44 protein-coding genes (2 of these 44 running past the window's edge) are annotated in these 57671 nt (G+C 44.3%); 17 read left to right on the top strand and 27 right to left on the bottom strand.

The window, feature by feature from the left end; translation table 11 throughout:
• From secF to queA, 5 genes are all read right to left on the bottom strand, one after another.
• Window positions 1-169, bottom strand: partial view of a protein translocase subunit SecF gene (secF, locus tag B5D54_RS06310; RefSeq protein ID WP_078925682.1) — the 5' end (the start) only. Its footprint begins 779 nt before the window's first position; the window shows 169 of its 948 coding nt (coding positions 1-169); it begins with the start codon at window positions 167-169; the stop codon falls past the left edge of the window.
• A gap of 14 nt (window positions 170-183) precedes the next feature.
• Window positions 184-2037 (bottom strand): protein translocase subunit SecD, encoded by a 1854-nt coding sequence (gene secD, locus B5D54_RS06305; protein WP_078925681.1) that lies wholly within the window; start codon window positions 2035-2037, stop codon window positions 184-186.
• Window positions 2038-2058: 21 nt separating this feature from the next.
• Window positions 2059-2391, bottom strand: coding sequence for a preprotein translocase subunit YajC (gene yajC / locus B5D54_RS06300; RefSeq protein WP_078925680.1), 333 nt, complete (start codon window positions 2389-2391; stop codon window positions 2059-2061).
• Window positions 2392-2495: 104 nt separating this feature from the next.
• Window positions 2496-3635, bottom strand: a complete 1140-nt coding sequence (gene tgt / locus B5D54_RS06295) for a tRNA guanosine(34) transglycosylase Tgt (protein ID WP_078925679.1) — start codon at window positions 3633-3635, stop codon at window positions 2496-2498.
• 59 nt (window positions 3636-3694) lie between these two features.
• Window positions 3695-4747, bottom strand: coding sequence for a tRNA preQ1(34) S-adenosylmethionine ribosyltransferase-isomerase QueA (gene queA / locus B5D54_RS06290; RefSeq protein ID WP_078925678.1), 1053 nt, complete (start codon window positions 4745-4747; stop codon window positions 3695-3697).
• A 296-nt stretch (window positions 4748-5043) separates the two neighbouring features.
• Between queA and B5D54_RS06285 the strand changes: the two genes are divergently transcribed.
• On the top strand, window positions 5044-5514 hold the full coding sequence (locus B5D54_RS06285; RefSeq protein WP_078925677.1) for a CBS domain-containing protein: 471 nt from the start codon (window positions 5044-5046) through the stop codon (window positions 5512-5514).
• A gap of 157 nt (window positions 5515-5671) precedes the next feature.
• Here the strand turns inward: B5D54_RS06285 and aceA are convergent, their stop codons facing one another.
• From aceA to B5D54_RS06270, 3 genes are all read right to left on the bottom strand, one after another.
• On the bottom strand, window positions 5672-6982 hold the full coding sequence (aceA, locus tag B5D54_RS06280; protein WP_078925676.1) for an isocitrate lyase: 1311 nt from the start codon (window positions 6980-6982) through the stop codon (window positions 5672-5674).
• A 118-nt stretch (window positions 6983-7100) separates the two neighbouring features.
• Window positions 7101-8738: a malate synthase A gene (gene aceB / locus B5D54_RS06275; RefSeq protein ID WP_078925675.1), complete on the bottom strand. Its 1638-nt coding sequence runs from the start codon at window positions 8736-8738 to the stop codon at window positions 7101-7103.
• Window positions 8739-9320: 582 nt separating this feature from the next.
• Window positions 9321-10226, bottom strand: coding sequence for a hydrogen peroxide-inducible genes activator (locus B5D54_RS06270; RefSeq protein ID WP_078925674.1), 906 nt, complete (start codon window positions 10224-10226; stop codon window positions 9321-9323).
• Between the two features lie 163 nt (window positions 10227-10389).
• On the opposite strand from B5D54_RS06270, the gene B5D54_RS06265 reads away from it, so the two are divergent.
• Together B5D54_RS06265 and B5D54_RS06255 are read left to right on the top strand one after the other, a co-directional pair.
• Complete coding sequence (locus B5D54_RS06265) at window positions 10390-11001, top strand: peroxiredoxin C (protein WP_078925673.1); 612 nt, start codon at window positions 10390-10392, stop codon at window positions 10999-11001.
• 266 nt (window positions 11002-11267) lie between these two features.
• The gene (locus tag B5D54_RS06255; RefSeq protein WP_078925671.1) at window positions 11268-12017 is read left to right on the top strand and encodes a copper homeostasis protein CutC; all 750 of its coding nucleotides are present in this window, start codon (window positions 11268-11270) and stop codon (window positions 12015-12017) included.
• Here B5D54_RS06255 and phoU read toward each other — a convergent pair.
• The 4 genes from phoU to B5D54_RS06235 are packed head-to-tail and all read right to left on the bottom strand — an operon-like array spanning window position 12014 to window position 17406.
• On the bottom strand, window positions 12014-12712 hold the full coding sequence (phoU, locus tag B5D54_RS06250) for a phosphate signaling complex protein PhoU (protein ID WP_078925670.1): 699 nt from the start codon (window positions 12710-12712) through the stop codon (window positions 12014-12016). The two genes, B5D54_RS06255 and phoU, sit on opposite strands and share 4 nt — an antisense overlap.
• A gap of 25 nt (window positions 12713-12737) precedes the next feature.
• On the bottom strand, window positions 12738-13556 hold the full coding sequence (gene pstB / locus B5D54_RS06245; RefSeq protein ID WP_078925669.1) for a phosphate ABC transporter ATP-binding protein PstB: 819 nt from the start codon (window positions 13554-13556) through the stop codon (window positions 12738-12740).
• A gap of 2 nt (window positions 13557-13558) precedes the next feature.
• Window positions 13559-15190: a phosphate ABC transporter permease PstA gene (gene pstA / locus B5D54_RS06240; RefSeq protein ID WP_167514892.1), complete on the bottom strand. Its 1632-nt coding sequence runs from the start codon at window positions 15188-15190 to the stop codon at window positions 13559-13561.
• Between the two features lie 17 nt (window positions 15191-15207).
• The gene (locus tag B5D54_RS06235; RefSeq protein ID WP_078925667.1) at window positions 15208-17406 is read right to left on the bottom strand and encodes an ABC transporter permease subunit; all 2199 of its coding nucleotides are present in this window, start codon (window positions 17404-17406) and stop codon (window positions 15208-15210) included.
• Window positions 17407-17678: 272 nt separating this feature from the next.
• On the opposite strand from B5D54_RS06235, the gene ppk1 reads away from it, so the two are divergent.
• Both ppk1 and ppx read left to right on the top strand, forming a co-directional pair.
• Entirely contained in the window at window positions 17679-19787 is a 2109-nt protein-coding gene (gene ppk1 / locus B5D54_RS06230; protein ID WP_078925666.1) for a polyphosphate kinase 1, read from the top strand.
• Window positions 19765-21294, top strand: coding sequence for an exopolyphosphatase (gene ppx, locus B5D54_RS06225; protein WP_078925665.1), 1530 nt, complete (start codon window positions 19765-19767; stop codon window positions 21292-21294). The genes ppk1 and ppx overlap by 23 nt, the downstream gene beginning before the upstream one ends.
• A 16-nt stretch (window positions 21295-21310) precedes the next feature.
• Here ppx and B5D54_RS06220 read toward each other — a convergent pair whose 3' ends face one another.
• Genes B5D54_RS06220 through phoB form a run of 3 tightly spaced genes read right to left on the bottom strand, consistent with a single transcriptional unit; the run spans window position 21311 to window position 24270 of the window.
• On the bottom strand, window positions 21311-22264 hold the full coding sequence (locus tag B5D54_RS06220) for a PstS family phosphate ABC transporter substrate-binding protein (RefSeq protein WP_078925664.1): 954 nt from the start codon (window positions 22262-22264) through the stop codon (window positions 21311-21313).
• Complete coding sequence (gene phoR, locus B5D54_RS06215) at window positions 22261-23559, bottom strand: phosphate regulon sensor histidine kinase PhoR (RefSeq protein ID WP_078925663.1); 1299 nt, start codon at window positions 23557-23559, stop codon at window positions 22261-22263. Before phoR ends, B5D54_RS06220 begins: the two co-directional genes overlap by 4 nt.
• A gap of 21 nt (window positions 23560-23580) precedes the next feature.
• Window positions 23581-24270, bottom strand: coding sequence for a phosphate regulon transcriptional regulator PhoB (phoB, locus tag B5D54_RS06210; protein ID WP_078925662.1), 690 nt, complete (start codon window positions 24268-24270; stop codon window positions 23581-23583).
• A gap of 216 nt (window positions 24271-24486) precedes the next feature.
• Here phoB and rdgC point away from each other — a divergent pair, with 216 nt between their 5' ends.
• The 3 genes from rdgC to B5D54_RS06195 all read left to right on the top strand — a co-directional run bounded on the left by rdgC (window position 24487) and on the right by B5D54_RS06195 (window position 27236).
• Complete coding sequence (gene rdgC / locus B5D54_RS06205) at window positions 24487-25401, top strand: recombination-associated protein RdgC (protein WP_078925661.1); 915 nt, start codon at window positions 24487-24489, stop codon at window positions 25399-25401.
• Between the two features lie 177 nt (window positions 25402-25578).
• Window positions 25579-26979, top strand: coding sequence for a prephenate-dependent tRNA uridine(34) hydroxylase TrhP (gene trhP / locus B5D54_RS06200; RefSeq protein WP_078925765.1), 1401 nt, complete (start codon window positions 25579-25581; stop codon window positions 26977-26979).
• 2 nt (window positions 26980-26981) lie between these two features.
• Window positions 26982-27236 (top strand): YfhL family 4Fe-4S dicluster ferredoxin, encoded by a 255-nt coding sequence (locus tag B5D54_RS06195; RefSeq protein WP_078925660.1) that lies wholly within the window; start codon window positions 26982-26984, stop codon window positions 27234-27236.
• Window positions 27237-27278: 42 nt separating this feature from the next.
• On the opposite strand, the gene B5D54_RS06190 is transcribed toward B5D54_RS06195, so the two are convergent.
• From B5D54_RS06190 to B5D54_RS06180, 3 genes are all read right to left on the bottom strand, one after another.
• A complete protein-coding gene (locus B5D54_RS06190) occupies window positions 27279-28700 on the bottom strand; it encodes an MDR family MFS transporter (RefSeq protein WP_078925659.1) in 1422 nt (473 codons plus the stop codon).
• Between the two features lie 140 nt (window positions 28701-28840).
• Window positions 28841-32119, bottom strand: coding sequence for an ExeM/NucH family extracellular endonuclease (locus B5D54_RS06185; protein WP_078925658.1), 3279 nt, complete (start codon window positions 32117-32119; stop codon window positions 28841-28843).
• Window positions 32120-32143: 24 nt separating this feature from the next.
• Complete coding sequence (locus tag B5D54_RS06180; protein ID WP_078925657.1) at window positions 32144-33238, bottom strand: hypothetical protein; 1095 nt, start codon at window positions 33236-33238, stop codon at window positions 32144-32146.
• A gap of 747 nt (window positions 33239-33985) precedes the next feature.
• Between B5D54_RS06180 and B5D54_RS06175 the strand changes: the two genes are divergently transcribed.
• Window positions 33986-34780, top strand: coding sequence for a nucleoside-specific channel-forming Tsx family protein (locus tag B5D54_RS06175; RefSeq protein WP_078925656.1), 795 nt, complete (start codon window positions 33986-33988; stop codon window positions 34778-34780).
• Window positions 34781-34908: 128 nt separating this feature from the next.
• Here B5D54_RS06175 and B5D54_RS06170 read toward each other — a convergent pair whose 3' ends face one another.
• Window positions 34909-36900: a bifunctional metallophosphatase/5'-nucleotidase gene (locus B5D54_RS06170; RefSeq protein WP_078925655.1), complete on the bottom strand. Its 1992-nt coding sequence runs from the start codon at window positions 36898-36900 to the stop codon at window positions 34909-34911.
• Window positions 36901-37088: 188 nt separating this feature from the next.
• Between B5D54_RS06170 and panE the strand changes: the two genes are divergently transcribed.
• From panE to csdA, 3 genes are read left to right on the top strand one after another with little or no spacing between them, the layout of a single operon-like run.
• The gene (gene panE, locus B5D54_RS06165) at window positions 37089-37979 is read left to right on the top strand and encodes a 2-dehydropantoate 2-reductase (RefSeq protein WP_078925654.1); all 891 of its coding nucleotides are present in this window, start codon (window positions 37089-37091) and stop codon (window positions 37977-37979) included.
• A complete protein-coding gene (locus tag B5D54_RS06160; protein ID WP_078925653.1) occupies window positions 37976-38575 on the top strand; it encodes a DJ-1 family glyoxalase III in 600 nt (199 codons plus the stop codon). The genes panE and B5D54_RS06160 overlap by 4 nt, the downstream gene beginning before the upstream one ends.
• 6 nt (window positions 38576-38581) lie before the next feature.
• Window positions 38582-39793 carry a cysteine desulfurase CsdA gene (csdA, locus tag B5D54_RS06155; RefSeq protein ID WP_078925652.1) on the top strand — a complete coding sequence of 404 codons (1212 nt, stop codon included), beginning with the start codon at window positions 38582-38584 and terminating at the stop codon, window positions 39791-39793.
• 30 nt (window positions 39794-39823) lie between these two features.
• Here csdA and csdE read toward each other — a convergent pair whose 3' ends face one another.
• The 4 genes from csdE to B5D54_RS06135 all read right to left on the bottom strand — a co-directional run bounded on the left by csdE (window position 39824) and on the right by B5D54_RS06135 (window position 42821).
• Entirely contained in the window at window positions 39824-40249 is a 426-nt protein-coding gene (gene csdE / locus B5D54_RS06150; RefSeq protein WP_078925651.1) for a cysteine desulfurase sulfur acceptor subunit CsdE, read from the bottom strand.
• A 62-nt stretch (window positions 40250-40311) separates the two neighbouring features.
• Window positions 40312-41121 (bottom strand): tRNA cyclic N6-threonylcarbamoyladenosine(37) synthase TcdA, encoded by an 810-nt coding sequence (gene tcdA / locus B5D54_RS06145; protein WP_078925650.1) that lies wholly within the window; start codon window positions 41119-41121, stop codon window positions 40312-40314.
• An 82-nt stretch (window positions 41122-41203) separates the two neighbouring features.
• Window positions 41204-42307, bottom strand: a complete 1104-nt coding sequence (gene mltA, locus B5D54_RS06140) for a murein transglycosylase A (protein ID WP_078925649.1) — start codon at window positions 42305-42307, stop codon at window positions 41204-41206.
• Window positions 42308-42380: 73 nt separating this feature from the next.
• Window positions 42381-42821 (bottom strand): DUF2850 domain-containing protein, encoded by a 441-nt coding sequence (locus B5D54_RS06135; protein WP_078925648.1) that lies wholly within the window; start codon window positions 42819-42821, stop codon window positions 42381-42383.
• Window positions 42822-42991: 170 nt separating this feature from the next.
• Here B5D54_RS06135 and argA point away from each other — a divergent pair, with 170 nt between their 5' ends.
• Window positions 42992-44326 (top strand): amino-acid N-acetyltransferase, encoded by a 1335-nt coding sequence (gene argA / locus B5D54_RS06130; RefSeq protein ID WP_078925647.1) that lies wholly within the window; start codon window positions 42992-42994, stop codon window positions 44324-44326.
• 400 nt (window positions 44327-44726) lie between these two features.
• Window positions 44727-44909 (top strand): hypothetical protein, encoded by a 183-nt coding sequence (locus tag B5D54_RS06125; protein ID WP_078925646.1) that lies wholly within the window; start codon window positions 44727-44729, stop codon window positions 44907-44909.
• A gap of 38 nt (window positions 44910-44947) precedes the next feature.
• Here the strand turns inward: B5D54_RS06125 and recD are convergent, their stop codons facing one another.
• The 4 genes from recD to B5D54_RS06105 form a co-directional block, all read right to left on the bottom strand.
• Window positions 44948-47080, bottom strand: coding sequence for an exodeoxyribonuclease V subunit alpha (gene recD / locus B5D54_RS06120; RefSeq protein WP_078925645.1), 2133 nt, complete (start codon window positions 47078-47080; stop codon window positions 44948-44950).
• Entirely contained in the window at window positions 47077-50685 is a 3609-nt protein-coding gene (recB, locus tag B5D54_RS06115) for an exodeoxyribonuclease V subunit beta (protein WP_078925764.1), read from the bottom strand. The genes recD and recB overlap by 4 nt, the downstream gene beginning before the upstream one ends.
• 259 nt (window positions 50686-50944) lie before the next feature.
• Window positions 50945-54397: an exodeoxyribonuclease V subunit gamma gene (recC, locus tag B5D54_RS06110; protein WP_078925644.1), complete on the bottom strand. Its 3453-nt coding sequence runs from the start codon at window positions 54395-54397 to the stop codon at window positions 50945-50947.
• An 89-nt stretch (window positions 54398-54486) separates the two neighbouring features.
• Window positions 54487-55455, bottom strand: a complete 969-nt coding sequence (locus B5D54_RS06105; protein WP_078925643.1) for a TDT family transporter — start codon at window positions 55453-55455, stop codon at window positions 54487-54489.
• Between the two features lie 106 nt (window positions 55456-55561).
• On the opposite strand from B5D54_RS06105, the gene B5D54_RS06100 reads away from it, so the two are divergent.
• The 3 genes from B5D54_RS06100 to dapD all read left to right on the top strand — a co-directional run.
• The gene (locus tag B5D54_RS06100; RefSeq protein WP_078925642.1) at window positions 55562-56485 is read left to right on the top strand and encodes a LysR family transcriptional regulator; all 924 of its coding nucleotides are present in this window, start codon (window positions 55562-55564) and stop codon (window positions 56483-56485) included.
• Between the two features lie 56 nt (window positions 56486-56541).
• Window positions 56542-56835, top strand: a complete 294-nt coding sequence (locus B5D54_RS06095) for a YebG family protein (protein WP_078925641.1) — start codon at window positions 56542-56544, stop codon at window positions 56833-56835.
• 259 nt (window positions 56836-57094) lie between these two features.
• Window positions 57095-57671: the 5' portion of a 2,3,4,5-tetrahydropyridine-2,6-dicarboxylate N-succinyltransferase gene (gene dapD / locus B5D54_RS06090; RefSeq protein ID WP_078925640.1), read on the top strand. Its footprint extends 455 nt past the window's final position; 577 of the gene's 1032 nt are visible here — the first part of the coding sequence; it begins with the start codon at window positions 57095-57097; its stop codon lies beyond the right edge, outside the window.

The following is a 57671-nucleotide window of genomic DNA, read 5'->3' as shown; positions in this document are numbered from 1 at the left end:
CAAACCCAACTTCAATCAATGTTCCGCCAGTAAAGTCTAACCCCCAGTTAAACCCTTTCGTCACTAAGGTGAAAACGGAAGTACCAATCATTAACAGCGATAAAAGAAACGTCACCTTCGACCAACGCATAAAGTCGATCGTTTTCTCTGCTTTCAGAATTTGAAACATAATGATTCCTAGCCTTAGATCGACAATTTGTTGATACGTTTACCGCCATACAGCAAGTTGACAATGCAACGAGTACCGATAATGGCAGTAAACATAGACGTTAAAATACCAATAGAAAGCGTCACCGCAAATCCTTTGATCGCCCCCGTTCCTACCGCAAACAAGATGATGGCCGTGATTAACGTTGTGATGTTGGCATCCGCAATGGTACTAAACGCATTGGCATACCCTTGGTGAATAGCTTGTTGAGGATTCCGACCTTCACGTAGCTCTTCACGGATCCGCTCAAAAATAAGAACGTTAGCATCCACCGCCATACCAACCGTTAAAACGATCCCCGCAATACCAGGTAAAGTCATGGTTGCACCCGGAATCATCGACATAATCCCGATGATCAAGACTAGGTTTGAAACCAAAGCCACATTAGCAATTAAGCCAAATTTACGATAATAAAGGGCGGTAAAGATCATCACAGCTAACAAGCCCCAAATACAAGCTTGAATACCCATATCGATATTTTGCTGCCCCATAGAAGGACCAATCGTGCGTTCTTCTACAATAGAGATAGGCGCAATCAAGGCACCGGCACGCAGTAGCAACGCTAAGTTATGTGCTTCCGCGACAGAATTAATTCCGGTAATACGGAAGTTGCGACCTAATGCAGACTGAATCGTTGCTTGGTTAATCACTTCTTCATGCTTTTCAAGAATGACTTTACCGTCAGCATTACGTTGCCCACTGTCTTTGTATTCAGCGAATACTGTTGCCATTAGCTTGCCAATATTATTTCTTGAGAAGGCAGACATTTTGCTTCCACCTTCACTATCTAGAGAAATATTCACTTGCGGACGGCCATATTCATCCGTACTTGAGCTTGCATCAGTAATGCTTGAGCCACCCAAAATCACCCGCCGTTTTAAAACGACAGGTCGACCATCACGATCAAACTTGACTTCACTACCGGCAGGAACTCGACCCGCTGCGGCAGCGGCAAGATCGGCACTCGCATCAACTTCCCGAAATTCAAGTGTTGCGGTGGCACCTAAAATTTCTTTCGCACGGGCGGTATCTTGTACACCGGGTAGCTCAACGACAATTCGAGTCGCGCCTTGACGCTGAACTAAAGGTTCAGCGACACCGAGCTCGTTCACACGGTTACGTAAAATAGTAATATTTTGATCAACCGCATAGTTACGAATTTCTTGCAGACGCGCATCGGTAAACTTCGCCACTAATGCAAAACGCCCATCGCCTTCGGTGGCGCTAAAAACCATATCACGATGGTTTGCTTCCAATAGTCGGCGAGTTTGATTCAGTTGTTCTGCATCTCGTAAAATGAGTTCTACAGAATCGGCTTGTGCGCGAATTGCACGATAACGAATTCTTTCATCACGAAGCTCACTACGAAACGCTTCTTCCTGTTGGCTAACCAGCTTCTCCATCGCTGCATCCATATCCACTTCCATGAGGAAGTGGACACCACCACGAAGATCAAGCCCCAGTTTCATCGGAGCCGCACCGATGGAATCTAACCAACTAGGGGTCGCAGGCGCTAAGTTAAGAGCAACAATAATATCGTTACCCAATGCCTCATTAATCATATCGCGTGCACTAATTTGTGTATCGGTATCATTAAATCGAACAAGAATTGAACCATTTTCGAGAGCAATGGATTTGTGAGAAAGTTGCGCTTTATCGAGCGCTTGAGTGACAGCATCCAGCGTTGACAGATCTACAGAGGCGCCACGCGCCCCTGTAACTTGAATAGCCGGATCTTCACCGTAAATATTTGGAAGTGCGTATAAAGCAGAAATGGCAATGGCAAACACCACCATTAAATACTTCCATAACGGATAACGGTTTAACACAGCGAGGATCCTCTAGCTGTTTTACAGAGATTTAAGCGTACCTTTAGGTAACACTGCAGTAACGAAGTCTTTTTTGATCACAACTTCATTGGCATGATTTAATTCAATTGAAATAAAATCATTGTCATCAGCAATTTTCGTGATTTTGCCTACCAAACCGCCGCTAGTCAGTACTTCATCCCCTTTACTCATGGAGGCCATTAGGCTTTTATGCTCTTTTACTCGTTTAGACTGCGGGCGGTAAATCATAAAATAGAAAATAACCGCAAACATACCAAGCATGATCAGCATTTCGAAACCACCACCTTGTGATGTACCTTCACCTGCTGCGTGAGCGACAGAAATTAGACTCATTGAGAAACGTCCTCTATGTTATTGTTTGTAATTTTGTTGGTATTGGGATGCACCGAGATAAATTCAAGCCATTACAGGGATAAATTCACCCCAGCGCACACTATTTATGCTTGCTCAGTTTGTAGTGGTGGCACTTCACGTTCACGACGTGCGTAAAAGTCCACCACAAACTGTTCAAAGCGATCTTCATCAATCGCAGTGCGAATACTGGCCATTAAACGCTGATAATAACGTAAATTATGAATAGTATTGAGACGCGCACCAAGGATCTCGTTGCAACGATCCAAATGGTGTAAATACGATTTAGAATAATTTTTGCAAGTGTAACAGTCACAATGCGGATCAAGAGGGGTTGTATCCGTTTTATGTACTGCATTACGGATCTTGATCACACCTCCGGTCACAAATAAGTGGCCATTACGGGCATTTCGGGTTGGCATCACACAATCAAACATATCAATCCCGCGACGAACCCCTTCCACTAAGTCTTCCGGCTTACCCACCCCCATTAAGTAACGAGGTTTGTCTTCAGGAAGCTGTGGGCACGTATGCTCTAGGATTCGATGCATATCTTGCTTAGGTTCCCCTACAGCTAACCCCCCCACCGCATAACCATCAAAACCAATCTCCGTTAACCCTTTCACAGAAACATCACGCAAGTCTTCGTAGACCCCGCCTTGAACAATCCCAAAGAGCGAGTTCGGATTTTCTAACTTATCAAAGTGATCTCGAGAACGCTGCGCCCAACGCAGTGACATCTCCATCGATTTTTTTGCTTCATCATGAGTGGCAGGATAAGGGGTGCACTCGTCAAAGATCATGACGATATCAGACCCTAAATCTTTTTGAATTTCCATGGATTTTTCTGCATCCATAAAAATTTTCGATCCGTTTACTGGGTTACGAAAATGAACCCCTTCTTCAGTAATCTTACGAATATCGCCAAGGCTAAAGACTTGAAAACCACCGGAATCGGTCAAGATTGGGCCTTTCCAGTTCATGAAATCATGTAAATCACCATGCATTTTCATGACTTCTTGCCCAGGGCGCAGCCACAAGTGGAAAGTGTTTCCCAATAAAATTTCTGCGCCAGTTTCCGCCACTTCTTCAGGCGTCATCCCTTTAACCGTGCCATAAGTACCCACTGGCATAAAAGCGGGGGTTTGCACAGTGCCACGTTCAAAGGTCAGTTGACCTCGACGGGCATTGCCATTTTTCTTTTTTAGCTCAAACGTTAATTTCACAAAGCCTCCAATGTCAGAGAAACAGTCTGACGGTCTAAAAGTTCAGGACAATAACAAAGTTAGTCCAATTTTTTTTCAATAAACATGGCATCGCCATAGCTAAAGAAGCGATATTTCTGCGCTACAGCATGTTGATAAGCGGCCATGGTATGTTCATAGCCAGCAAAGGCGCTAACTAACATGATCAAGGTGGATTCTGGTAAGTGGAAATTGGTGATCAAGCAATCCACAAGCTGATACTGATAGCCGGGGAAGATAAATATTTCGGTATCACCAAAGAAAGGAACCAGTTCCGTACCTTTTTTCAAAGCATCTTGCGCTGCACTTTCCAGTGAGCGTACCGAGGTGGTTCCCACCGCAATCACTCGCCCACCACGCGCTTTTGTCGCCGCAATAGCATCCACAACCTCTTGTGGTACTTCGACATATTCAGCATGCATGTGATGATCGTGAATATTCTCCACTCGCACTGGCTGGAAAGTTCCCGCACCAACATGCAAGGTCACATAGGCAAATGTCACACCTTTCGCTTTAATTTGCTCTAATAAAGCTTCATCAAAATGCAAGCCCGCGGTTGGCGCAGCAACCGCTCCCGGCTTTTGGTTATAAACGGTTTGATAACGTTCTTTATCCGCATCTTCATCTGGGCGATCGATATAAGGCGGTAGTGGCATATGGCCGATGTGGTTAAGGATCTCGAGAACTGGAGTGTGTGCACTGAATTGGATTTCAAATAACGCATCATGACGAGCAACCATCGTGGCGTGGTACTCATCCTGTTCTCCGAGATAAAGTTCGGCTCCTGGTTTCGGCGGTTTGGAACTACGCACATGGGCCAAAATAGAATGTTCATCCAGCATTCGCTCAACCAACACCTCGAGTTTCCCCCCCGTAGCTTTACGCCCAAACATCCGGGCTGGTATGACACGCGTATTATTAAACACCAGTAAATCACCCGGCGCGACATACTGAAGAACATCAGTAAATGTGCCATCAACGAGTGTTCCCGAATTACCGTCCAAACGTAAAAGACGACTCGCGGTTCTTTGCTCCTTAGGGTAACGAGCAATTAGCTCATCTGGGAGGTCAAAATGAAAATCTGAAACTTGCATGACTCTTTCTTGGTTAGTTAAGTTAGCGATGGTTTATTTCGCGGCGCGACAGTATATACCCAAGCCACGTCAAGATACAGGGTTGTACGACGAGTCCGAAGCGTAAGCACTCAAAGTAGTGTAATGAAAAGTGACAACGCACTCTACTATCGCTATTACGAGCAAAAACCGACTGAACTCTCAGATATTCTCCGACAAAAACACTATAGTTTAATAACAGGATCACAGTTCAATATTCAAAAACACCGTTACTTCAAGGCCGTTTAAGAATAAAAAGTAAAAAGAAGGAGTTGGTTATGATCAAAGTTGAAGACATGATGACTCGCAACCCACATACCTTGTTGCGGACACACACTCTGGCCGACGCCCGACACATGATGGAAGCATTGGATATTCGCCATATTCCCATAGTGGATGCCAATCGCAAACTACTCGGAGTCATCACTCATCGTGATGTCCTTGCCGCCCAAGAATCCAGTTTATACAACCAAAATGCAGAAACCTCATATACGGAAGAAACACCACTCTACGAAGTAATGCATACAGGAGTCATGTCGGTCGCTCCTCAAGCAGGCTTAAAAGAAAGTGCTATCTACATGCAAAAACACAAAGTTGGCTGTTTGCCCGTGGTGTCCAAAGGGGAATTGGTGGGCATTATTACCGACAGTGATTTCGTGACCATTGCTATTAATCTACTTGAGTTACAAGAAGATACAGAACCTGACGAAATTGAGTTGGACGATACTTTGGAAGATGACCTTCTCTAACACTCTCTATTTCTCAACATCAGTATGCTCAATGAAGAGGACATAAAAGAGAGAATGCGAGATAAAAAAGAGCGGCTTTTGCCGCTCAAAAATCACACCAACGTTAATGAAACTTAAGTCTCTAGCCCAAAGGGATGATGTCCCCTCTTGGGATAACCTAAAATTGTTCTTCTTCGGTAGAGCCTGTTAATGCCGTCACTGAAGATTGCCCGCCTTGAATGGTATTGGTCATCTTATCGAAATATCCGGTTCCCACTTCTTGCTGGTGAGCAACAAAGGTGTACCCTTTTTCTGCTGCAGCAAACTCTTTGCGCTGTACCATTTCTACGTAGTGGCGCATCCCCTCTCCTTGCGCATAAGCATGAGCCAGCTCAAACATGTTAAACCACATGTTATGAATACCCGCTAGAGTAATAAATTGGTATTTGTATCCCATGTTCGCAAGCTCTTGCTGGAATTTTGCAATCGTCTCTGCATCTAAATTCTTCTCCCAGTTAAAGGAAGGAGAACAGTTATAAGCAAGGAGTTGATCCGGATATTGAGCATGAATCGCCTCGGCAAATTTACGTGCTTCTTCAAGATCGGGTTTTGCCGTTTCACACCACACTAAATCTGCATAAGGTGCGTAAGCAAGGCCCCGAGAAATCGCTTGTTCAATCCCCGCTCTTACTCGGTAAAATCCTTCAGAGGTACGCTCTCCCACAATAAAATCCGCATCATAAGGATCGCAATCAGATGTGAGAAGATCGGCAGCATTAGCATCGGTACGTGCAATCACCAAAGTGCTTGTGCCTGAAACATCCGCCGCTAAACGTGCTGCAATCAACTTTTGTACCGCTTCTTGAGTCGGAACCAGAACTTTCCCCCCCATATGACCGCATTTTTTCACCGATGCTAATTGGTCTTCAAAGTGAACACCGGCAGCACCGGCTTCAATCATTGATTTCATCAACTCATAAGCGTTCAGAACCCCACCAAAACCCGCTTCAGCATCAGCAACAATAGGCAGGAAATAATCAACCCCGCCTTCATCTTGAGGTGACTGACCGTTTGACCACTGAATTTGATCCGCCCGACGAAACGCATTATTAATGCGTTTGACTACACTAGGCACAGAATCTACAGGGTAGAGAGATTGGTCTGGATACATGGTTCCAGCGGTGTTGTTGTCAGCAGCCACTTGCCAACCAGAAAGATAAATTGCTTCAATGCCCGCTTTGGCTTGCTGAACCGCTTGTCCACCAGTGAGTGCGCCTAAGCAATTTACATAACCTTTTTTCGCATCACCGTTCACGAGTGACCAAAGTTTATCTGCTCCACGCTGTGCAATGGTATTGGCTGGCGTCACAGAACCTCGTAGGTTGACGACCTCTTCAGCACTGTAGGTTCGTTTTACATTTTTCCAACGAGGGTTGGTGGCCCAATCTTTCTCTAGCGCTTCGATTTGTTGGCGGCGAGTCAATGTCATAATGTATCCCTCTTATAGTACGTGGCTCAATGCTCACGGCGTTTTCTTCCTTTTCGCCATCAGTACAAACTGTGCTGACTTTGAAGATGATGTTTCACGTTAAGTTTTATGGTTATTACTAGGCTAAGTAGTCATAGCCCGGTATGGTTAAAAAGTTGGTTAATTCATCACTGGTGGTTAGGCGTTCCATTAGCTCAGCCGCTTCGGTGAAGCGCCCATGATTGAACGTCTCTTCTCCGACTTCAGCTTTTACGACTTCAATTTCTTGCGCGAGATAGGTACGGAACAAGTCTTTCGTTACTACCTGTCCGTTATCTAAAGTTTTACCGTGTTGAATCCATTGCCAAATAGAGGCTCGGGAAATTTCAGCGGTTGCCGCATCTTCCATTAATCCATAAATCGGTACACAGCCATTACCTGAGATCCAAGCTTCGATGTATTGCAGCGCAACACGAATGTTATGCCGCATACCATCTTCACTACGAGGGCCATCACAAGGTTGAAGAAGCTCTTTTGCACAAATTGGCGCATCAGACATCCGTGTCACATCCAATTGGTTCGACCTTTCCCCCAACACTTGGTTGAAAACCGCCATTGCCGTATCAGCAAGGCCAGGATGAGCAACCCAAGTGCCATCATGCCCATTTTCTGCTTCCAGCATTTTGTCGTTGCGGATCTTTTCTAATACCTGAGCATTAACCGCTGGATCTTTAGCTGGAATGAAAGCCGCCATTCCTCCCATTGCAAAAGCACCACGCCGATGGCAGGTATAAATCAAGAGGCGGGAATACGCATTTAAGAAAGGCTTATCCATCGTCACCACTTGACGGTCTGGTAGCACTCGGTCTGGGTGTTTTTTTAGCGTTTTGATATAACTGAAGATGTAATCCCAGCGGCCACAGTTAAGCCCCACAATGTGCTCTTTTAGTGCAAAAAGAATTTCATCCATCTGAAATACGGCAGGTAAAGTCTCAATTAACACCGTTGCTTTGATTGTGCCTGTCTCTAAACCAAAATAATCTTCAGTAAAATGGAACACCTCACTCCACCACTGTGCTTCTTGATAGGCTTGTAACTTAGGCAGATAGAAATAAGGGCCACTGCCTTTTTTCAGTAACGCTTGATAGTTATTGAAGAAGTACAGAGCAAAATCAAATAAAGAACCCGGAATGATTTGCCCAGCAAAAGAGACGTGTTTCTCTTTTAAATGCAAACCACGAACCCGACAGATTAAAACCGCTGGATTCTCTTTCAGTTGGTACACTTTACCGTTGTCTGGGTTGGTATAACGGATCGTACCATTAACCGCATCACGTAGATTGACCTGTCCATCCAGCACTTTATCCCATGCAGGCGCCATGGAATCTTCAAAATCGGCCATAAATACTTTTACGTTTGCATTTAAGGCATTGATCACCATCTTACGCTCCGTTGGCCCGGTAATTTCCACCCGACGATCTTGTAGATCTTGTGGAATGCCGAGAATTTTCCAACTGCCTTCTCGAATATCTTGTGTTTGTTCCAGAAAATCAGGCAAGTTGCCTTGATCGATCCACGACTGCAGACGCTCTCGTTCACTCAACAAGGCATCGACTCGTGAAGCAAATTGCGCACACAAAGCCGTTAAAAAGGTTTGGGCTTCAATAGGGAAAATGGCTTGATGTTCAGGAGACAGCGCCCCCATCACCTCAAGCTGGCCTTGGGAATTGGAATGTTGATCGTGTAAGTGTGACGTTTCTGGGGTTTGAGCAAGCATAACCATTTTCCTTATCGGGTTAACAAAAAGACATTTGTAACTTTAAAACTACAAAATATTTTTCCTGACTCTTATAATCTTGACCTGTTTATTCTTTATATCGCCTCAAAAAATAGCCATAACATCAAGCGAGGTTTCAGCATCAAAACCTGATACAAACCTTAACCGATAAGACGTTATGATAAAAGATCAAAAGTTACCATTACGTTAAATTCAAAGTTTTATTCCGTTTCTTACTTCATCATTCTCACACACCATAAAATGTAATTAATTACGTAATTAAATTACCAATAAAAATTAAAGGAGAAAGGGTTAAAACATGAATAAAAAAGGCAATAGAGAGATAAGAGGCTAATGATGATGGGCGATAGAAAGAAAAACACTGGCAAGATTTAAACAATGAGCTCAAATATTTATGTATAATTGACGGTGTAAATTTTTACTATTTTATGAAAGCTTCAAAAATTTATTCCTGTAAAATTTTACTATTAAAGATTCACCATCAGAATAAAAAACCAAAAAAGCGCACCACAACAGCACGCTTTAACTAGTTAATCAATCGAATATAGTTAGGACTAAACGCTATAATAATTCAGCCACCACATCTGCTAATTGTTCAAAAGTCAAATGACGAGATGAACTCGGCCTCCATACAAGGCCGATTTCTCGATAGGCCTGCTGACCAGGCGGGTCGATAACCACCAAATTTTGATTCTCTAACAAACCATGATCTATCGCCATTTGAGGAATAAAAGTGGTGCCAAGCCCATTGGCCACCATTTGCACCAGCGTATGTAAACTCGTTGCCGTAAATGGGTTAATCTTCTCTTTATCGGTTAATTGGCATGCCGATACCGCATGCTCCGTTAAACAGTGTTCATTCTCTAGCAAGAAAACCGATTCATCAGGCAAGTCATCATATTTTATCGGAACTCGGATACTATCAACTTGTTGACGGCTGATGACCATTCGAAAAGGATCGCGCCCAACAATTCGGCTTTCCATATGACCGATGTCAATCGGTAAAGCCAGAATCAAGACATCTAACTCTCCTAAACGTAATGCATTGAGAAGGTTAGCCGTAGTGTCCTCCCGCAATAGGAGATGGAGGTTGGGATAACGAGTGTTAAGTGCTTGGACTAAATCACACAGTAAAAAAGGCGCAATCGTCGGAATACATCCCAACTTTAATTGCCCTTCCATCGGGCCATTTTGACACTGTTGCCCTAATTCGAGGAGATCTTTTCCCCTTGCCAATAACTCTCTGCCCCGTTTAATCACCTGTTCGCCAGCATGAGTAAAAACCAACGGGCTTTTTTTATCCTGCTTTTCATACAAAGGACAACCAATTAATGCTTCTAGATTTTGAATGCCTTTACTTAACGTGGATTGACTAACAAAACAGCGCTCGGCTGCTTCACTAAAATGTCGTGTTTCATGTAAAGTTATTAGGTAATGTAACTGCTTTAGACTCGGCCACTTATTCATAATTTCAACTTTCTTCTTAAATCGCTTTTTTCGATTAGCTTAATCTATTTAATTCGTTTTTTTTCATACTACACTCTGTACTATAGTTTGTCTCGAATACACATGGACTCGGTAACACAATCTGGTGCTACCGAGCATTAACCATCATTCTTAGGAGCAAAAAATGGTACTCGTAGGTCGTCAAGCCCCTGATTTTACTGCTGCAGCTGTTCTTGGTAACGGTGAAATCGTTGATACATTCAACTTTGCAGAGTTTACTAAAGGTAAGAAAGCCGTTGTTTTCTTCTATCCACTCGATTTTACTTTCGTTTGTCCTTCAGAGCTGATCGCGTTTGATAAACGTTTTGAAGACTTCCAAGCGAAAGGTGTTGAAGTGATCGGTGTGTCTATCGATTCACAATTCTCACACAACGCATGGCGTAACACTGCCGTTGAAAATGGCGGTATTGGCCAAGTGAAATACCCACTGGTTGCTGACGTTAAACACGAAATCGTTAAAGCATACGATGTTGAACATCCTGAAGCAGGCGTTGCTTTCCGTGGCTCATTCCTTATCGATGAAGCCGGTGTCGTTCGCCACCAAGTTGTCAATGACCTTCCTCTAGGCCGTAACATCGATGAAATGCTACGCATGGTTGACGCGCTAAACTTCCACCAAAAACACGGTGAAGTATGCCCAGCACAATGGGAAGAAGGTAAAGCGGGTATGAAAGACACACCAGCAGGCGTAGCCGCTTATCTAGCTGAACATACTGACGATTTGGGTAAAAAATAATTCAGAAACAAATTACCCGCGCTCAACTCGGGTAAATGGTTGGACAAATAATAAAGCGATAACGCAACGCCAATCAGTTAAGTAAAGTCCCCCAAAGCCCAAAGCAACTTTGCTTTGGGCTTTTTATATCTACTCTTTCTTTCCATCAACACCCATTCCGGAAATTTAAAAAGCGTAACTTTACCCCTATTCTCTTGTTTCATTAACAGACTTGTAGAGAAGTGGCTGATAAAATTCTGCCACTTAGATGACAGATGAGACATACCATGAACTATCAACTTGAAGTCTGTATTGATAATGTAGAATCACTGCACTCGGCCATTCAAGGAGGAGCAACCCGTATTGAACTTTGCTCTTCCTTAGCCTTAGGCGGCTTAACACCCAGCTATGGGTTAATGAAACAGAGCGCCAGAATATCTCCAATTCCTATCTATGCAATGATTCGCCCTCGTCAAGGCGATTTTCTTTATAATTCAGAAGAAATGGCAATCATGTTGGATGATATTGATGCAGCAGCGAATGCTGGGCTACAAGGGGTGGTGTTTGGGGTATTGACGGCACAAGGCGAAGTCAATCATGAGCAAAGTGCTCAACTCATTCAACATGCGAAGCAACGTGGCTTAGGGGTGACATTTCATCGAGCCATTGATCAATGTGCTGATGTTCGCCAAGCCTTAAACACCATCATTGAACTTGGTTGTGAACGTGTTTTAACCTCTGGACTCGCCAGTCAAGTTGAAGAGGGAATAGCCACACTGGCTGAAATGGTCACTCTGGCTCAAGGGCGGATTCAGATCATGGCGGGAGCCGGTCTAAATGCTGACAATGTCACTCGGATTGTGCAACAAACGGGCGTACAAGAAGTGCATTTGTCAGGTAAAACCACTCGTCCCAGTCGTATGCAACTTCAGGTCGCCAATGCAAAAATGGGACAAGCAAATCTTGATGATTTTGTGATTCCCGTGACGAATCCACAAACCATCGCTCAAGTGGCTGAGCAGCTTAAGGCTCTTTAACCTAGTACATCATCAATCGATTGTTCGCCCAAGTGGCGAACATCTTTTCCCTTAACAAAATAGATGATGTATTCACAAATATTTTGGCAACGATCCCCGACCCGCTCGATAGCACGAGCAGACCACATCACTTGTAAAATATGTGGAATATTTTTCGGATCTTCCATCATGTACGTCATCAATTGACGAATTACCGCTTCATACTCTTTATCTAGCTTATCATCTTGTTTATAAACTTCCGCTGCCGCAGCCACATCCATGCGAGCAAAAGCATCGAGCACTTGGTGCAACATCGCTATGGCTTGACGACAAAGAGGCTCTAAAGAAACTTGGAACTGACGCTCTTTGATGGTTGGGCTTTCAATCGCAACATAAGCCATTTTGGTTGCCACATCACCAATGCGTTCGAGATCGGTAATCGTTTTGATGATCGCCATGATAAGTCGCAAATCTTTAGCCGTGGGTTGCCGTTTGGCAATAATTCGCGTACAAGCTTCATCGATCGAGACTTCCATCTCGTTGACTTTATGATCATCACGAACCACTTTACGGGCTAATTCAATATCATCTTTATGCAGGGCTTGCATAGCAAAAGAGAGCTGTTGTTCAACCAAACCGCCCATGGTTAATACATGGGTACGAATCGATTCAAGTTCGACATTAAATTGCCCTGAAATGTGCCGTCCTAACTGCATGTTCGCTTCCTACCTTATGATTCAATTAACCGTATCTTCCGGTAATGTAGTCTTCTGTCTGTTTTTTCAATGGCGAGGTAAAAATAGAATCGGTATCCGAATATTCGATGAGTTTTCCCATATGAATAAAGGCGGTGTGATCACTCACCCGAGCCGCTTGCTGCATATTATGGGTCACGATAACCACAGTGTATTTAGTTTTTAAATCGTGGATCAACTCTTCAATGGTCAAGGTTGAGATCGGATCTAGAGCAGACGTTGGTTCATCAAGCAGCAAGACTTCCGGTTCAATAGCAATGGCTCTCGCAATCACCAACCGCTGCTGTTGCCCCCCCGATAAACCAAAGGCATTCTCATGCAAACGATGCTTCACTTCATCCCACAAAGCAGCAGCTCGTAATGAATGTTCTGCGGCATCATCCAGTGTGCGACTATTTTTGATGCCTTGTAAGCGTAACCCATAAATCACATTTTCATAAATAGATTTAGGAAAAGGATTCGGCCGCTGAAACACCATACCAACACGACGACGTAAAGTGGGCACATCCACATCCGGCGCATAAATATTTTTGCCATGTAAGGTAACCGCACCTTCTACCCGACAGCCTTCAACCAGATCGTTCATGCGGTTAATACAGCGCAATAAAGTGGACTTACCACAGCCAGATGGACCAATAAATGCCGTAACCTGACCTTTAGGAATACGCATAGAAATATCGTTTAATGCCCGAGTTTGCTGGTAATACAAACTCAAGCCTTCAATCGAGATGGAGGTTTGTTTATCGGTTAAGTTATTCACATCCAAAGGGGGCTGATAACCTAAGGTTTGATTGGCAGAAAACATGATTAATCTTGTCCTAACGTTCGATATTTCTCACGCAAATTATTGCGAATGTGTATTGCCGTTAAATTTAAACTCACCACCACCGTCACCAAGAGAAAAGCCGTGGCGTACACCAATGGCCGCGCAGCTTCAATATTGGTCGTTTGAAACCCAACATCATAGATATGAAAACCTAAATGCATGAATTTACGTTCTAAATGCACAAAAGGGAATTCATTATCAACGGGGAGATTTGAAGCCAGTTTTACCGCGCCGACCAACATTAATGGCGCAACCTCCCCAGCAGCACGAGCAATCGCCAGAATTAATCCGGTGATCATCGCAGGGCTCGCCATGGGTAACACAATGCGCCAAATGGTTTCAAATTGCGTCGCGCCTAATGCTAACGAACCGTGACGAACGGAAGCTGGAATACGGGTCAAACCTTCTTCGGTTGTTACGATCACCACAGGTAGAGTCAATACCGCTAAAGTCAGTGCGGCCCATAATAACCCCGGTGTGCCAAACGTTGGAGCTGGAAGGCGATCAGCATAAAGTAGATTATCGATGCTCGAGCCAATGGTATAAACAAAAAAACCTAAACCAAATACCCCATAAACAATCGATGGCACGCCAGCTAAGTTAATCACCGCAACTCGGATCAAGCGAGTAAAGGCGTTGTCTCTCGCATATTCATGTAGATAAACCGCTGCGATCACACCAAGTGGCATCACAATGACAGACATCAATAGCACTAACAGCACGGTACCAAAAATGGCGGGAAAAACCCCACCTTCGGAATTAGATTCACGCGGATTATCCGACAAAAAGCCCCACAGCTGTTTTCCCCACTGATGCAGTTTTTGCCAATGACTCATGTCATTGGGATACCAGTAGTCCAGAATTTGGCTAAGTGGAATTCGAACGATAGAACCGCCCATTTCTTCCACCAATAACGCTTGACTATCCAATTGCTGACGTAACTGGTCTAATTCATGTTCAGCAATCGATAGTTTATCCTCAAGTTGCTGTATCTGCTGAGCAATAAGAGCTTGCTCATGAACAGGGCGATGACGCGCCTGTCGTTGCTCAAAACGCAATGTTTCTAGTTGATGCCCAAGAGAACGAATGGATTGATGAATTAAGTGATCCATCTTTGCTCTCATTCGCTGAGCTTCAGAAAATGCTTGTGGTAACCAAACCTCTACCTCTGTTTTTTGCTGACCATCAGCTTGTTCAAAACCGACGGGCTTACCGTAAAACTGACCATCTCTCGTGCGCTCCATCACCAACCAACCAGAAGGTTGTGTGGGAGAAGAGAGCTTAATATCTAGAATGGAAACAAAATCTGCACTATAGCGTTCACGGTTAGCGACCTTAATATTCAGCCGTTGAGCATACTGGGAAGCGTCTTCAGGCAGGGCAATCCCCATTTCATGCAAATGGCTAATCGATACTGTTTCACTGGCATACAGTTGACCAATCAAACGTTGCCCTTGTTCTGTTTGCCACTGATAAAGAGGAGAAGGCCAAAAATAGGCAAGCCCTTTCCAGCCAATGAGCAGTAAAAGCATCAAGACAGAAATCAAACTGATACTGACCGCCCCTCCGGTTAACCATATCCAAGGAGCGCCGGTTTTAAACGACTGTCGTATTTTCATTTCAGCCTCTATCACAATGAACGATATCGAGTACGTAAACGCTGACGTACCCATTCGGCTAATGAGTTAACCACAAAGGTAAACAGGAAGAGTAATAACGCCGACAAGAATAATATTCGGTAGTGAGAACTAGCAACCTCCGATTCAGGCAATTCAACGGCAATATTGGCCGATAAAGTGCGCATACCTTCCAATATATTCCAATCTAAAATAGGGGTATTTCCTGTCGCCATCAAAACGATCATCGTCTCACCCACCGCTCTTCCAAGGCCCATCATCACGGCGGAAAATATGCCTGGGCTTGCCGTCAATAAAACGACTCGAAGTAACGTTTGCCAAGCCGTGGCTCCCAATGCTAATGACCCATCCGATAAATGCTTAGGAACAGAGAAAATCGCATCTTCGGCAATCGTGAAAATAGTAGGAATAACAGCAAACCCCATCGCCATGCCAACCACCAATGCATTGCGCTGATCAAAGCCGATACCTCGCTCTTGTAAATAAAGCAAAATATCACCAGCAAAAAAGATCTGTTCCAATTCACGGCTGTAAGAGAGAGTCACAACCATAATCCCCAGTAGTAACGGGATTAAAACCAAGGCGTGCCATTTAACAACGCCACGACCCACCATGCGCTTGGGTAACCAAGACCAGATCACCCCAAACACAATGGTTGATAAGGGTAATCCAATTAACAATACCACTACCGAAGTCAGGTGGCTCTCAACGATAGGAGCCAACCATAGCCCCGCTAAAAAACCAATAATGACGGTAGGTAATGCTTCCATCAACTCAATGGTGGGCTTTACCACTCGACGCATGGAAGGGGCCATAAAATAAGCCGTATAAATTGCCGCTAAGACCGCAATAGGAACCGCAAAAAACATCGCATAAAAAGCCGCTTTTAACGTCCCAAAGGCAATCGGCACTATACTGAACTTAGCTTCAAAATCATTATCCGCCGAGGTGGATTGCCAAACAAACTGCGGCTCAGGATAGCTTTCATACCAAACCTTACGCCATAGTGAACTCAATGAAACCTCTGGATGAGGATTATTCACTTCAGCAATGTTAACGATCCCTTGGCTCAACATCGCCAGATAACGTTCATTATCCGACATTACCGCCATGCTAGGAGCCTGCGCTAATACCCGCTCAAACAACACCAGCTTTTCACTCGTCGTATAATGGCTCTGCACTGTCCCATTAGGATAAAAAGTATAAAAACCTTTACGATGGGTATCTGGCAGTAATAACTGAATGTGGGGAGCCAAACGGAAGTGGCGAATAGCGGTAAATGATCGCTGCCCTTTTTCCAGTACATCAAACCATTGACTCACTTGCCCATTATCATAAGTGACCAGCAAAGAGTAAGCACCTGATAACAGTGTTATTTCTGAGACACTTAGTGCAGCATGACCTTGGCTTAAATCCACGTCTTCACGCAATAGATAGCCTTTCCCATCTTGCTGGACAACCGACAGCCGTTCCCCTTGTCGCAAATAGAGCGTTTTACCATCTGGCGTCATTAAAAGCTGATCAAGCTGAGCGTAACGCTGAGCCAGAACACTCTCTTCGACTCGATTGGAGCCTTTCGATACCCAACGAATCACGACTCGTCCATCATCTAAATAACTGGCGAAATAGAGATTGGTTTGGGTAACGGCAAAGCTTAATAAATGAATATTCTGTTCAACCGGGGCAATCGTTATGTTTTCAGAGAGCGGCCAGCGCTCAAGTTTCGGGGAAAAAACTCGCCCTTCTTTTCCAATGGTATGGTCAAAAATAGGGCGAAGAACGGTCGCTTGATGTTGGCGGTTGATCGCCAAGAACCATCCGTCTTGAGGGTTTCCTTTAACCAGCCATGTGGGAGTAAAAGGTAATGATTGCGACCAAATTGGGAAAGCCTCCGGTTGATTAACGGGCCAAAACTGAATATCTCCCTGCTTGGTTACCACGAAGAGATGCTCACCGTAATCATCAATGGCTAAAATTTTCGGTTCAACCTCAGGTAACGCTTGCTGAGCAAACTTGGAATGTAATTGAGCATCGCCAAACAAAGGCAACGCGACTAAAGCCAGATAGACAAAAATTAAGATCAACGCCCCTAAAACACTTACCCCACCACACGTTACAGCAAAACGAATCATACGGTCTTTAATCAACCGTTTACGATCGCGTTCTTGTAATGAGAATTCGACGTAAGCCATGAATGTCATCTATCCTTTTATTTCACGGGCTAAACACCAAAGTTCATACACCTTGGTGAACGCCTAGGGGTTCAATGAGAGTGAGTATCAGAAATTTTGCTGTTAACAGATAATTCTATTTCAAATACGTGACGATTATATTACAGATCACAATAACCAACTGAAAAGAAAACAACTCTGCATACTAACGTTTTTTGCAATAAATGTGTCACATAACTTGCCTAGTTTGCATAAAACAACCGTCATTAATCGTAGTAGAAGGGCAAAAAAGAATGAGTACGGAAAAGTTGTATATTGATAAAGAATTAAGTTGGCTATCGTTTAATGAGCGCGTTTTACAAGAAGCGGCAGACAAAAGCGTTCCCTTAGTTGAAAGAATTCGATTTTTAGGCATCTTTTCCAATAACTTAGATGAGTTTTATAAAGTTCGCTTCTCCGATGTTAAAAGGCGCATTTTAATTAACCGTGAACAAGGGGTGAAAGACACCTCAAAGCATCTGCTAACACGCATGCAAAACAAAGCCTTTAAACTCAATCAAAACTTTGACAACCTTTATAATGACATCATTCTCGAAATGGCACGGCGACGAATTTTTCTTGTTAATGAAACTCAGCTCGATAGCGTACAACAAAAGTGGATCAGTAAATATTTTCATAAAGAGGTTTTACCGCATATCACGCCTTTATTGATGCGGGACGATATCGATGTTCTGCAATTTCTGAAAGATGAGTATGCTTATATTGCCGTCGATCTTAAACAGGGCGAACACTCTAGCTACGCATTAATAGAGATCCCCACCGATCACCTTCCCCGTTTCGTTATGGTACCCGAGCAAAAAGGCAAAGGACGAAAAACCATTATTTTATTAGATAATATTATTCGTCACTGCCTAGATGACATTTTTCGTGGTTTTTTTGACTATGACACGCTCAGCGGCTATGCGATGAAAATGACGCGAGATGCGGAATACGATTTAAGTCGAGAAGTAGAGTACAGCCTGTTAGAACAACTTTCGGAAGGGTTAAGCCAACGCTTAACCGCCATGCCCGTACGCTTTGTTTATGAACGAGAAATGCCACCAGCCATGCTCAATTTCTTGTGTGATAAACTGAAAATCTCTCATTATGACAGCCTGCTGCCCGGAGGGCGTTACCATAATTTTAAAGACTTTATCACCTTTCCTAACGTCGGACGTGACTATCTGGAAAATCGCCCGTTACCCCCACTAAAATGTGCTGACTTCGACGGGTATCCCAATGCGTTTGATGCCATTCGCGCACAAGATATCCTGCTGCACTACCCTTACCATAGCTTTGAACACATTACTGAGCTCGTAAGACAAGCCTCCTTTGACCCAAAGGTCATCAGCATAAAAATTAATATTTACCGAGTCGCAAAAGACTCACGATTAATGAATTCACTGATTGATGCCGTACATAATGGAAAACGTGTAGTGGTCGTGGTCGAATTACAGGCTCGATTTGATGAAGAAGCCAATATTGAGTGGTCTCGCGTACTCACAGAGGCCGGCGTTAACGTAATCTTTGGTGTCCCAGGGATGAAAATTCATGCCAAGTTGCTACTCATTACCCGCCGAGAGGAGAGAGAACTTGTGCGCTATGCTCATATTGGAACCGGAAACTTCCATGAGAAAACCGCACGCATTTATACTGACTTTTCCCTACTCACCGCAGATAAAGAACTCACCAGCGAAGTCCGCAATGTATTTGGTTATATTGAAAATCCCTTTCGACCCGTCAAGTTTAATCACCTATTAGTCTCCCCACGCAATAGCCGAACACAATTGTATCGATTAATTGATGCCGAAATCGCTAATGCTAAACAGGGGAAAAAAAGTGAAATCATCATTAAAGTTAATAACTTGGTAGACAAAGGGCTCATTAATAAACTGTATGGAGCCAGCAGTTCTGGCGTTAAAATTAAAATGATCATTCGGGGAATGTGCTCGTTAGTCCCCGGAGTGGCTGGAGTGAGTGATAATATTTCCATCATCAGTATTGTTGATCGCTTCTTAGAGCACCCTCGCGTGCTTATTACCCACAATGATGGCGATCCATTAGTCTATATTTCATCAGCCGATTGGATGACACGTAATATCGACCACAGGATAGAAGTCACCGCTCCGGTTCGAGATGCTCGCTTAAAACAGCGAATTATCGATATCATCAATATCCAATTTACTGATACGGTAAAAGCACGAGTCGTCGATAAAGAAATGAGCAACCGCTATATCAAACGAGGAAATCGTAAGAAAATACGGTCACAGTTAGCGATTTATGACTATCTTAAACAGATAGAAAGAGAAACACGAAAAAGCAAAGGGCAACTGGATCATCATGAACACAACGCAACACGATAACGGTCATTCCCACGAAGCAGCAGTCAGCCGTGAAATCGCTGCGATTGATCTTGGCTCAAATAGTTTTCATATGGTGGTCGCTAAAGTCGTCGAACAAGACTTGCAACTGATCAGCCGACATAAGCAGCGGGTTCGTTTAGCGGCAGGCCTTGATGAGCAAAAAAACTTAGACCATGCCGCCATGGAGCGAGGGCTTGAGTGTTTAGCCATGTTTGCTGAACGCCTACAAGGCTTTACTTCTGATAATGTACGCATTGCTGCAACGCATACACTTCGTCAAGCCAATAACGCGCACCTTTTTTTACAACGTGCTCGTGATGTTATTCCATTCCCTATCGAAATCATCCCCGGCAGTGAAGAAGCTCGCTTAATTTATCTTGGGGTCGCTCATACCCAGCCCCAAGCCGATTCAATGTTAGTGGTCGATATTGGCGGCGGCAGTACTGAAATTGTGATAGGACAAGGCTTTGAAGCTGAACTGGTTAATAGCAAACAAATGGGGTGTGTCAGCTATACCGAGCGTTTTTTTGCCAATGGAAAACTTTCCAAGAAAAAATTTGCTCAAGCGATTCTAGCCGCAGAACAAAAATTGGAATCCATTGCCAGCAAGTACCGAAAAAAAGGCTGGCAAATGGCGTTTGGCTCATCGGGAACCGTCAAAGCCATCAATGAAGTCTTGGTCGGATTAGGTGAAGACAATGGGCTTATCACCCAAGAACGCTTATGTAAACTGACGGAAAAACTGTGTGAGTGGGACTGTATTGATGAGATTCAATTGGAAGGGCTGACTGAAGACAGAAAACCAGTCTTTGCAGCCGGAGTCGCTATCTTATCCGCTATCTTTAGCGCCCTAAAAATTAAAGAGATGCACTTTTCTGATGGCGCATTACGGGAAGGTTTACTGTATGAGATGGAAGATCGCTTTAAATACACCGATATTCGGCTTCGTACAGCAGAACACCTTGCCAGCAAACATCTGGTGGATTTAGAACATGCCGCTAAAGTGAAAGGCTATGCCAAAGAATTTCTTGCTCAAGTCAGCGAAAGTTTAGGCTTAAAGGCTAACAATGAACTCTTTTCTCTGTTGGAATGGGCCGCCTTACTGCATGAGGTAGGGTTAAGCATCAACTTACAAGCGTTTCATCGCCACTCGGCTTACATCTTACAGCACACCAATATGCCTGGATTTAACAGTGAACAGCAACGTGTGCTTGCTACGCTCGCTCGCTTTCAGCGAAAAGCGCTCAAATTAGGGGAAATGAGCGAGTTTAGTTTGTTTAAGAAAAAACACCTTATCGGCTTAATTCGCATTTTACGCTTAGCCATTGTGCTTAATGGTCAGCGAAATGACGAACCGTTACCTGAACTGCGCTTAATCGCTCACGATGATGAATGGCAGTTACTCTGCTTAGAAACACATTGGTTAGAAAACAATAAACTGCTGCATGCGGATCTTCTCGCTGAGCAAGAATATTGGCAAAATGTCGGCTGGACACTGACATTTTAAAGAATCAAAGTCGGTATTACTGAATGCCGACTTTGATCAATTCTTGCTCGGCCAGTTCAGCAGAAATGGGTAAATAACCATCTTTGCTAACTAATGCTTGCCCTTGCTGTGAGAAAATAAAACGAATAAATTCTCGCTCAACAGGGGTTAAGGGGTGTGAAGGATGCTTATTAATGTACACGTACAGGTAACGCGATAACGGGTAACGCCCTGATAAAATGTTGTCGTGAGTGGGATAAACATAGTCACTTCCCTGCCGAGCGATGGGAATTAACCTCACCCCAGACACACGATATCCTACTCCTGAATAGCCAAGCGTATTGATAGAAGAAGCCACCGCCTGTACCACGGATGCCGAGCCCGGTTGCTCATTCACATTCGCTTTAAAATCGCCACTGCATAAGGCATGTTGCTTAAAGTAACCATAAGTTCCTGACACTGAATTACGCCCAAATAGCTGCATGCGTCGTTTGGCCCAAGGAAAAGAGAGCCCTAGCTGTGACCAATTTTCTACCGATTGACTCGCACCACAACGTAACGTGCTGGAAAAAATGCTGTCAAGCTGAGTAAAGTTGAGCCCTTCTATTGGATTATCACGATGAACAAACAGACCAATCGCATCAATGGCAACCCGTAACTCTGTCGGCTTGTATCCATAAGTTCGCTCAAACGCTTCCATTTCTCGATTTCGCATCGGCCGGCTCATTGGGCCAAATTGTGCTGTGCCTTCCGTCAATGCCGGTGGTGCGGTAGAGGATCCTGAAGCTTGTACTTGTGCATTCACATTCGGGTATAACCGATTAAATTCTTCCACCCATAGCGTCATCATTCCAGCCAAAGTATCAGACCCCACCGACAGCAAACTGCCAGCGATACCGCTTGTTTTCTGGTAGTTCGCTAACGTCTGCCCATAGCCAAGACTCGCTTGTAGACTAAAAAAACTTAATATCAGTAACCGACTGAATTTCATCGCACAACCAAACGTTTCGGTAAAACAAAAGAAAAACGGCTACCCACCCCAACTTCACTGTGAATATCCAGATGTGAATCATGATGAGACAGCGCATGTTTCACAATCGCTAACCCTAAACCACTGCCTCCGGTATCACGAGAACGCGCTTTATCGACTCGATAAAAACGTTCAGTTAGGCGGTGTAGATGTTGAGGTTCAATTCCTTCACCCGTGTCTTGCACTTCCAGACAAGCCCCTTGTGGGGTTTGAAACCAACGAACGTTGATCTCCGCGCCCGGTGGGGTATATTTCACCGCATTATACACAAGGTTAGAAATAGCACTGCGTAGCTGATCTTCATCCGCCAAAACTTTCAACTGCTTGTCTACCACAAAGTGAATCTTATGGGCATGCTCTCCACTTAAGCTCACCGCTTCTTTTTCCAACACTTGTAACATAGCCGGTACATCAACCACTTCATCTAATTCATGAATGGGAGAGGCTTCTATTTTCGATAAAGTGAGTAATTGGTTCACCAAACTCGACATTCGGTTCAACTGTTCGGTCATCACGCCATGGGCTTTTGGCCACATAGGCCCAATGAGTAAATCCGGGTCTTCCGTCATTTCTAAATACCCCTGTAATACCGTCATTGGGGTGCGTAATTCATGGGATACGTTGGCAAAAAAATTACGACGCATTCCTTCTAGCTGCTTTAACTGAGTCACATCACGTACCACCATCAGATGCTCACCCTCGGTATAAGGCACAATCCTCAATTCAAGAGAACGCTCCACATTGAGGGGAGAACGCATGGTAAGAGGTTCAGAAAAATCATCCTTTTTCAAATACTTAATAAAGTCAGGCGTACGAATCAAATTAGTTATAGGTTGGCCTGAATCATCAGGCCACCGAAAACCCAGCAAATACTGAGCTAAACGGTTACACCAAACAATATTGCCTTCCGAACGAAAAACAACCACAGCATCGGGTAACGATTCAGCTCCATTGCGAAAACGACGGATCAAATTGGTGAGTTCTTTGCGTTTTTTGCGCTGACGTTGCTGTAAACGGTAAATGCCATTAAACAGCGATTCCCAATTTCCAGAACCCGATGGCGGAGTTAAGCGCTTCTCATCCCATAGCCAAGCAGAAAAACGCACTTGGTTGTGCAAATGCCAAACCAGTTGTAATACCGTTGCGGCCAGCAGCAGCCAAGGCATATAACCCAAAAACCACCCCACAACCACCCAAGGTAGATAAAAAAAAGCCAGCTCCCAAGCCAGCTTCTTCCAAGTCAATCGCTCAACCATAATACTCCATCGTTGATCTTATTAAGCTTTTGTTGAAAAACGATAACCTGCGCCACGTACCGTTTGAATCAGTTTATCATGCCCAGCGTCTTCCAAAGCTTTGCGTAAACGTCGAATATGCACATCCACCGTTCTATCTTCCACGTAAACATTGGTGCCCCAGATATTATTCAGCAACTGCTCACGGCTGTAGACTCGCTCTTGATGCGTCATAAAAAAGTGTAGCATCTTAAATTCCGTCGGCCCCATATCAAGCGGCTCATCATTAGCCGTCACACGATGGGAGACGGGATCTAACTTAAGCCCTTGCACATCAATCACATCTTCCAATGCGGTTGGGGTAACACGACGAATCACCGCTTTCAACCGAGCCACCAGTTCTTTTGGCGAGAAAGGTTTGGTGATGTAATCATCCGCCCCCACTTCCAAACCACGAACTTTATCTTCTTCTTCACCACGAGCGGTCAACATCACCACCGGAATGTTGCGGGTCAACTCTTCTCGCTTCATGTGTTTAATAAAGTTAATACCACTGCCACCCGGTAACATCCAGTCAAGCAGCACAAGGTCTGGAAACGGTTCAGCTAATTTGGCGACGGCCGTATCGTAATCTTCCGCTTCTACCGCCTGATAGCCTTTTTGTTCAAGAACAAAGCACAGCATTTCACGAATCGGTGCTTCATCTTCAACAACCAGAATCCTTCTAGACATAATTAAATAACCTTTGTTATTAATCAACGCTATGCATTATGGGAAATGTTTATGACACTTTTGTGACTATTGCAAACAAATTTTAATATAAGCTTCATGAATCCTACTCTGTGTGACGCGAAACGAATCATCTCGGAATTTTTTATAGGCAGGTAAGACTTTACAGCGAAAATCCCCTATTATGACGGGATTTTGAATAAGAGAAAGAAGGGTAATATGTGGTTTAAAAACTGTATGGTTTATCGCGTGAATCGTGATATCCAGTTCAACGCCGATCAACTGGAACAGCAACTGGCCGAGTTTCGTTTTACCCCCTGCTCAAGCCAAGATAAACAAAAGTTTGGTTGGGTACATGCACTCGGTAAACATGGCGACATGATGACCCACGTGAGTGAAGATCGCATTCTGATCTGTGCGAAAAAAGAAGAAAAAATGTTACCCGCTTCCGTGATCAAAGAGTCGTTAAGCGCCAAAGTTGAGATTATGGAGGCCGAAGAAGGTCGCCCACTCAAGAAAAAAGAAAAAGAAAATTTAAAAGAAGATATTGTCATTGATCTTCTACCAAGAGCGTTTAGCCGTAGCCACTACACCTATGTTTTGATTATGCCAAAAGCAGGGCTGATCTTAGTCGATGCCAGCAGTTATAAAAAAGCGGAAGATGTGCTGGCGCTACTGCGTAAAACGATGGGGAGCTTACCCGTGGTGCCGGCGATTCCTGAAGTCGCGGTGGAAACCACACTGACGCAGTGGGTTAAAGAAGGCAACTTGCCACAGGGCTTTAACTTACTGGATGAAGCTGAGCTGAAATCCATTCTTGATGATGGTGCGACCATTCGTTGTAAGAAGCAAGAGCTCTCGAGTGATGAGATCCTCAGCCATATTGAAGCCAACAAAGTGGTCACTAAGCTTGCTATCAACTGGCAAGATAGAATTCGCTTTATTCTGGCGGACGACTGTAGCTTAAAACGCTTAGCCTTCAGTGATGAGCTTAAAGATCAAAATGAAGATATCCCCAGAGAAGATCAAGCCGCTCGCTTTGATGCCGATTTCTCACTCATGTGTGGTGAGTTTTCAGTATTCCTTCCCAATTTATTTGAAGTTCTCGGCGGGCTTCCTCACGCTGCTGCTTAATTTTACTACAGGCTCTTACTTCTAAGAGCCTGACTTTTCTGATAACGCTCCCCTTCCTCATCGCGGCTTTAATAAGCCAGCTATAGTCAGGCTGTTCTTTTTAGCGTAAAATTTGCGCCTTTTCCAATACCATCAGGTGGTATTGGCCTGACTTGAGATCAGATTGAGAAGCAAATGATGAGTAAAAAATCCCCTTTCGTTCCAGAACTGTTGTCACCAGCGGGCAGCCTAAAAAATATGCGTTACGCATTTGCGTACGGTGCAGACGCCGTCTACGCCGGTCAACCTCGTTACAGCTTACGTGTACGTAATAATGAATTTAACCATGAGAATCTGCAAATCGGTATTAACGAAGCGCATGCTCTAGGTAAGAAATTCTATGTGGTGTGCAATATTCAGCCACACAACTCTAAATTAAAAACCTTTATCCGCGACTTAAAACCTGTCATTGATATGGGCCCAGATGCATTAATTATGTCTGATCCAGGCCTTATCATGATGGTAAGAGAAGCCTTCCCTGAGATGGCCATCCACCTCTCGGTACAAGCCAATGCCGTTAACTGGGCAACCGTGAAATTTTGGTCAACTCAAGGTGTTGAACGAGTGATTCTATCTCGTGAACTCTCTTTAGAAGAAATTGAAGAGATTCGTGAGAAATGTCCAGAAATGGAACTTGAGGTTTTTGTACATGGCGCGTTATGCATGGCCTATTCTGGCCGCTGTCTCCTTTCAGGTTACATCAATAAACGAGATCCGAACCAAGGCACTTGTACCAACGCTTGCCGTTGGGAATATAAAGTGGAGCAGGGCAAAGAAGATGAAACTGGGCAAATTGTTGAACAATTCGACCCAATGGCCGCTCAGCCTATTGAAGTACAGAGTGAACGCCCAGACAATACCATTGGGTTAGGTAAACCAATCGATGACGTCGTTCTGCTTTCAGAAAGCCATCGCCCAGATGAAAAAATGGCCGCATATGAAGATGAACATGGTACTTATATCATGAACTCAAAAGACTTACGTGCGGTACAACACGTCGAACGCTTAACTCAAATGGGTGTGCATTCTTTAAAAATTGAAGGCCGTACGAAGTCGTTCTACTACTGTGCCCGTACTGCGCAAGTGTATCGCAAAGCGATTGATGACGCGGTAGCCGGCAAGCCGTTTGACGAAAGTTTAATGGGGACGCTTGAAAGCTTAGCGCACCGCGGTTATACCGAAGGTTTCTTACGTCGCCATACCCATGATACGTACCAAAATTATGACTATGGTTATTCCGTCTCAGACAGCCAGCAGTTTGTCGGTGAATTTACTGGAAAGCGCCGTGGTCATTTGGTTGAAGTGGAAGTTAAGAACAAATTCTGCGTGGGTGATAGCCTAGAATTGATGACGCCGAAAGGAAATATCGTCTTTACGCTTGAAACCATGGAAAACCGTAAATCTGAAATCATTAATGATGCAAAAGGCAACGGTCACTTCGTATTTATTCCTATGCCAGAAGATCTTAACTTGGATTATGCCCTGCTGATGCGCAACTTGAATGTAGGTCAAGATACGCGTAATCCAACAGGTAAATAATTATGGCGCTATTGATCACAGCGAAATGCACCAACTGTGACATGTGTGAACCTGAATGCCCAAACGATGCGATTTCAATGGGGAAAGATATCTATGAGATCAATCCCGATTTATGCACAGAATGCAAAGGGCATTACGACAAGCCGACGTGTCAGTCGGTTTGTCCTATCACAAATTGTATCATTACCGACCCTAAGCATATTGAAACCGAAGAACAGCTATTAGAAAAGTTCGTCGTGATTCAAGGTCTTGCTTAATTAAAGCCCCAGAGATAACACTCTGGGGTTTATTTCATCCAGCTAACTATAATCATCCAATTGAATGTGCGGTGCACGCAGCGCATTCACTACACATAAAAATGCCAAACCAGAAGCCAATAAATACCCAGTTTGAAAAGCGTGAATAATCACCGCTTGCGGGGTATCCAATAATGCCTCCAACGAGCTTTGTGCATTAAAACCGGGAATTTGTGAGTAAATCAAACTGCCAAATACCGCAGTTCCCACCGAGGCTCCCAAAGAACGAGACAGAGCAGCCATTGAGGTAATTCGCCCTAGACTTTCTCTTCCTGCGATGGTCTGAATCAGTACTTGAGTCGAAGGCATTACCGTTCCTAACCCTAGGCCACAACAACACGCGAGTCCACTCACCCAATAGGGAGAGGGGGTTGTCACCGCCAGCAAAAGAAAACTCAGACAACTGATCGACATCCCAACCACAGGTAGCCATTTCGGTACGCCCGTCTTGGCTATCGTTTTCCCAGTCACGTAAGAGCCCGTGATAATTCCAGCGGAAAGTGGAATTAATAATAACCCCGATCTCGCCGCATTCACCCCTAATCCCACTTGTAAAAAAATCGGCAAGAAAAACACCAAAGCAAATAAACAAGAAGCAAATAAAAAGGTGGAAATCAGTGGAATATAAATTTCTTTACGCGCTAAAAGTGCCAAAGGTAAAAATGAATACTTAACCCATCGTTGCTGCCATACAAACATTAGTAGCAATCCGAAAAACAGCCCGAGTAAGGTCAGACTAAGCAAAGAGCCCCATGCGAAATAGTGCCCTCCCGCAGACAACCAATAAATAATCACCGTCATCAAACTCGGAAATAGGATTAACCCGAAAAAATCGATCTGGGTTTTCTGGGTTTTCTTTACTGTTGAAGCCAGTTTCGATAAGCGATAAATCGCAATGCCAATCAAAGGTAAATTAATCCAAAATAACCAATGCCACGTTAAATAAGTGACAATCACGCCCCCCATGACGGGTCCGCCAATACTGGCTAAAGCAAATAAAGAAGAAAAGTAACCTTGGAAACGCGCTCGTTGACGTGGAGGAACCAATTCACCAATTAAGGCTTGTGATAGGCTCATTAAACCGCCACTGCCCAGCCCTTGAATAATTCTCCCGGCCACTAGCCATTGCATATTACCAGCAAGCGCGCAGACCACCGACCCCACGCCAAAGAGAATTAAAGCTATCGTCAGCATTTTCTTGCGACCATATTGATCACCCAGCCAGCCGTAAATGGGAACCGATGCGGCCCCCGCCAGCATATAACCCACCGCAATCCATGAGGAAAGCTGCATATCACCTAAATCGTTCACCATTGAAGGGGTTGCCGTCGCTAGCAGCGTTTGATCCACCGCCGCCAAAAACATCGGCAGAAAGACCGTAGCAAAAATACTTAAAAAGGTTTTTTTATCAACAGGCTGAGACATAAGTGTTTACTGGAATACGAAGAATAGAAGCATCATATAGTGAGAATAAACAAAACCAAAGGGCAGAACGTTACTCTGCCAAATAAACGAAAAAAAACCGCTCTATCAAAGAGCGGCTTCCATACGATATTATGCTTGAATTAGTTTGTACGGCGAGAACGGCGTAGCCAACCGAATGTCAGTAAAGACAAAAGACCAAAACCGCCTAACGAACCACCCGATCCAGAGCCGTCATAACTAGGAACCGTCACTTTCCCGACGCCAACATCATCCTTATTAGCAACCACGATAGAGAGCTCTTTACTCGAACCAGAGACTTCAGACCAAGTCACTTGCGACTCACTCATTTTGGCAGCAACCGCATCTTGTTCTGTGTTTTCACGCATAAGATACATACGTACGGTATACTCACCTTTAGGTAAATTCGCAATATTAAATGAAACGGTTTGTGCTCCATCAGCTTTAATATCGACCACTGGAATCTGTGGATTATCATTAGATTTCAGTCCATTAGTCACGACAAGATAAGCTTTATCACCTTTTTGAGCTGCCTGATTAATAACAAAAGGAATATCAATACGGCTACTATCTATAGTAAAGCGAATCCGTTCACTCCCTTGCTCTGCGTACTTATAAGCTAGATTCATTAACACAGGATCATGATCTGATGAACGGAAAGCCGTTACTACTGGGTTAGAGTAGTCTTTATCCGTGCTATGGAACTTACCTGGGTTAGTACCTGCATTTGTCTTAGCATAATCAAACAGTGGCGTTTCTGAGCTATTGATATGCCAGTCAACCGCATCAACAACTCGCCCTTTAAGACCAGAACTGACTAACATATGATCTAACGAGCCAATTTCATCGTTGTAAGAGTAACTCCAGCTTGGCTGGCGACCTTTCTTCTCATCCATCATGTGTACCGCATTGGTATACCCAAAAGAACGAGTAATCACAGCACCATTAGAACCAAATTGAGGTTGATTACCAATCCAAGTATCACGAGCCGCCGTCAATACTTTATTTGTCGGATTGCTGGTCAAAACGAGCATTGGATCTTCTTTAGCATACGAGTTTAAGTCCCCCATAATGATACGATCATTATCTGGATAACGTTTAGCTAATTGTTCACCTAATTGAACGGCCCCTGCAACACGGAAGTTCTCGCAGTTACCTTGCTGATCTTCATCTATCGGGTTATTGCTTGAGTCTCGATTTTGGAAATCTTCCCAACAAGCTGAGCCTTTAGATTTAAGATGGTTAACGGAGATGGTTAACTTTTTCCCTGTGTTATGCACTAAAAAAGTTCCCGTTAATGCATCACGTTGATAAGCACGACCACTCCCAATTAACTCTCCTTTACTGTTGGTTAATACATTGCCATTTTCATCAGTAATCGCTGGTGCTTCTTGTCGAGGCATTGGAATAATATCCACTTCTTCCAATGTGACTTTACTTGGTCGGTAAATAAGACCAGTGGTAATCGCATCAGAGCCAATAGTATCTTCAGAAGTAATCAGTTTATCGCCGTTCGAATCATACGCCACAAAGGTATAACGGTTGCCAACGTAACGAGCATCCGTTCGTTTAGAATAACGTTCTTCGGTATATTCTTGGTTAAGCGCCTCTACTAATTCTTTAATTGCTCCATAGTGACCAAACCCATTATTCTCAACCTCCATTAAGCCAATTACATCGGCATTCATACCATATAATGCTTTGACTAATTTGGCTTTTTGCAACTCAAATTCGACTTGGCTCTCTGCACCACGATTCAATCCATGTGGGTTATGATCCCCCTTGAACGGAGAGTTAAAGAAGTTAAGAACATTCTTAGAGGCGACTCGTAATACAAACTCATCAGAACTCACTGTTGAATCAATCACAGGAGAAGTTTGACGACCACTGTTGGCTTTAAAGTTTGCTTTAGTCACATCAGCTGTAGGTATTAAACGATATTCATCATAACTGTAATTAATAACACCTTGCATACCTACGACACTGTCATCCACACGAATATAATTACTGGTCGGATTATCAGTCCAAGCTGGGAAATAGGGAATGACACCATCGGCGGCTTTTGCATCACTTTCAACATATAAGCGACGATCTTGGTTATCGATGATCGCAGCTTTCGATGAATCAGAACCTGCTGGGGCAAGTTGGTTCGGATGCAAGTTGGTTTTCTCATAAGATAAAACGAGATTGCTACGATAAGAGGAATAGTCAAAGCTGAACGTTCGAGTCACTCTCATGTCTTGCTTGCCTTCTCGTGAAGTATCAATATCTTCAGGAAGCGTCACCAACATCCCTTCATGACGCTCAAGCAATTTACGAAATGAACCTTCATCACTATCAATCATAGTTAATGGAGTTGGGGTGATTTGAACTGGCGTAGAGTTCGTGATTTCCCATTTATTTTCGGTAGGATTTAATTGTGTGGAATTATAGTACTCTTGTACTTTTCCACGGAAACACAACGTTTGCCCAACTAAGTTGGTGTCAACTCCTGAAGGAAAATAGACGAACAGACCATCTGACGTTTCTGGATCGCCATCACCATGTTGATCTTGAATATAATAGCCTTTGGTTAGACCTGTTGTAGTAGCAACCACTACACCTTCGACTAGATATTCATCGTCACTGTAGTATTTATTATTTTCCACATCCACCAATGGAGAGTTCCAGCCATTCCCTTGAATTTCATAAATGGCTTTTTTCACGATGGAACTAGGCGCATCACTACACACTCCGGTTTCCGGTACTGGTTCAACCGGAGCACCAGATAACCCAGTCCCTAAGCCTGCTGGAGAATCTACTGAATATTCAACCCAATCAGCCGCAATAAAGGAAGAGCTGGGCTGTGATAACTCACCAGTATTACGCACCCATGTTTTCCGATATCCCCAACCAGTGGTGTTACCCGAAACCGTCTTAGCGCCAACAATATCATGAGTATTGGCTCGAATAGCCTCTCTAGCATCATCACCATCAACGTAACAGACGGTCTCATCAGAACAACCGGGATTAATAACGGGATGGGCGATAAAAATCGCATCATCACCATTAAACACAAATCCAGCGACTTTAGTTTGTACACCAGCGGGAATTTCAGATTTTATTGTATCGGAAAGAGAACCATGATGGATAACAATAGATTGTCCTGCTCCCAAAGTTACCCCATTAAGCATATTGATGCCTTGGAATGAATCCGCGCCACTGCCAGAAAAACCATCCATATACAAGGCGGTATCTTCAAAAGTATGCGCTTCAGAGCCAACATTGGTAATTTCAATAGCTTTATTATTACTCATTCCCATTAAATAACGCGCAATCACAATATCGTTAATATCAGCAATAGCAGGGGCAGCTAATGAACCACTCACCGCTAGTGCGAGTAGAGAAATTTTATGTTTCATAAGTATAATCCTTCACTGAGCGGGTTAGAAAAAGACGGTTGCTTTAGCGTACGCATCTTGATATGCCTCACCAATATTGCCTTCAATCTCGATGACGGAAGAACGGCTGGGTTTATAACGTACCCCGATGGTATGGAAAGTTCGGCTACGTCCCATGGCTTCCCATAAAGCATCATCCCCTCCCCATTGCTGACTTCCCCTGTCCCAGTCTTTATAAGCTTCATAGTTTGCTGAACCCACTAAATCCCAACGTTCATTGAAGCTATATTGAAACGAAACAAGTCCACCTTGGTTTTTAAATTCTTGATAGCGATTACAAACTTTAATCGCCGGATCGACCCAAGGATCGGATGTAGTGGTACACTCACCGATTTCTTCATATTCAATAAAGCCATTAAGCCCCAGTAAGAGCTGATCAGTGATCGCATAACGTAGCCCAACGCCGTACAGTTTAAACAAACCGTATTTCGACTCCCCTGCCGAACCATTACGACGCTCAGCACCCAGTACCATAGAAAATTCATCACCAAAGTAGCCCACATATCCATTCGTGATATTACCTTGAGCTTGACCAGATGAAGATTTACCTTTGTAACTATAAGAAAGACCTACGGCAAAGTTTTGATAATTCCCTTCATATTTGATTGTTTTATCTTGGTCACCCGCTTCACCAGTTTCAGCACCAGTATCAAAGGTCAAATCACCATAAGCATCATAATCATCAAATGCCGTATCAGTGAGACCAAACTCTAAATAATGATATTGATTAATACGATATCCTAACCAAGCTTTATCAATATGAAGCTCCATATCCCCGGAACCACCACGCCAATTTTCTCGCTCATAATCCAATTCAATACGATAATCAAAAATACCAACACGCCCCTTTGAACCAAAAGTCGCAAATGTGTCATCAATATATGAATCATCAGAGTGGTATTGTTTATATTTAGCTTTTGTTCCGAAATAACCACCAACACCAACTTCACCAAATACATCCATGTAGTCGCCATTTTCGGCAGTATAAATCCGAGCCGCTTGACTCGTGATTGGTAAAGCTAAAAATACAGCGGACAGCGCTAAAGGAAGCACTGATTTTCGAGAGTTTATTACTCGCATGCCATTTTCCTTGCTATAGAGTTCAGTTCTAAAAATGAGTATCCCATCACAGTGGAATGTAATTCTAACCTCACAAATATTTCTTTTTTGTGATCAAAACTCACATAAATCGTCAACAGAAATCCACAAAACCAAAACCACACAAATAAATCCAATACAAAACAATACATTAGACAAATTAACAAAAGTTCAAAACCCACGTTATTTTCTTTATATCTTGACTTAAGTCTCACTATCAAAAAATAAAAGAAAAACAGCAAACGTTTGCTTTTGATTTAATTAAGGCTTAGAAAAAAAGAAAGGAAAATAAATAGAAAACTTTCTGAAAAGAAAAAGGCAACCACTATGAAAAATAAATAAAGAGAGATCTATTTTATAGAAAGATAGAGAATAAAAACTCAATAAAATAGTGTAAGACAAAAATATTTATTCAATTCATCTCATAAGAAAATTAAAATTTAAATAGCAAAAAATACTCAAATCACATTTTTTCAATACAACATTTATATTGTTTAATCACCCTATAAAAAAACAACACAAATATACTCACCTTGTTTAATACAAGGTTCTACTCTCACCCCATCAAGTTAAAATACCCAACACAACAAAAACCAGATCAAAGTCACAAATAAAAGCAACAAAAGTAAAATAATCAACTAAAATTCACCAATAAAGAGATAAAATTCACACTACAGCATGTAGCACGAAAAAAGCTCATTCTTGAAACCCATATATTGAGAGACTCCTATGCGTAAATCACTTTTAGCTCTTGGCCTCATGGCTGCAACTACCGCTCCTGTTATGGCAGCAGACTACTCCGATGGTGATATCCACAAAAATGATTATAAGTGGCTACAGTTCAACCTAATGGGAGCATTCAATGAACTCCCAGGTAAATCTGACCATGATTATCTAGAAATGGAGTTTGGTGGTCGCTCTGGAATTTTTGATCTGTATGGCTATGTCGACATTTTTAACCTCACCAGTGACAAGAGCAGTGATAAATACGGTAAAGATAAAATCTTTATGAAATTTGCACCTCGTATGTCTTTAGATGCTTTAACGGGTAAAGACCTCTCTTTTGGCCCAGTACAAGAGCTGTATATTGCTTCACTGATCGAATGGGATGGTGGCAGTAATGGTGTTAACAACCAAAAAATTGGTTTAGGCTCCGATGTGATGGTGCCTTGGTTTGGTAAAGTTGGGGTGAACTTATACGCCACTTACGAAGGCAGTAACAAAGATTGGAATGGTTTCCATTTTGCTACCAACTGGTTTAAACCTTTCTACTTCTTTGAGAATGGCTCATTTATCTCTTACCAAGGTTATATTGATTACCAATTTGGTATGGATGATGACAACAAAGAACTCAACAGTTCTCATGGCGGTGCAATGTTTAATGGCTTGTACTGGCATTCAGATCGCTTTGCGGTCGGCTATGGCCTTAAAGGTTATAAAGATGTTTATGGCTTAAAAGACGGCGGATGGGCAGGTAAAACCACTGGTTTCGGACACTACCTAGCCGTGACTTATAAATTCTAATTGAGCGTCATTGTTTAAAATTAAGGTGAAGTATCAACTTCACCTTTTCTTTATCTGTGTCAATAAAAACGGTCTTTATTTCCCACAAAAGACCGTTGATAAATTCAATCAATGTGACTGAACACTGACTATTTTACTCGATTAAGCGTGACAACTGGGTAATCAAGCGCTTGTAGTATGGGTTGCTGCTCAGCAATGTATTTGACCACCGCACGGGCATCGGTATTACACAACACATGCTCAGCCTTGCAGTTAAGTGGTTGAGATTGGTAACGAACTTGATAACGTCCATCCACCTCTTCAATATGGCTGACTGGAAATGCGGTTAACGCTCCATCTACATAAGCTAAATCCACCCGACTGGTCTCTATTTTTTGTGCTTCAAACAAAGGCGTCCAACCATCATTACCGGTTGCATTGTAGCTATTCATCGCAACATTATAGATTCGATCATCCTGCAATGGCGTCCAATTAGGATTATCAAGCGAGCCGCTATTCACTTCAATCAAGGTTAACTGACCTTGCTGATGAGCCACCGTTTCATCAAAGACATAACGCAAGTTTCCTCCATAAGGAAACTTCCCTGCATGTGCACTGGGGGGAAGTGTCTCTGTCACGGTTTTAGTGATCAGCGCTTTAATTACCTTCCCCTTAACCGGAACAACCGACATGAAATTAGAAAAAGGTAGCATTTCAAGCGTTACATCTCCTTCTCGATATTCACCTTCACTGATATTGGTGCGAATACCGCCCGCTCCCGTCAAAGCAAAATCCACTTTCATCCCCGTCACTTGAACGACTTCATCACTCGCTGCCCAGTAATACTGCCCTAAAGCAACAACCGGCGCGACCTGAGAGCCGTGTTGATCTGAATGATTATCTCCAGGACGGCGAGCATGGCGAATTTCTTGCGGCACATTCGCTATCACGTCACCATAAGCTTTCTCTACTGAGGGTTTGTATTTTGAATCAATATGGCGGCGCAGTTGTGCTTCTTCAGCAGCAATGGCGATATTACGTTGACGTTCGATAAAACGAATCGCTTTACTTTTTTCACTCTCACTAAACGCACTTTCGCTTTGGCGGTTAGCTTGATGATAGAACTCATCATTACTCAGTAATGTATTATGACCCGCGCAAGAGACCAATTCACCTTGAGCATCAAAGCTCACTTTAGTTTTACCAATGGCTTGAGCAAATTCTCCTGCTTGCACAACACAGGTCTTACTTGTTCCATTCGGATTCGTAACCAACTGCGCATAGATACCATTATTGCTCAGCCCCAAATTGGTAAAATCGCCTAATAATGTATGTGAGTGCCCCCCCACAATCAGATCGATACCGTTCACTTTGCTGGCAAGATCCAGATCAATCGCATTCCCGATATGAGTGACAGCAATAATATTCTTTATCCCAAGGGCCTGAAGTTCATCCACAGCCGCCTGCGCAGAGGTGACCATATCAAAAAATTGTAAGTCTCCCGTATTAGGGGCAATGTTAGGCATATCATCGAGGGCAATACCCAATACAGCCACTAACGGTTTATCTTTAGGAAGAGACTCCGCATCATCAACTCGTTGTTTACTAAAACCATCAAAAGCGTAAATCACATAAGGTTTTAAATTGGTTTGATCTTTTAAATCTTTATCTAAACTGGCATCAATATTCGCCGCTAAAACTGGGAAATTAATCTGATCTAAAAAGGCATTCAGTTTTTGGTTATTTAAATCAAATTCGTGATTCCCCAATGCCATCGCATCAATCCCCATTTGACTGAGAATATCGGCATTCATTGCCCCTTCATTGATTTTAAAATAAGCACTTCCCTGCCAAGCATCTCCGCCATGCAAAAACAGCAAGCTTTGATTTTCTTTCTCCGCTTCTGCTCGATATTCATTGGCTTTAGTGAGAATACGCGGATGTCCGCCAAATTCGTTATACACACGCTGCTTATTGATGTAAAAACTGGAACGTACCGGATCAAAGCTAGAATGGGTATCGTTAATATGGGCAATGGTTAGCTCAAATACGCTATTGTCTGTTGATGGAGAAGGGCTTTGGCTACACCCCAATAGCGCAAACGCAATACTACTGGCGAGTAGAACACGGTTAAATCGCATAACTGCATTTCCTTATTTAGATAAAAATCACAGAGTTTATGTAATCTAAAGGAAAAAACATTTAACTTCTGTGACACAAAATAGATATTCACGGTTACACAACTCGACCATGATTTATCAGCAATAGGTTGGGAATTTATGACAACTCGGTATTATCGGAATAATAATGAAAGGAATAAAAGAGAATCATGAATATCGTCATACTTGGGCCAGGGGCCATTGGCAGTTTATGGGCCTATCAATTACATCATAGTGGTCATCAGGTAGCGTTGTGGGGAACGCAAAGCCTCGAGCATTGGTCTATATCTCAAGATAATCGCCCAGCTATCTCTTATGCTTATAATCAACTTTCGACACTCCGTCACGCTGATGTTTTATTGATCACGGTAAAAGCTTGGCAAGTGGCTCAAGCTTTGCCGCCGGTACTTCCCCATTTGGCACCAGAAACCATATTAATCTTTATGCACAATGGTATGGGCGCACTAGATTCACTCACAACAGAGATTAACCATCATCCCATCGTATTGGCGACCACAACACATGGTGCTCAAAAAACCTCCCCCCACCATGTTATGCACACAGGAAAGGGAATGACACAACTTGGTGCCTACAATACCCAAGGCAAACAGTGCGAATTTCTCACCGAAGTTTTTAATCACGCCTTACCTACGGTAAGTTGGAATCCCGAGATAACTCATGCGCTGTGGCATAAACTGGCGATCAATTGTGTTATTAACCCGCTGACAGCGATTCATCAATGTAACAACGGGGCTCTGGCGCAGCCTCAGTATTATTCTATTATCGAACAGATTATCCATGAGCTAGTCAGTGTTATGCAGGCGGAAAGCATACCGTGTGATAAAGCAGCATTAACAGAGTCCATTTATCAAGTCATCACTGCCACCGCAAAAAATCACTCGTCAATGCAGCAAGATGTTGTTCATCAACGCCAAACCGAGATAGACTTTATCACTGGTTATCTGGTGAAAAAAGCTCAGCAGCATGGGTTATCCATTCCCACAAATCTGGAGCTTTATCAGCACATTCACTCGCTACAACAACGTTGGATATCTCAATGAAAAAACGCATATTGGTCCCGATCGCTCCCGGAACGGAAGAGTTGGAAGCGGTCACCATCATCGATATTTTGGTTCGTGCCGATTATGACGTGATTGTCGCCAGTGCGGATTTTTCAGGCCAGTTAAGTGTGATGGGCTCTCGGGGGATCATACTGACAGCCCAGTGCAAACTGGTTGATGTGGCCGATGAAGAGTTTTCAGCTGTCGTTCTTCCGGGCGGGGTAAAGGGAGCGGAAATCTTTCGTGATAGTACCTTGTTAGTCGAAATTCTCAGACAGCAAAAATACGATGGTCGATTAGTCGCCGCCATTTGTGCCTCTCCGGCTATCGTGTTAGAGCACCATCAATTATACCCTAGGGCCATCATGACAGCTTACCCCAGTTTTCAAAGTCATATTCCTCAAGATCGCTGGCGTAACCGTCGAGTCACCTTTGATGTTAACCATAACTTACTGACTAGCCAAGGGCCGGGAAGCGCACTCGAATTTGCGATAGAAATTATTGCTCAGCTATCGGGGAAAACCTTTGCAAAGCAGGTCGCTCTTCCTTTAGTTCCCCTCCCTCAACTGCACTATGAAAAATTAGGTGAAGAATAATTTCCTATGTTAGATATCACCGCCATCCGTGCGCAATTTCCCGCACTAACACAGCAGATCAATCAAGCACCGCTGGTTTATTTAGACAGCGCAGCCACCACTCAAAAACCGCAATGCGTGATTGATACTCTTAGCCATTATTATTCAACGCACAATGCTAATGTCCATCGTGGGAGCCACGCCTTAACAGCTCAAGCCACCTCACAGTTCGAAGCCGCACGACACTGTGTTGCGCAGTTTATCGGGGCAGAACAGAGCCGCAATATCATTTGGACACGAGGCGCTACTGAAGCACTCAACTTGATTGCCCAAAGTTATGCCCGCAATATTTTACTTCCGGGTGACGAAATACTGCTTTGTGAAACGGAGCATCACGCCAATATCGTGCCTTGGCAAATGGTTGCTCAGCAAACGGGAGCAAAAGTCGTCAAAATTCCAATGACTGAGCAAGGGGAATTTGATTTAAACGTTTTTTATCAACAACTCACGCCGCAATGTAAAATCATCTCACTGGCTCATGTGACTAACGTAACCGGAGCTCGCAATCCAATAGAGTCAGTGATTGAAGCGGCCCATCATATTGGAGCCATTGTGGTGGTTGATGGGGCGCAAGGTATTGTGCATGAGAAGGTGAATGTCGCTGAACTTGATGCCGATTTCTATGTTTTCTCCGGCCATAAACTCTACGCCCCTACTGGGATTGGAGTATTGTATGGAAAAACCGACTTATTAAACTCGATGCCGCCTTGGCATGGAGGCGGAAAGATGGTGGATAAAGTCTCCTTTTCTGGTACCACTTATGCGGGTCTACCGGGAAAATTTGAAGCAGGAACACCCAATGTTGCCGGCGCATTAGCGCTCGCCTGTGCGATTGAATGGTATCAATCTTTTCCTAAGGCAGCGGTGTTACAACATCTGCATGAGTTACAGAGCAAAACCTATGCGGCGCTCTGTGAGATAGAGGATATCAAGGTTATTGGCTACCAACCCCAATCCAGCATTATCAGTTTTATTTTACAAGGCGTGCATCATCAAGATGTTGCCACCTTACTGGATCAACAAGGCATTGCGGTGCGAGCGGGTCATCACTGTGCACACCCACTCATGGAGGCCTTTGGCTTGCAGGGGACGGTACGCATTTCATTTGGGATATACAACAACTTACAAGATGTGGACCGGTTTATCCACGCACTCCATAAAGCCGTTGAAATACTGTAGAGTGATTTTGCAAGATTTAGTAGGGAAGACTTATCTTAAATCTTGCAAGATTTTATCCGTCATGGCTTTTAAACCATTCCCCCGAGATGGGCTTAAATGAGCCAATAAGCCAAGTTGAGAGAAATAACCCTCAATATCAAAACTGAGGATCTGTTCTCTGGTCTTTCCCTCAAAGGCAGCCAGCAATAAGGCGATCAGACCACGCACAATACGGGCATCCGAATCGGCACAAAAATGCCATACCCCCTCTTGCTCCTGACTGACTAACCATACCTGACTTTCGCACCCAGCCACCCTCACTTGCTCACTCTTTAATGATTCAGGCATGACAGGCAGTTGCTTCCCCCACACAATCAATTGTCGATAACGCGCTTCCCAGCCTTGCTGGGTCTGCATCACAACAAGGACATCATCACTGGTAATCTCAGAACCAAAGGGGTGGGAAGGAAAAAGCATGGTCTATCTCCAATGATAAAAATCAACGGGTTAATAATAAAAAACAAGCAGAATTCAATCGATTAAGCGCAATGCTTTTGAATCAATTTCTCAATGATACGAGCTACCGCCACAAAACCAAAACTAGCCGTTACCACCGTAGCGGCTCCAAAACCACTGGCACAATCCATACGTTTGGGACCTTCTGCCGTTGATTTTACCGCACAAACCGAGCCATCCGCTTGAGGGTATTTAAGCGGTTCGGTCGAAAAAACGCACTCAATGCCAAATTTACGAGCCGGATTGGTTGGGAAATGATGATGGCGACGCAAACGATCTTTGAGCTTTTTCGCCAAAGGATCTTGAATAGTCTTGGTTAAATCTGCCACTTTAATTTGCGTGGGATCCGTCTGCCCGCCCGCGCCACCGACGGTGATCACTTTTATTTTATTACTGCGGCAATAAGCCAGCAGCGACGCTTTAGCCGGTAAGCTATCAATCGCATCTAATACGTAATCAAAGTCTTTACTCAAATAGAGGTGCTGATTGTCAGGGCTGATAAAATCATCAATCAAATGGATTTGACAATCCGGGTTAATCCGTTGAACGCGCTCCGCCATCACTTCAATTTTGCTCTGCCCGACGGTACCGTTCATGGCATGAATTTGTCGGTTGATGTTAGTGACACACACATCATCCATATCAATCAAGGTTAATGCACCGATACCAGAGCGCGCGAGCGCTTCCACGGCCCATGAACCTACCCCGCCAATGCCAATCACACACACATGCGCGGCACGTAAAATTTCCACTTCACTGTGACCATATAGGCGACGGGTTCCACCAAAACGTTGGTTATAACTGTCTGAGGCAGGCGTATCAAGTTCACGCATAACAAGCTTCCACCACTATAAAAGCCAAAAAGAAAGAGTGCGATTTATACGCACTCTTTACTCAAAAGTCTAGTTTCGCAAACTACTCTCTCTTTTCCGGAGAGAGTGCCCAAGGCGCTTGAGTGGGCGAATTGTCTAAGCCTAATTTCCACACGCGGCCAAAATGCTTGTAATGGCCCGCTTCTATTCCAGCCCTTGGCCCCATACCATGGTAAAGATCAAGGTGATTCTGTTTTACCGCCCCGCCCGTATCAAGCACAATCAATAACCTAAGTTGATGAGCACCAGACCAAGTGCCATCAGCATTCAACAGAGGGACTTCAGCTAAAATCGGCGTGCCCATGGGGAATAGGGTTCTGTCACCAGCAACCGATGCCATCGGTAATAATGGAATCCCAGCACTGCCCGTCACTGGTGCGGCTGCACTTGGACGGAAAAAAACATAAGACGGATTCTGCTCTAACAACTCTTTCACCGTCGCTTCATCATTGGCAAGAACCCATTCTTTAATCGCTTTTAAAGACATATCGGCACGTTTAACGAAACCACGTTCAATTAAAATACGGCCAATACTGACGTAAGCTCGGTTATTTTTTCCGGCATAAGCAAAATATTCTAAGGTATCGTCATCCTCAAAATGGACAAACCCACTTCCTTGCACTTCCATAATAAAGGGGTCAATTAAATTGGCCGAATAGCCCAACTCTAGCCCCTGTCCATCCAAAGCACCAGCGTAGATTTCCGCTCGAGTAGGGCAATCAACGTCACACTCAGGTAATGCGTAAACGGGGTAACGAAAAACCTCATCTGGCGTATGACGAAGCTCCATCACCGGAGAAAAATACCCTGTAAATAACACGTTACCTTGCTTATCACCACCTCCCAGCTGTGCTGTTTGTATACCAAACTGGGCAAGCTCAGCCGGATCACCACTTTGCAAAACCCATTCATTCAGCTTTTCATACAATGACTGATAAATGGCAGCCATAGATGCAGAACGAGTCACGACTTGTTCACTTTGTGCGGCAAAAGCACTGAAATCACGAGGAGAATTAGAAGCGACAGAATCCACTTTATTTAAAATTTGTGGAAATTCATCATCCAAATACTGCTGCGCTCGATCCGTTGGCTGTGCACAACCAAATAAAAACGCCAAAGTAGCGTAAGAAAAAAAACGTTTTATCACTGAGAGTTCTATCCATATTGGGTGTGAGCGAAAAGGATGACAAACTCCTCAGTGAAGAGCAATGACAGAATCGTTACTGAAGGTTTTTTTTATGTTTTTCTGACAATTGGAAAATAGGGTTATAGCGATTGGAAGAGATTAACTTCATCTCCGTATTCTCTTCATTGAGCATCTGATATTGGAAAGGCTGATCCGCAATGGTAAATGAAAGATAGCGGCCATTATACTGATAGCTCGTACTGACGACTCGCCCATCGATAATGATCGCATTGGGCTGAACTTCTATTCTTTGCGCCATATAGGGGGCCACATTCTGCTCAACCCAGACTCCGTAAATGGTACTCTTAGGCGGTGTAAACTGCCCAGACAGTCGACCAAATAAATGGCTATAAAGTAAAATCGCAATCACGGTGCCAACTAATGCCCCCGCAATGAATAGCCGTTCAACCGATTTATTTCTCAGAAACCGGCCAGCTTGGTTCGATTGATCTGCGTTTTTATATTTTAATTTCATCTCTTCTCTTTGAATATTTTCTCAAAACGTCATCAAACCCTATTTATCTTTCCTTCTATTAAGGATAAAACATAGGAATAAAAATTTCTGCCAAAGGCAAAAAAAACTTGTATCAATATGAATAAAAAGTCATTATTTGAACATATTTAAACATTAGCGAGTGTAAGGTCGTGAAAATTCGCAGTACTGCTCTTGTCAAAGGATTTAGACAATCCGCTCCTTACGTCAACGCTCATCGCGGAAAAATCATGGTGGTCATGATAGGTGGCGAAGCGATTGCCGATAAAAATTTTGCCAATATTATTAGTGATCTTGCGCTCCTGCATAGCCTTGGCGTCAAAATAGTTCTCGTTCACGGCGCACGCCCACAAATTAATCAGATTTTAGCTACACAGCAACGGACCACACCTTACCACAAAGGGATCCGAATAACGGATGAAGAAGCCCTCAGTTTAGTGATGCAAGCCGCAGGACAGCTACAACTGGCTATCACCGCTCGGCTTTCTATGAGCTTAAATAATACACCAATGGCAGGAACCCAGCTCAATGTAGTGAGTGGTAATTTTGTTATCTCTCAACCGCTAGGGGTGGACGATGGTATCGATTATTGTCATAGCGGTAGAATTCGTCGTATTGATATTGAAGGCATTAACCAGACTCTCGATCAAGGCTCTATCGTATTACTCGGCCCCATCGCCAGCTCAGTGACTGGTGAATGCTTCAACCTTCTTTCTGAAGAAGTGGCAACCCAAGTTGCGATTCGGTTAAAAGCCGATAAGCTCATTGGTTTTTGTTCCGAACAAGGCATTATCGATGAGCGGGGAAACGCTATCGCCGAACTGTTTCCAACCGAAGTCGAAGCGTTGGTGGATAGGTTAGAGTCCACCATGGACAGTAACGATGACTCAACGGGTACCCTGCGTTTTTTACGTGCCGCTGTTGTGGCTTGTCGAGCGGGAGTTCCTCGTAGCCATTTGATCAGCTACAAAGAAGATGGCGCTTTAATTCAAGAACTGTTTTCTTTTGATGGCATCGGAACACAAATTGTCATGGCGAGTGCAGAGCAAGTTCGCCAAGCTCAGATTGATGACATTGGGGGGATTTTTGATTTAATTCGCCCGCTGGAAGAGCAAGGTATTTTAGTTCGCCGCTCCCGCGAACAATTAGAACAAGAGATCCATAAATTTACCATTATTGAAAAAGACAGCTTATTGATTGGCTGTGCAGCCCTCTACCCTTATTCCGAAGAAGGTATGGCGGAAATGGCATGTGTGGCTATTCATCCTGAATATCGAGATGGGAATCGTGGCCTATTGTTGCTCAATCATATGAAAACGCAGGCCAAGCAGATGGGCATCCGCCATTTATTCGTATTAACCACTCACAGCTTACACTGGTTTAGAGAACAAGGGTTCATTGAAGTGGGTGTGGATCGCCTCCCGATGGCAAAACAGAGCCTCTACAATTATCAACGTCGTTCGAAGATCTTAATATTATCTATCTAACCCCTATTTCTCAGGCTCACACCTCCCCTAAATAGTGACTGACTTTTAGGGGAAAATGCCAAAAGCCATGAGAAAAAACGGAAGAAATGTGAATATAAAACATCCAAAAGCGGGGAGAAAAAGCAGGACACTCTAGATTTCGCTGTATAGAAAATAATCACTTGCAATGCTTATGCAACTGTGTAAAATTCGCACAACTGTGATTTAGATCTACTTTTTCACACAGGATAGGATACCTTATTCATCCATAAGGCACAGCCTCACAGAGACCCATTTCGTCTCTCTGATAGAGCCACCGTTGCTGCACCATGAAGAGATGAATAGTCTGTCTAAATGAATAGTTTAGACCTCGCACGGATTGCTTTTACTACTCGTATCAGTAACTAAGAGCATTTTATTGATGAAAACCGTTATTTGTAATTCACTACAGAGCTTTTGGGATATGGCGGATAACCAGTTTCTAGAAGGTCTGGATGTCCACTGCGTTTTTCCTGTGTGTGAGAATTTACGCCGATTTCTGCTTGAATCAAAAGAGCGCTATAAAATTCGAAATATTACCTTTACCAAGGCTCTACAAGCATAATTAGCCACCCTAATCGGCCAAGGATGGTAAATTTCTCATTAATCTTCCACACACGTTAACCGCTCAACCAACCCACTGGCTCGCTCAGTTTTCACTGTGATACTCCGTTTTAATACCGCCATATCGGCATACAGTGCAAGACGCTGTTTGGCACGTGTAACTCCCGTATAAATCAACTCTCGAGTCATGATTGGGCTAAAATCTGGCGGTAGAATCAATAAGGTAAAATCAAATTCACTGCCTTGTGATTTATGGATAGTCATGGCATACGCGGTTTCATGAGCGGGAACTCGGCTCGGTAACACCGTTTTTATCTGGCCATCCGGTAACTCAAAATAGACTTTTAGCCGCCGATCAGGATCATTTTCATCGGGCAAGCAAATACCAATATCGCCGTTATACAACCCAAGGGAATGATCATTTTGGCTAACCATAACAGGTCGCCCTGCATACCATTGTTCATCTTGGGATTTAATCAGCTTTCTTGCTGCCAATGCTCGTTCAACCCGTAAGTTCAAACCTTGCACACCAAAATCGCCTTCCCGCACAGCGCATAATAATCGGCAGCGGCCAAATTCTTTTAAAATCGCTCGCGCTTTGCTCGCCATTGATTCGGGTTGTTCGAACTCATCATGAAGTACAAGCTTTATTCGCTGTAAATAGCCAGAATAAGCGCTCACTAAGGTCTGTAATAAATGTTGGTAGTGTTCGCTGGAAATCGGAAAATGCTCAATATCCGTAAACCCTTGCTGCCAGACCTGATGGAGTTTTGCCTCATCACCACGGTTGATCGCTTTGGCCAGTTGCCCTATCCCAGAACGGGCATCGAAACGGTAGCTTTTTTGTAGCATACATAGGCAGTCGGCCAAAGGATTCGTAACCGCTCGCGTAGAATAAGAAGTTAAGCAACTAAATCCGGTGAGCTCTGCCAATAATTGGCGCTGTGAAGGAGAGTACCCTTGTGATAAAAATCGGCAAATATCCCCCAACACGGCTCCCGCCTCGACAGAGGCGAGTTGATCTTTATCCCCCAGCAAAATGAGTTGAGCATGAGCAGGCAAGGCTTCGACTAACTTGCTCATCATGGGTAAATCAACCATGGACGCTTCGTCTACCACTAAAATATCCAAATGCAGCGGGTTTTTACTATGGTGACGAAATTCAGCGCTGTTTGGGATAGCGCCAAGCAACCGGTGTAGCGTGCTTGACTCGGTAGGAATGCTCGCTTTCAAGCTGGGATCAATGGCTAACTTAGCGATCGCTTGCCCAATCGATTCGGTTAGCCGAGCCGCAGCTTTACCCGTTGGAGCAACCAGTTTAACCAACGGGGTTTGTCCTTGTTGCTGAGCTTGAAGCATCAGAGCGGCAAGTAACTTGGTAACCGTAGTCGTTTTTCCTGTTCCCGGCCCACCGGAGATCACCGCAAAGCGGCGAGTCAGGGCGATGGCTGCTGCTACCTTCTGCCAATTTAAACAGTAACGCTCTGCGACTAACTCATCCAATACCATTAGATCATTGGCTTTTTTGGCCTGAACCAGTACTGCGTCAATGGCTGGCCAATCAAGCTTCTCTTCTTCCACCACATCTAACCCATCACACACTAAACGTTGACGGGCAACAGGAGAATCGTGCTCCTGCTGTAAAGCAGCAAAGAGATCCGCGTAGTTTCGAGCAAATAGTTCATCTAAGTGTTGTTTGAGATTTTGGACTATAGGAAGCTTTAAGCTCATGGGTGTCCCAAAGCGTTGTAAATGTTTCGCCAGCGTGACCTCATACTGCCAGTAACGGTGCAGATATAAGCGCTGCCCATCGAAAATTAGCGGAACGGAATGACTGTCTTCGCTGATCAATGGACACTGTGTTACCAGTTCTTGCCAGTTAACGGAATGCCATAAAACATTAACCGCTAAGCCCGATTCCCCATTCAGCCCAAGCTTACTGGCTAGCTCTATTTTCTGCCCTTGTTCATCAAACAAAGGCAGACAAATATGCCCTCGTCCCAATTCGGCACTGATCGCCGCACTGATCAGCAATAACAGTTGTTGCTGCTGGCTGGATAAAGCCAACTCTTTCGCACACCCCAGCATAAATTGAGCAAATTGATAATCGAGCTGGCGCAATACCCCTTGCTTCGCCAGTTGTGCTAATTGAATCGATTGCTGCTCTATCATAAATCAAACTCCATCTGCCCAAGCTCACTTCTCGGAGGCAAAGCGGGTTGTCCATCGATCAATCGGTCTAAAGCCTGAATGAATTCAACCTTTGGCTTAGCATGAAACACCCCACTCTGAGATTGTCCATCCATGCCCCGTAAAAATAGGTAATAGACACCACCAAAATGTTGCTGATAATCGTAATTATCCAATCGGCTACTTAAAAATCGGTGTAACGCTAACGTATATAATTGGTATTGCAGATCATAGCGATGTTCAACCATGGCTCGGCTGAGTTGCTCACCTTGATAGGCTAGTCGATCATCTCCTAAATGGTTTGATTTCCAGTCTAAGAGGTAATAGTGCCCTTGATGTTCAAACACTAAATCAATAAACCCTTTGAGCATCCCTTGAACCGGATAAAATCCAAGTTCTCCGGCTTTGGCAGACAGTGGATCATAACGATGGCCAATTCGATTGAGCTCAGGAGCGGTTAATAGCTCTATCGGTAGGAGAAACTCCATCTCTGTTAAACGCCGCTCTGGATCGATTTGATTCAAGCGTAATGATTGACCATTCAACGGTGTGCTGAGCACAGTTTCAACCATCTTTTGCAATACCTCTAGCCACTCGAAATCCACTTGATGGCGTTCCATTAAGGTTTCAATGGTCGTTTGATTTTTCTCACTGTACACAGACTCAGTAAACTCGACCTCTTCAAACAGTGCATGCAAAAAGGTGCCCGGCGTGGCACCACGAGGAAAGGTAAAAATCGAGCGTTCCAACTCATCAGAAGCGAACGATTCATCATGCTCACCGGCTGAATCAAGATCAAATCCCACCAGTTCAAGCGTACTCTCTTGTGGATGTCCACCTTGCTTAACAAGTCCAGAATAACTGGTCACTCGCCATGCACGGTCTATGGAATGCTGTAATGTTTTGGCGCTCAGCTCAGGCTGTGACGTTTGTAAGGGGGTAAAGGGTTCTGGCAACAGCTCTGGCGGTTCGGTGACGATAACCGAACTCAGCGCCGCTTGCTGAGACAAAGCCTGAGTCAGCAGTGCTATATCACCTTGTTGACCGTTTTGCAGCAGATAACCTAAAGCGCTTAAATGTACACCGGTTGGCTCTTGGGTTGAGCGCCCGTTACGCAGCGGTGCAACACCGATAAAACAGCCATAAACGGCACGAGTTAACGCCACATAAATTAAGCGTAAATCTTCTGCTAACCGTTCTTTATCTGCTTGCTGTAAAGCGCTATCACTACCCATAATATCCAGTAGAGTTTGACCACTAGCAACATCGTAATATTTTCCTTCTTGCGCCTCCCGATAGTTCAGCACAAAAGGTAAAAAGACCAAGTCATATTCAAGCCCTTTCGATTTATGAATTGTGACGATTTGCACCAAATTTCGCTCAGATTCAAGACGCAACATGGCATCGTCACTGCTACTCCCCGCTTGAGCATCAACCATTGACTGAGCAAACCAGCGCAATAAACCATGATCACTTTCGAGCGTTTGGGTGGCTTGTTGCAATAATTCACTCAAATGCATAAAGTCCGTTAATTGCCGTTCACCATTGGGCTCAGCAAGCCAGCGCTCTGCAACATGTCTCATGCTTAATACCGCTCGCAGCATCGGCAACACTCCGCGCTCTTGCCAGAGTTTGCGATAATGCTTAAATTCATTTTGTACCGCTTCCCACTCATTCTCATCATTATTGAGCAAATCCAACTGAGCCGCATTCAGAGCAAAAAGAGGTGAAGCGAGTGCACTGCGTAGCGCTTTTTCATCTTCAGGATGCAAAGCGGCCTGCAACAATCGCTGGAGATCAGCGGCAACCGCACTGGTAAAAACACTGTCTCGATTCGAAAGATACACGCTTGCAATGCCTTGTTGTGCCAAAGCTTGTTGAATCAAGCGACCTTCACTTCCTGTGCGCACGAGCACCGCGATATCCGCCGGTTCAATGAGGCGATCTCGCTCAAAGTGTGCCTCGCCTTGCTGAGCCGCCGTTAATAGGGCTTGAATCTGACTGGCGGTTGCCTGTGCCATGATTTGTTGATACTCCCCCTTGCTCAGTGGTGCTTCTGCCTGTTGATACCAATAGGTTAAGGCTGGCTGAGCTTGCCCTGCTAAAAACCACTGCTTTTGCTGTGCTTTTGGGCTCGGTTGCACCGGATAAAAAGGAATGTCGTTATCATAAATAAAAGGACTCTCGGGAAAAGCAAATAACTGATTAACCGACGCCACCATCTCGGCACTGGATCGCCAGTTCGTGCCCAATGTGTAATGAGCCGAGACCTGATTTCTTGCTTTAATGTAAGTAAAGATATCAGCGCCACGAAAGGCATAAATGGCCTGTTTGGGGTCCCCAATCATAAACCAACCACAAGTCGGATGCGCTAAATAGACTTGGCTAAAAATATGGTATTGCAGTGGATCGGTATCTTGAAATTCATCGATCATGGCAACCGGATACAAGTGACGAATTCGCTCAGCCAGTAACCCTTGTTCATCTTCGGCGAGAGAGGCGGATAATTGACTTAATAAATCATCAAAAGAGAGCCATTGCTGGCTTGCTTTCGCTTTAGCCAATAGCTGTCGGCACTCGGTGATCGCATGAGCCATTAACGGCCCTTGCAAACTTATCGGTTCTGCAAGAAAGGTTTCGATAGCATCAAATAATGGGTGATGAGGCGCTTCCCCTTTGGGTGTTTTTTCCATTAACACGGATTGAGAAAAACGGCCCAATGCCTCAGGAATATCATAAGTGATGGTTGGGGTTTCCGCCCAAAAGGAAACGCGTTCAATCCATTCCGGTAGCGACTTCTTAGTATAGCTGCGCTTATTCACATCTGAGCGGCTAATGAGTATTTCAATGTCCTGTTCAGCCGCTCGCCACTGCTGCTTCAAAGCATCAATTTTGGCCAAATTACTTTGGTGTAACGCTAAGAGATCCCCCGTCATGACCGGAGTAATTAAGCTCAGGGCTTCTCCGCTCAAATAACGACCAATTTTATCCAGTAACGCTTGAGGTGAAGACCATAAACGGCGAACTTCTCCCGCTAAATTCACCGGAAGCGGGTAGAATTGTCGCCGCCAGTAGTCCGCAACCACTTGGGCTTTCAGTTGGCTTTCATCGGTAATAAATTCATTATCGAAACGCATTCCGGATTCAAAAGCATTTTGAGTCAACATACGCTGACAAAAACCATGAATGGTGTAGATCGCCGCTTGATCCATCTGCCGCTCGGCATTCAATAATAAATGGACCGCAAAAGCATGATCGGTAACCTGTTCGAGTAGCGGTTTCACCACAGGATCATCACTACTCCCTCGACTAAAGGCGATACGGGCCTCATGAATACGACGGCGAATTCGATCTCTTAACTCAGCAGTGGCCGCTTCCGTGAATGTCACCACTAAAATCTGTTCCACCGTCAGAGGCTGTTCATGACGAGTCTGTGGGGAACCGTGACCCAAAAGCAGCCGTAAGTACAGCCCTGCAATGGTAAAGGTTTTTCCTGTCCCCGCAGAAGCTTCAATTAACCTTGCCCCGTGCAAAGGAAACGTCAGGGTATCCAACGGGGTGGGAACAATACTGTCAATGTTACTCATCATTCACTCTGCTTTTGGTGGTTTATAGGGATACTAGTGTGATCTGTATTAAATAATTCTATTTAGTCAGAGCGAAGCAAGATAACTCAGAAAGATATGAGATCTGACTCACGGTGCAGCCCACAACAACCGATTACACTGCGCCGCATCGATGGAGTGATACTCCTAGCCACTCCTCACGAATTCTGGTCCCTCTGACCTGTGGCCGTACAGCAAACGCCCTACACAAATAATGATTTACTGGCGGCCACCCTACTTCTCAGGTTTCTTCCTGATCTTGCAACGATAGCCTTGCCGTTTGAATCACTCGCCTTGCTAATAAGTGCACTTGCTCGGCCAATTCATCATTCCATTGAGGCCAGATTCGGGCAATATATTCATTGCTTCCTTCTCCCGATGAGAAATAGCCATCATTAAAAGTATCCGCCATTTTTTTTCGTGCTTTCTGTTCATCCTCAACCCATTTCCCTCGGCTAAAACCAGCCTCAACCGCAGCTAATGCTGTTTTAGGAAAATAGGGTAAGGGCGAGCTCATCCCTTGGTAATAAAGCTGTACCAACTCAGCCAACTGAGCTTGGGCCTGAAAAGCATCCTCCAGTGCTGGAAAGCAATAATGAAGCACACCGTCTTTGCGATCATAACCAATAAGATGGGTTGAAGCATGATGTCCCATCGCGGCAAAAGCCAGATGATCAAGCCAAGCCGCTAGCAGATCTTGGGCACGGATCGAGCCGCTGCGATAACGCACTAAACCCGATTGATAGACTTGCGTCAGCCAACCGGTTACCCATATGGGTTTATCTGCCCCCAATGGATGCAATGTAATATTGATTTCAACATCTTGCAGTGGCCTCTGACATAAACCATAAAGGCTGTCTAACAAGGCTTCTGCCTGAACTCGGTTGGTTTCTAGCTCAAGAATACCGAAGGCGCCAATGGGTAAACGCCCTTGCGCTCGTTGCTGAGCGGCGAAAGTCTCGAATACCGATTCTCTGACCGTCGGTTCTGGTTGATTGAGTAAAGTGGCAAGCAGTTCATCTCGTAACTGATAACTCGCCAACCCATTCAACGCAAAAGGTTCTTCGTCCTCAAGAACATCAAGCGCTGAATCAAACGTCACTTTTAATCGCCGTTGAAAAAAATACTGCACGGGTAAACGCCAAAAACGGTGTAGTTCAACCCAATCAAGTTCTAGGGGATAACTCGCCCCCAATAGATAATCCTCAACAGGCTGGTTAAAGGATAAGCTCTTGGTGCCTTGTCGCAGCGCTGCGGGTAGCCACTCTTTAGCATAGCTTCTCATTTGCCCTAAAAAAGCGTGCGGACTAAATGGCACCATGGCATGCTGCACCGTAAGCTTGGCTAATAATTTTTTCCCCGACTCATCACTGGGTAATGTTTCATCCCCTTGCAAACAATAATTTTGTTGGCAATATTCCAGTAGTTCGCTGACCAAAACCGAAGGAACTTTAACGCTATTATCTTGAATAGAGCGTCCCACATAACTGATATAGAGCCTCTGCTGTGCAGACAAAAGAGCCTCCAGAAAGAGATAACGATCATCATCACGCCGAGAGCGATCACCAGGCCGAATCCTTTGCCGCATCAAATCAAACCCTTCTGCTGGCATCGCACGGGGGTAAACACCATCGTTCATCCCCAATAAGCAAACCATATTAAAAGGGATCGAGCGCATAGGCATTAAGGTACAAAAGTTAACCTGTCCGGCCAAAAAGCGTGGACTCACACGTGTACTCGCTAGCTGATTGTGCAGATACTGGCGAATAATGGCAGGCGCTATCGGCGATTGATAGCCAGCCTCCTGCAACTGTTCCTGTAATGCCGCTAAAGTTTCACGAATGGATTGCAGGGCGATTTCATCAGCAATATCCACCGCAAAACCATCCGCTAATAATTGTGAAAGGGTTTCTCGCCACTCAATGATGGATTGAGTTTGTGCCAAACGGCTTCGATAATCACTTACTGTAGCGATAAAATGCGCTAATTTGCCCGCTAGTTCAGCATTCATCCCCTGCACTTCATTGTAAGGTGCAAGCTGAACGTCTCCTAACTCCACAATGCCAGCATGACTCGACATCGCATAACCCAGTAACATTCGCTGAATACCAAACTGCCAAGTATTTTGCTCAGTAGCCGGTAACTCAAATTCTCGTGCCGTTGCACCATTTAGCCCCCAGCGAATTCCACTCTCTTCCACCCAATGCTTGGCCGTGGCAAACTCCTCTTCACTGATCTCAAACCGAGCCAATACTGCCGGAGTTTCCAATAATTCCAGTAGCTCTGATGCTAAACAGCGGGATAAAGGCAGTGATAACCACTGCATAAAGGCATGAAGAATCGGGTTTTCTTGAGTCGCTGAGCGATCAGAAATGGAATAGGGAATAAACCGCTCTCCCGGCGCATTGCCAAACACGGCTTGTATATAAGGGCTATAGGCATCAATATCAGCCACCATAACAATCACATCACGCGGTTTAAGTGAGGGATCACGATCAAACATCGCCAGTAGTTGGTCGTGCAACACTTCCACTTCTCGCATCGGGCTATGACAAAGGTGCAGAGTCAGTGAATCATCACCGTGTTCAAGCGCGGGTTTATGTTCACTGCTGGCTAACCACTGATCATTATGATGCTCTTGTAGGTGTAAAATATCCGCCTGAATATGATGCAGTAAGCTATCACGAGGAACATCGATGAACAGCTCCAACTCCTCATTATTGCTCTGTTCAAGCAAAAATAAGTTGTCCCGTCCTAACTTACCAAGAGAGGCTAATAAGCTATGCCCCATGGCTTGCTGGGTATGGAGAGCATCACTTAAATAGTCACTGATTTTTCCTTTCAGTGGTGAGGTTTCTCCACGGATCGTGAGCGATTGCTCTGCCAGTACTATTTTTTTTCGTCGTTGTGTTTCAAGCCGAGAAAGATAATGGCGGTCTCGGATCTCTCCCCAATAATGCTGACAAGGGTTAGTAAACATCAGATGCACATCAATATGATCACCTAATGCTTTTAGCGCATCCAGATAACGTGGGGGTAAAGAAGAAATACCAAAAATAAATAGTCGCTTTGGCAATTGCTCAAGCGGAATAGGGCCGCTTTGCAGTTGTTCAATAAAGGTTTGATAAAGGTTGGCGCGATGATAATGAGAGTACCCCTGAGCGAGAGTGTCATTGTACAACGCTTTCCACAAGAGAGGTTGCCAAGAGTGCTCGTCTTCGATCTCGGTTACCGTTTCTCCCGCTTCCCAAGCGGCGATCCAATCTGGGCGATAAACAAGATAACCGTCGAAAATATCGGCAATTTTTTCAGCAAGTTGATAGCGCTTTGCTTGGTCTGGATCATCAGCCAAATAACGACGCAGTGGGGCAAAAGCGGGTAAATCAAGCAAGTTCGGTAATAAACGCATTAATTTCCAACTTATCGTTTCCTTGTTAAAGGCACTACGGGTTGGAACATCGGAAATGATTTTCGTGAACATCTGCCAAATAAAGCTGGCAGGCAAAGGGAACTCGATGTTAGCGGCCACCCCCATCTCTTTAGCTAACGCCATCTTTAGCCATTGAGACATTCCGGAACTTTGCACCAGAATATGCTCTTTGCTAAAAGGATGATTGAGCGGATCATTTTTAATCAGATGCACTAAAAGAATCTTTAGTGTTTCGATGTTATTAGAGTGGTAAACCGTAAACACAATGCACTCACACGACTTTAGCCCGAACAGAGGTTGAGAGTAGCATAAGTGCACTTAACTGAATAATTTTCCTGATCTAAGCGAGGGAATTACGCCTGACTCATCACCGCTCGAGCGGGAAGATAAAACAACACATAGCGCAGTGCCACATACCCCACCACCAAAGTGGCCACCATAAGCTCAAGGGTGGCTAACACATGCACCTGTTCAATATAACGCGGGGCGATTGACACTTGCTCCATCCAATAAGTCAGTTTAAATAGTGCCGTAGCACCGATAACCATAGGAAAAGTAAAAGCGGCATAGCCTGGGCTAAAAGGCAAACGCAGCAACTGGGTAAAGGCTAAATAGATAATCGCTGTCATTAAAACCGCGATGCCAAACAATAACGCAATGATGACCGGAGAAGGATCGACAGCCATACTCAAATAACCCGCTAAAGAGAGGCTTGCAGGAGCCGCTAAGATAGCCAACGTGGGTTTTGCAGCATCTGGAACTTCATGAGTAAACATAAAGCGGTAGATCATCATCGGTAACATCACCGCATACGTTAACATGCCAAAAATCAGCGCACTGTCTGCTACCGGCGCTAAAGCCGGATTACCCGAAAAAGAAACATCCGCCACAATAATACCAACCGGAGGAACAAACCAACTGGGGACCATATGGTGCAGTTCAAACGCTTTAGCACGATGATAAATAAAACTGACCAAAAAAATGACATGCAACATTACCGCTAACAACCAAAGACCATCTCCCGCAATAGGAAAAAACTGCCCGACGGAATGGGAGACCACCATGCAAGCCATGGCAAAAGTAGGCACAACACTGCCCACCACGGGGTGAGCTAAATCTTCCCGTAATGCATGGCTATGCCACAAGAATTTCATTGTCAAAATCAGCAATAAGATACTGGCAATCACCGCCCCAGACCACTGGCCAATACCGTGTAAATCCGCGGCGTTTTCCCAGCACCAACCCAAACTGGCAATACCTAATGCCAACCCAGCCATCGGCGTTGGCGCGCTCATCACTTTTGTCTTTGCTGCTTGAATCATTTCGACCTCAATACACACACGATTGTTACTGGCGGCATGATACGCTTGCTTATTGTTTGAATATATCTAATTATTTATAACCAACGTTCAATAAAACTAAACAATAATGAGCCAGCCCGTTTCTCTCAAGCAATTAAACGTCTTTATGACCATCACTCAGCATAAAACCTTAACGGCGGCGGCTGAGGCTCTGTTTCTTTCTAAAGCGGCGGTCAGTATGGCCTTAGCTGAATTAGAAAAACAGCTAGGCCATGTGCTATTTGACAGGGTCAATAACCGATTAATACTGAATCAGGAAGGTCAGAAATTACTCCCCTTAGCCGATGAATTACTAGGGCGGGCAAAAGATCTGGATCATCTCTTTGATGAAGAAAATACCCTCTCCGGTCAGCTACGAATTGGAGCCAGTGACACCATAGGCAATCAAGTTGCCCCCTACCTACTCAGTGCCTTTCAAAAGCAATTTGATCATCACGCTCAAAGTCTATTTATCTCTAATACTGCGCTTATCTGCCAAAAACTGGTCGATTACGAACTGGATATCGCGTTGATTGAGGGGAAAACATTACACCCACACTTGTTGGCAAAACAATTTTCACACGATGAAATGTGTATTATTTGCTCACCTTCACACCCCCTTGCTCATAAAAACGATATTCATTTGACTGATTTTGAGCAAAGCCAGTGGGTTTTACGAGAATCAGGTTCTGGCTCTCGAGAATTTTTTATGCGGGTGGTCGCTCCTCGAATTGAACAGTGGCAAGAAAGTTTCGAACTCAACACCACTGAAGCGTTAATCAATAGCGTTTCTGCTGGGCTTGGGCTGGGGTGTTTATCACAGTTAGCCGCCCAATGTGCACTCAAAGATGGACGCGTTCGTTTACTGAACGTACCACTTGATATGAAACGTCGCTTTTGGGTACTGGTTCACAAAGAAAAATACCAAAGCCCACTATTGAAAAACTTTATGGAATTTTGTCATCAGTGGCCGGGCTCGCCTCTCAGTTTTGATGGCTTATCTGGACTTTAATCAATAAAAACTGTATAAACAGCCAGTAATTTTTAGCACAATGTAGAGGATGAACCATGGCCGTCATCGTTAAGTACGTGGTGGAACGCAACGGAGAAGAGAAAATGACTTTTACCTCGAAAGCCGAAGCTGACGCTTATGACAAAATGCTGGATATGGCAGATGAGTTATTCGATCTGTTAGGTAAAAGCGCTCTCATCGAAGAAGAGAGCAAGCAAGAAGAGCTCGCGCTCTTCTTAGCACAAAATAAAGAAGAGGTATTAATCGCTCTGGGTGCGAAACGTAAACCGACCCCACCGAAGAAACCGAAAACCGTAAAGAGCGATGAATCGGTTGATAATGCCGCTTAATAAGATTAGGCCGCTGCCCAGCAGCGGTTTTTCTATCTAAAAAGACATATCTATCGCTAAGAAGACAAACGGTATCGGTCTACAGACGGATCAATGCTCACCTCTTTCTTCCCTCTCAGACTCTCTTTAAGATATCCTTGAAGTCGCAGCAACGCCGCTCACTCATAATGACTCACCCAAGTAAAGGTAAGCCTAACGTGCAGCAGTGTTAAATCATCAGCGATATGATGGAATTAATCCCTATTTATGGAGAACTCACATGGCGAATTTTGCCCTTGGCTTTGGTACGGCCACAAAAAATCGTGACGGAAAAATCATTGAGGCATTTTTCCCTCATCCCGTTCTTAACCCAAGTGATGCACTGGTTAGTGCTTTGGCGAATATTTCTGGTTATTTGCAAGGCAACCAAACGCTGGAAGTCTCTGTAGAACAAAGCGCACAATTAGCCAATGCTTTTGCAGCCAATGGTCAAGCGGCCAATGCAGCCTTCGCCGATAAAGCCGCCAAATCAGCTCAGCCATTAGTGTTGGTGATCCTCGCTTCTGATGATAAACCACAAAGCGTGTCAGAAGGCTTCTTGAAATTGCAACTTATCTCACACCGTTTGGTTCAGCCTCATGGCACCGTGCTCGACGGTATTTTTGGCTTGCTGCACAATATTGCGTGGACCAATGAAGGCCCAATTGACCTGCCTGAGCTGGCAGAGCGCCAAATTGAAGCTCGCTTAGCAGGACGCTCATTAAGTGTCGATTGTGTGGATAAATTCCCTAAAATGGTGGATTACATTGTTCCAACAGGTGTACGTATTGCCGATACCTCGCGTGTTCGTCTAGGCG

Source organism: Vibrio cincinnatiensis DSM 19608, from assembly GCF_900167345.1.
Classification (GTDB): domain Bacteria; phylum Pseudomonadota; class Gammaproteobacteria; order Enterobacterales; family Vibrionaceae; genus Vibrio; species Vibrio cincinnatiensis.
The sequence above is the reverse complement of the archived record's forward strand: the minus strand, read 5'-3'. Positions and strand labels throughout refer to the sequence as shown.

What these genes read in the sequence shown, in the direction of transcription:
- panE (WP_078925654.1), top strand. Translation starts at nt 37,089, where the DNA reads ATGAATATCGTCATACTTGGGCCAGGGGCCATTGGCAGTTTATGGGCC.
- B5D54_RS06195 (WP_078925660.1), top strand. Translation starts at nt 26,982, where the DNA reads ATGGCGCTATTGATCACAGCGAAATGCACCAACTGTGACATGTGTGAA.
- B5D54_RS06125 (WP_078925646.1), top strand. Translation starts at nt 44,727, where the DNA reads ATGAAAACCGTTATTTGTAATTCACTACAGAGCTTTTGGGATATGGCG.
- B5D54_RS06160 (WP_078925653.1), top strand. Translation starts at nt 37,976, where the DNA reads ATGAAAAAACGCATATTGGTCCCGATCGCTCCCGGAACGGAAGAGTTG.
- tcdA (WP_078925650.1), bottom strand. Translation starts at nt 41,121, where the DNA reads ATGCGTGAACTTGATACGCCTGCCTCAGACAGTTATAACCAACGTTTT.
- queA (WP_078925678.1), bottom strand. Translation starts at nt 4,747, where the DNA reads ATGCAAGTTTCAGATTTTCATTTTGACCTCCCAGATGAGCTAATTGCT.
- B5D54_RS06170 (WP_078925655.1), bottom strand. Translation starts at nt 36,900, where the DNA reads ATGCGATTTAACCGTGTTCTACTCGCCAGTAGTATTGCGTTTGCGCTA.
- phoR (WP_078925663.1), bottom strand. Translation starts at nt 23,559, where the DNA reads ATGGTTGAGCGATTGACTTGGAAGAAGCTGGCTTGGGAGCTGGCTTTT.
- aceB (WP_078925675.1), bottom strand. Translation starts at nt 8,738, where the DNA reads ATGCTTGCTCAAACCCCAGAAACGTCACACTTACACGATCAACATTCC.
- trhP (WP_078925765.1), top strand. Translation starts at nt 25,579, where the DNA reads ATGAGTAAAAAATCCCCTTTCGTTCCAGAACTGTTGTCACCAGCGGGC.
- B5D54_RS06235 (WP_078925667.1), bottom strand. Translation starts at nt 17,406, where the DNA reads ATGGCTTACGTCGAATTCTCATTACAAGAACGCGATCGTAAACGGTTG.
- B5D54_RS06185 (WP_078925658.1), bottom strand. Translation starts at nt 32,119, where the DNA reads ATGAAACATAAAATTTCTCTACTCGCACTAGCGGTGAGTGGTTCATTA.
- B5D54_RS06180 (WP_078925657.1), bottom strand. Translation starts at nt 33,238, where the DNA reads ATGCGAGTAATAAACTCTCGAAAATCAGTGCTTCCTTTAGCGCTGTCC.
- aceA (WP_078925676.1), bottom strand. Translation starts at nt 6,982, where the DNA reads ATGACATTGACTCGCCGCCAACAAATCGAAGCGCTAGAGAAAGATTGG.
- B5D54_RS06135 (WP_078925648.1), bottom strand. Translation starts at nt 42,821, where the DNA reads ATGAAATTAAAATATAAAAACGCAGATCAATCGAACCAAGCTGGCCGG.
- csdE (WP_078925651.1), bottom strand. Translation starts at nt 40,249, where the DNA reads ATGCTTTTTCCTTCCCACCCCTTTGGTTCTGAGATTACCAGTGATGAT.
- phoU (WP_078925670.1), bottom strand. Translation starts at nt 12,712, where the DNA reads ATGCAGTTAGGACGGCACATTTCAGGGCAATTTAATGTCGAACTTGAA.
- pstB (WP_078925669.1), bottom strand. Translation starts at nt 13,556, where the DNA reads ATGTTTTCTGCCAATCAAACCTTAGGTTATCAGCCCCCTTTGGATGTG.
- B5D54_RS06220 (WP_078925664.1), bottom strand. Translation starts at nt 22,264, where the DNA reads ATGAAATTCAGTCGGTTACTGATATTAAGTTTTTTTAGTCTACAAGCG.
- B5D54_RS06095 (WP_078925641.1), top strand. Translation starts at nt 56,542, where the DNA reads ATGGCCGTCATCGTTAAGTACGTGGTGGAACGCAACGGAGAAGAGAAA.
- B5D54_RS06175 (WP_078925656.1), top strand. Translation starts at nt 33,986, where the DNA reads ATGCGTAAATCACTTTTAGCTCTTGGCCTCATGGCTGCAACTACCGCT.
- B5D54_RS06285 (WP_078925677.1), top strand. Translation starts at nt 5,044, where the DNA reads ATGATCAAAGTTGAAGACATGATGACTCGCAACCCACATACCTTGTTG.
- csdA (WP_078925652.1), top strand. Translation starts at nt 38,582, where the DNA reads ATGTTAGATATCACCGCCATCCGTGCGCAATTTCCCGCACTAACACAG.
- recD (WP_078925645.1), bottom strand. Translation starts at nt 47,080, where the DNA reads ATGATAGAGCAGCAATCGATTCAATTAGCACAACTGGCGAAGCAAGGG.
- rdgC (WP_078925661.1), top strand. Translation starts at nt 24,487, where the DNA reads ATGTGGTTTAAAAACTGTATGGTTTATCGCGTGAATCGTGATATCCAG.
- B5D54_RS06190 (WP_078925659.1), bottom strand. Translation starts at nt 28,700, where the DNA reads ATGTCTCAGCCTGTTGATAAAAAAACCTTTTTAAGTATTTTTGCTACG.
- yajC (WP_078925680.1), bottom strand. Translation starts at nt 2,391, where the DNA reads ATGAGTCTAATTTCTGTCGCTCACGCAGCAGGTGAAGGTACATCACAA.
- ppx (WP_078925665.1), top strand. Translation starts at nt 19,765, where the DNA reads ATGAACACAACGCAACACGATAACGGTCATTCCCACGAAGCAGCAGTC.
- recB (WP_078925764.1), bottom strand. Translation starts at nt 50,685, where the DNA reads ATGAGTAACATTGACAGTATTGTTCCCACCCCGTTGGATACCCTGACG.
- phoB (WP_078925662.1), bottom strand. Translation starts at nt 24,270, where the DNA reads ATGTCTAGAAGGATTCTGGTTGTTGAAGATGAAGCACCGATTCGTGAA.
- B5D54_RS06105 (WP_078925643.1), bottom strand. Translation starts at nt 55,455, where the DNA reads ATGATTCAAGCAGCAAAGACAAAAGTGATGAGCGCGCCAACGCCGATG.
- B5D54_RS06270 (WP_078925674.1), bottom strand. Translation starts at nt 10,226, where the DNA reads ATGAATAAGTGGCCGAGTCTAAAGCAGTTACATTACCTAATAACTTTA.
- B5D54_RS06265 (WP_078925673.1), top strand. Translation starts at nt 10,390, where the DNA reads ATGGTACTCGTAGGTCGTCAAGCCCCTGATTTTACTGCTGCAGCTGTT.
- ppk1 (WP_078925666.1), top strand. Translation starts at nt 17,679, where the DNA reads ATGAGTACGGAAAAGTTGTATATTGATAAAGAATTAAGTTGGCTATCG.
- B5D54_RS06255 (WP_078925671.1), top strand. Translation starts at nt 11,268, where the DNA reads ATGAACTATCAACTTGAAGTCTGTATTGATAATGTAGAATCACTGCAC.
- B5D54_RS06100 (WP_078925642.1), top strand. Translation starts at nt 55,562, where the DNA reads ATGAGCCAGCCCGTTTCTCTCAAGCAATTAAACGTCTTTATGACCATC.